This is a genomic window from Cupriavidus sp. 05N38, assembly GCF_056397345.1.
The window spans coordinates 1-57,671 of the sequence record NZ_JBFTNF010000038.1 but is presented as its reverse complement, the minus strand read 5'-3'; the positions used below and the strand labels follow the sequence as shown (position 1 = coordinate 57,671).

The 57,671-nt window shown below is 68.3% G+C and carries 45 protein-coding genes and 1 tRNA gene (1 of these 46 running past the window's edge); 15 read left to right on the top strand and 31 right to left on the bottom strand.

Annotated features, from left to right (window positions below; genetic code table 11):
• From AC1DK4_RS25200 to AC1DK4_RS25155, 10 genes are all read right to left on the bottom strand, one after another.
• A protein-coding gene (locus tag AC1DK4_RS25200) for a hypothetical protein (protein WP_441612870.1) crosses the window boundary here: on the bottom strand, positions 1 to 200 show its 5' end (the start). The gene continues 355 nt to the left of window position 1, outside the view; only the first 200 of its 555 coding nucleotides appear in the window; it begins with the start codon at positions 198 to 200; the stop codon falls past the left edge of the window.
• A gap of 296 nt (positions 201 to 496) precedes the next feature.
• Complete coding sequence (locus AC1DK4_RS25195) at positions 497 to 1,525, bottom strand: branched-chain amino acid ABC transporter permease (protein WP_441612869.1); 1,029 nt, start codon at positions 1,523 to 1,525, stop codon at positions 497 to 499.
• Positions 1,525 to 2,409 (bottom strand): branched-chain amino acid ABC transporter permease, encoded by an 885-nt coding sequence (locus AC1DK4_RS25190; protein WP_441612868.1) that lies wholly within the window; start codon positions 2,407 to 2,409, stop codon positions 1,525 to 1,527. The genes AC1DK4_RS25195 and AC1DK4_RS25190 overlap by 1 nt, the downstream gene beginning before the upstream one ends.
• A 132-nt stretch (positions 2,410 to 2,541) precedes the next feature.
• Complete coding sequence (locus AC1DK4_RS25185) at positions 2,542 to 3,750, bottom strand: ABC transporter substrate-binding protein (RefSeq protein ID WP_441612867.1); 1,209 nt, start codon at positions 3,748 to 3,750, stop codon at positions 2,542 to 2,544.
• Positions 3,751 to 3,849: 99 nt separating this feature from the next.
• On the bottom strand, positions 3,850 to 4,575 hold the full coding sequence (locus AC1DK4_RS25180) for an ABC transporter ATP-binding protein (RefSeq protein WP_441612866.1): 726 nt from the start codon (positions 4,573 to 4,575) through the stop codon (positions 3,850 to 3,852).
• 9 nt (positions 4,576 to 4,584) lie between these two features.
• Positions 4,585 to 5,361: an ABC transporter ATP-binding protein gene (locus AC1DK4_RS25175; protein WP_441612865.1), complete on the bottom strand. Its 777-nt coding sequence runs from the start codon at positions 5,359 to 5,361 to the stop codon at positions 4,585 to 4,587.
• 311 nt (positions 5,362 to 5,672) lie between these two features.
• Positions 5,673 to 7,415, bottom strand: coding sequence for a GMC family oxidoreductase (locus AC1DK4_RS25170; protein ID WP_477131845.1), 1,743 nt, complete (start codon positions 7,413 to 7,415; stop codon positions 5,673 to 5,675).
• A gap of 130 nt (positions 7,416 to 7,545) precedes the next feature.
• Complete coding sequence (locus tag AC1DK4_RS25165; protein ID WP_441612863.1) at positions 7,546 to 8,505, bottom strand: alpha/beta hydrolase; 960 nt, start codon at positions 8,503 to 8,505, stop codon at positions 7,546 to 7,548.
• 49 nt (positions 8,506 to 8,554) lie between these two features.
• Positions 8,555 to 9,061 carry a Cu(I)-responsive transcriptional regulator gene (cueR, locus tag AC1DK4_RS25160; RefSeq protein ID WP_441612862.1) on the bottom strand — a complete coding sequence of 169 codons (507 nt, stop codon included), beginning with the start codon at positions 9,059 to 9,061 and terminating at the stop codon, positions 8,555 to 8,557.
• Positions 9,058 to 11,517 carry a heavy metal translocating P-type ATPase gene (locus AC1DK4_RS25155; RefSeq protein WP_441612861.1) on the bottom strand — a complete coding sequence of 820 codons (2,460 nt, stop codon included), beginning with the start codon at positions 11,515 to 11,517 and terminating at the stop codon, positions 9,058 to 9,060. The genes cueR and AC1DK4_RS25155 overlap by 4 nt, the downstream gene beginning before the upstream one ends.
• Before the next feature lie 248 nt (positions 11,518 to 11,765).
• Between AC1DK4_RS25155 and AC1DK4_RS25150 the strand changes: the two genes are divergently transcribed.
• Entirely contained in the window at positions 11,766 to 11,960 is a 195-nt protein-coding gene (locus AC1DK4_RS25150) for a heavy-metal-associated domain-containing protein (protein WP_441612860.1), read from the top strand.
• A gap of 115 nt (positions 11,961 to 12,075) precedes the next feature.
• On the opposite strand, the gene AC1DK4_RS25145 is transcribed toward AC1DK4_RS25150, so the two are convergent.
• The 7 genes from AC1DK4_RS25145 to AC1DK4_RS25115 form a co-directional block, all read right to left on the bottom strand.
• Complete coding sequence (locus AC1DK4_RS25145; RefSeq protein WP_441612859.1) at positions 12,076 to 12,804, bottom strand: OmpW/AlkL family protein; 729 nt, start codon at positions 12,802 to 12,804, stop codon at positions 12,076 to 12,078.
• A gap of 286 nt (positions 12,805 to 13,090) precedes the next feature.
• Positions 13,091 to 14,068 carry a delta(1)-pyrroline-2-carboxylate reductase family protein gene (locus tag AC1DK4_RS25140; RefSeq protein ID WP_441612858.1) on the bottom strand — a complete coding sequence of 326 codons (978 nt, stop codon included), beginning with the start codon at positions 14,066 to 14,068 and terminating at the stop codon, positions 13,091 to 13,093.
• A 114-nt stretch (positions 14,069 to 14,182) separates the two neighbouring features.
• Complete coding sequence (locus AC1DK4_RS25135; protein ID WP_441612857.1) at positions 14,183 to 15,187, bottom strand: aldo/keto reductase; 1,005 nt, start codon at positions 15,185 to 15,187, stop codon at positions 14,183 to 14,185.
• Positions 15,188 to 15,291: 104 nt separating this feature from the next.
• Positions 15,292 to 17,532, bottom strand: a complete 2,241-nt coding sequence (pbpC, locus tag AC1DK4_RS25130) for a penicillin-binding protein 1C (protein WP_477131844.1) — start codon at positions 17,530 to 17,532, stop codon at positions 15,292 to 15,294.
• Positions 17,533 to 17,537: 5 nt separating this feature from the next.
• Entirely contained in the window at positions 17,538 to 18,239 is a 702-nt protein-coding gene (locus AC1DK4_RS25125) for a lysoplasmalogenase (RefSeq protein ID WP_441612855.1), read from the bottom strand.
• A complete protein-coding gene (locus tag AC1DK4_RS25120) occupies positions 18,236 to 24,292 on the bottom strand; it encodes an alpha-2-macroglobulin family protein (RefSeq protein WP_441643307.1) in 6,057 nt (2,018 codons plus the stop codon). The genes AC1DK4_RS25125 and AC1DK4_RS25120 overlap by 4 nt, the downstream gene beginning before the upstream one ends.
• A 113-nt stretch (positions 24,293 to 24,405) precedes the next feature.
• Complete coding sequence (locus AC1DK4_RS25115) at positions 24,406 to 24,879, bottom strand: Lrp/AsnC family transcriptional regulator (protein ID WP_441612853.1); 474 nt, start codon at positions 24,877 to 24,879, stop codon at positions 24,406 to 24,408.
• A gap of 203 nt (positions 24,880 to 25,082) precedes the next feature.
• On the opposite strand from AC1DK4_RS25115, the gene phhA reads away from it, so the two are divergent.
• The 4 genes from phhA (at position 25,083) to AC1DK4_RS25095 (ending at position 28,945) form a co-directional block, all read left to right on the top strand.
• Positions 25,083 to 26,033 (top strand): phenylalanine 4-monooxygenase, encoded by a 951-nt coding sequence (gene phhA, locus AC1DK4_RS25110; protein ID WP_441613048.1) that lies wholly within the window; start codon positions 25,083 to 25,085, stop codon positions 26,031 to 26,033.
• A 175-nt stretch (positions 26,034 to 26,208) separates the two neighbouring features.
• On the top strand, positions 26,209 to 26,517 hold the full coding sequence (locus AC1DK4_RS25105) for a 4a-hydroxytetrahydrobiopterin dehydratase (RefSeq protein WP_441612852.1): 309 nt from the start codon (positions 26,209 to 26,211) through the stop codon (positions 26,515 to 26,517).
• Positions 26,518 to 26,609: 92 nt separating this feature from the next.
• Positions 26,610 to 27,314 (top strand): response regulator transcription factor, encoded by a 705-nt coding sequence (locus AC1DK4_RS25100; RefSeq protein ID WP_441612851.1) that lies wholly within the window; start codon positions 26,610 to 26,612, stop codon positions 27,312 to 27,314.
• 26 nt (positions 27,315 to 27,340) lie between these two features.
• Entirely contained in the window at positions 27,341 to 28,945 is a 1,605-nt protein-coding gene (locus tag AC1DK4_RS25095) for a sensor histidine kinase (protein ID WP_477131843.1), read from the top strand.
• Positions 28,946 to 28,974: 29 nt separating this feature from the next.
• Here AC1DK4_RS25095 and AC1DK4_RS25090 read toward each other — a convergent pair whose 3' ends face one another.
• A complete protein-coding gene (locus AC1DK4_RS25090; RefSeq protein WP_441612849.1) occupies positions 28,975 to 29,577 on the bottom strand; it encodes an SET domain-containing protein in 603 nt (200 codons plus the stop codon).
• A gap of 1,351 nt (positions 29,578 to 30,928) precedes the next feature.
• Between AC1DK4_RS25090 and AC1DK4_RS25085 the strand changes: the two genes are divergently transcribed.
• The 4 genes from AC1DK4_RS25085 to AC1DK4_RS25070 all read left to right on the top strand — a co-directional run bounded on the left by AC1DK4_RS25085 (position 30,929) and on the right by AC1DK4_RS25070 (position 34,404).
• The gene (locus tag AC1DK4_RS25085) at positions 30,929 to 31,207 is read left to right on the top strand and encodes an HU family DNA-binding protein (protein ID WP_017227089.1); all 279 of its coding nucleotides are present in this window, start codon (positions 30,929 to 30,931) and stop codon (positions 31,205 to 31,207) included.
• A gap of 249 nt (positions 31,208 to 31,456) precedes the next feature.
• Complete coding sequence (locus AC1DK4_RS25080) at positions 31,457 to 32,449, top strand: DUF2272 domain-containing protein (protein WP_477131842.1); 993 nt, start codon at positions 31,457 to 31,459, stop codon at positions 32,447 to 32,449.
• Between the two features lie 107 nt (positions 32,450 to 32,556).
• Positions 32,557 to 33,354, top strand: coding sequence for a class II aldolase/adducin family protein (locus tag AC1DK4_RS25075; RefSeq protein ID WP_441613047.1), 798 nt, complete (start codon positions 32,557 to 32,559; stop codon positions 33,352 to 33,354).
• Between the two features lie 57 nt (positions 33,355 to 33,411).
• Positions 33,412 to 34,404, top strand: a complete 993-nt coding sequence (locus tag AC1DK4_RS25070) for a 2-dehydropantoate 2-reductase (protein ID WP_441612847.1) — start codon at positions 33,412 to 33,414, stop codon at positions 34,402 to 34,404.
• Positions 34,405 to 34,632: 228 nt separating this feature from the next.
• Here AC1DK4_RS25070 and rarD read toward each other — a convergent pair whose 3' ends face one another.
• Together rarD and AC1DK4_RS25060 are read right to left on the bottom strand one after the other, a co-directional pair.
• Positions 34,633 to 35,523: an EamA family transporter RarD gene (rarD, locus tag AC1DK4_RS25065; RefSeq protein ID WP_441612846.1), complete on the bottom strand. Its 891-nt coding sequence runs from the start codon at positions 35,521 to 35,523 to the stop codon at positions 34,633 to 34,635.
• Positions 35,524 to 35,638: 115 nt separating this feature from the next.
• The gene (locus AC1DK4_RS25060) at positions 35,639 to 36,772 is read right to left on the bottom strand and encodes a TRAP transporter substrate-binding protein (RefSeq protein WP_477131841.1); all 1,134 of its coding nucleotides are present in this window, start codon (positions 36,770 to 36,772) and stop codon (positions 35,639 to 35,641) included.
• 480 nt (positions 36,773 to 37,252) lie between these two features.
• Here AC1DK4_RS25060 and AC1DK4_RS25055 point away from each other — a divergent pair, with 480 nt between their 5' ends.
• Positions 37,253 to 39,016, top strand: a complete 1,764-nt coding sequence (locus AC1DK4_RS25055; protein ID WP_441612844.1) for a carbohydrate porin — start codon at positions 37,253 to 37,255, stop codon at positions 39,014 to 39,016.
• Here the strand turns inward: AC1DK4_RS25055 and AC1DK4_RS25050 are convergent.
• The 10 genes from AC1DK4_RS25050 to def form a co-directional block, all read right to left on the bottom strand.
• Entirely contained in the window at positions 39,000 to 39,809 is an 810-nt protein-coding gene (locus tag AC1DK4_RS25050) for an aquaporin (protein ID WP_441612843.1), read from the bottom strand. The genes AC1DK4_RS25055 and AC1DK4_RS25050 overlap by 17 nt on opposite strands.
• Before the next feature lie 706 nt (positions 39,810 to 40,515).
• A tRNA-Phe gene (locus AC1DK4_RS25045) sits at positions 40,516 to 40,591 on the bottom strand.
• 59 nt (positions 40,592 to 40,650) lie between these two features.
• Positions 40,651 to 41,355, bottom strand: coding sequence for a response regulator (locus tag AC1DK4_RS25040; protein ID WP_441612842.1), 705 nt, complete (start codon positions 41,353 to 41,355; stop codon positions 40,651 to 40,653).
• Positions 41,356 to 41,410: 55 nt separating this feature from the next.
• Complete coding sequence (locus tag AC1DK4_RS25035) at positions 41,411 to 43,879, bottom strand: sensor histidine kinase (protein ID WP_441612841.1); 2,469 nt, start codon at positions 43,877 to 43,879, stop codon at positions 41,411 to 41,413.
• Positions 43,876 to 44,739, bottom strand: a complete 864-nt coding sequence (locus AC1DK4_RS25030; protein ID WP_441612840.1) for a DUF4390 domain-containing protein — start codon at positions 44,737 to 44,739, stop codon at positions 43,876 to 43,878. The genes AC1DK4_RS25035 and AC1DK4_RS25030 overlap by 4 nt, the downstream gene beginning before the upstream one ends.
• 19 nt (positions 44,740 to 44,758) lie before the next feature.
• On the bottom strand, positions 44,759 to 46,120 hold the full coding sequence (rsmB, locus tag AC1DK4_RS25025; protein WP_441612839.1) for a 16S rRNA (cytosine(967)-C(5))-methyltransferase RsmB: 1,362 nt from the start codon (positions 46,118 to 46,120) through the stop codon (positions 44,759 to 44,761).
• 242 nt (positions 46,121 to 46,362) lie between these two features.
• The gene (gene htpX / locus AC1DK4_RS25020; RefSeq protein WP_441612838.1) at positions 46,363 to 47,223 is read right to left on the bottom strand and encodes a zinc metalloprotease HtpX; all 861 of its coding nucleotides are present in this window, start codon (positions 47,221 to 47,223) and stop codon (positions 46,363 to 46,365) included.
• A 153-nt stretch (positions 47,224 to 47,376) separates the two neighbouring features.
• The gene (locus tag AC1DK4_RS25015; protein ID WP_441612837.1) at positions 47,377 to 48,018 is read right to left on the bottom strand and encodes a LysE family translocator; all 642 of its coding nucleotides are present in this window, start codon (positions 48,016 to 48,018) and stop codon (positions 47,377 to 47,379) included.
• A 43-nt stretch (positions 48,019 to 48,061) separates the two neighbouring features.
• Positions 48,062 to 49,081, bottom strand: coding sequence for a methionyl-tRNA formyltransferase (fmt, locus tag AC1DK4_RS25010; RefSeq protein WP_477131840.1), 1,020 nt, complete (start codon positions 49,079 to 49,081; stop codon positions 48,062 to 48,064).
• Positions 49,082 to 49,318: 237 nt separating this feature from the next.
• Positions 49,319 to 49,825: a peptide deformylase gene (gene def / locus AC1DK4_RS25005; protein ID WP_441612835.1), complete on the bottom strand. Its 507-nt coding sequence runs from the start codon at positions 49,823 to 49,825 to the stop codon at positions 49,319 to 49,321.
• Positions 49,826 to 49,987: 162 nt separating this feature from the next.
• Here def and AC1DK4_RS25000 point away from each other — a divergent pair, with 162 nt between their 5' ends.
• From AC1DK4_RS25000 to AC1DK4_RS24985, 4 genes are all read left to right on the top strand, one after another.
• Entirely contained in the window at positions 49,988 to 51,160 is a 1,173-nt protein-coding gene (locus AC1DK4_RS25000) for a LysM peptidoglycan-binding domain-containing protein (RefSeq protein WP_441612834.1), read from the top strand.
• Positions 51,161 to 51,201: 41 nt separating this feature from the next.
• The gene (gene dprA / locus AC1DK4_RS24995; RefSeq protein ID WP_441649827.1) at positions 51,202 to 52,317 is read left to right on the top strand and encodes a DNA-processing protein DprA; all 1,116 of its coding nucleotides are present in this window, start codon (positions 51,202 to 51,204) and stop codon (positions 52,315 to 52,317) included.
• 77 nt (positions 52,318 to 52,394) lie between these two features.
• A complete protein-coding gene (locus AC1DK4_RS24990; protein ID WP_441612832.1) occupies positions 52,395 to 52,799 on the top strand; it encodes a thioredoxin family protein in 405 nt (134 codons plus the stop codon).
• 183 nt (positions 52,800 to 52,982) lie between these two features.
• The gene (locus AC1DK4_RS24985; protein WP_441649826.1) at positions 52,983 to 55,682 is read left to right on the top strand and encodes a DNA topoisomerase III; all 2,700 of its coding nucleotides are present in this window, start codon (positions 52,983 to 52,985) and stop codon (positions 55,680 to 55,682) included.
• Between the two features lie 57 nt (positions 55,683 to 55,739).
• Here the strand turns inward: AC1DK4_RS24985 and AC1DK4_RS24980 are convergent, their stop codons facing one another.
• Positions 55,740 to 56,645, bottom strand: coding sequence for a LysR family transcriptional regulator (locus tag AC1DK4_RS24980; RefSeq protein ID WP_441649825.1), 906 nt, complete (start codon positions 56,643 to 56,645; stop codon positions 55,740 to 55,742).
• Between the two features lie 194 nt (positions 56,646 to 56,839).
• Here AC1DK4_RS24980 and AC1DK4_RS24975 point away from each other — a divergent pair, with 194 nt between their 5' ends.
• Complete coding sequence (locus AC1DK4_RS24975) at positions 56,840 to 57,145, top strand: hypothetical protein (RefSeq protein WP_441612829.1); 306 nt, start codon at positions 56,840 to 56,842, stop codon at positions 57,143 to 57,145.
• Positions 57,146 to 57,671: the final 526 nt, after the last annotated feature.

The following is a 57,671-nucleotide window of genomic DNA, read 5'->3' as shown; positions in this document are numbered from 1 at the left end:
AGGCTCTCCACCAGCGCGCTCCGCGCGCGCGCGGCAGCCACCGGCAGCGGCCGGGCGGCCTGCAGCCAGTCGCTCAGCGCTGGCGCGTCGGCGGCGGTAGCAAGGCGGATATGGGGATACGAGCCGGCAGCGGAGGAAGCGTCCTCAGAAGGCGGTTTATGTGGCGCCGGAGGCACCGCTGATGGGAATTCGGGGGACATGGCAGGCGTCGGGGAGAGAAGCAGATTGTCTCATGTGGCCCTCGCCCTTCTTATGCCGATTCCGCATGGTGGCGTGCGATGCACCAGAAACAGGCATTAAAAAAGGCGTTGCCGGGGATCACCCGGCAACGCCCTCATCTTATATGACACTGCAGCCTAGTGACCGCGCGCCTGTCGTCTCCTCGCTTCCGCCTCCATTTAACCTGCGAAAACCGTATATGGAATGTAACTAAGCGGTGCGTTCCGAACAAGCTAGAAGAAACCCTAGCCCCAAAACCGGGCATGTTGCCCCGTAATCACTCCCGGGCCTTGCCGAAGCGCGCCAGCAGCTCTCCCATGATGCCGCGGCGGAAGGTCAGCACGCAGATCACGAAGATCACGCCAGTGACCATGGTCACCGATTCGCCCAGCGAACCAAACCACTCGATTCCGGTGAGCGAGGCGAGGAAGTTGCCGATATCGCCCAGCTTGTTCTCGAGTGCCACCACCACGAAGGCACCGACCAGGGGACCCGACAGCGTACCCAGCCCGCCCACCAGCGTCATCAGGATCACCGAGCCCGACATCGACCAGTGCACGTCGGTCAGCGTGGCAAAGCCCAGCACCAGCGCCTTGATGGATCCCGCCAGTCCCGACAGCGCCGCCGACAGCACAAATACCATCAGCTTGAAGCGGTCGGTGTCGTAGCCCAGCGAGATGGTACGCGGCTCGTTCTCCTTGATCGCCTTGAGGATCTGCCCGAACGGCGAATGGACCGTCCGCACGATCAGCGCGAATGCCAGCACGATGATCAGCAGCGCCACGTAGTACAGCGTCAGGTCGCTGGCCAGCGGCAGCACCCCGAACAGCTTGCCGCGCGGGATCCCCTGCAGGCCATCCTCGCCGCCGGTATAAGGCACCTGAAGGCAGAAGAAGAACAGCATCTGCGCCAGCGCCAGCGTGATCATCGCGAAGTAGATGCCCTGGCGCCGGATCGCGATCCAGCCCACCACGTAGCCGATCAGGGCGCCCGTCAGCGTACCCAGCACCAGGCCGACCTCCGGCGTCACGCCCCAGGCCTTCATGGCATGGCCGGCCATGTAGGCCGCGCCGCCGAAGAAGGCCGCATGGCCGAACGACAGCAGCCCGGTGTAGCCGATCAGCAGATTGAAGGCGCACGCGAACAGCGCGAAGCACAGCACCTTGAGCACGAACACCGGATACGCCCCGGCCATCGGCGCCACGATCAGCGCCACCAGCAACAATCCGTACCACAGTTTCTTCTGCACGCCCTGCCCCTGTCTTGTCTGCCCCGCGGCCACTGCCGCGCCCGATGGTTGGCTCATCACTTCTCCCTCCCGAACAGCCCGGCCGGGCGCAACATCAGTACGATGACCATGATGAAGAACACCACCGTGGAGGAGGCCTCGGGATAGAACACCTTGGTCAGGCCCTCGATCACGCCCAGCCCCAGGCCGGTCAGGATCGAACCCATGATGGAGCCCATGCCGCCGATCACCACCACCGCGAACACGATGATGATCAGGTTCTGCCCCATCAGCGGCGAGATCTGGATCACCGGTGCGGCCAGCACGCCGGCGAACGCCGCCAGCGCCACGCCGAAGCCGTAGGTCAGCGTCACCATCAGCGGCACGTTGACGCCGAATGCTTCCACCAGCTTGGGGTTCTCGGTGCCGGCGCGCAGGTAGGCGCCAAGCTTGGTCTTCTCGATCAGGAACCAGGTGGAGAAGCACACCACCAGCGAGGCCAGCACCACCCAGGCCCGGTAGTTGGGCAGGATCATGAAGCCGAGGTCGGTGGCGCCGGTCAGCAGTTCCGGTGGCGAATACGGCAGGCCGGACACGCCGTAGATCGAGCGGAAGATGCCTTCGACCACCAGCGTGATGCCCAGCGTGAGCAGCAGGCCGTAGATATGGTCGAGCTTGTAGATCCAGCGCAGCATGGTGCGCTCGATCAACACGCCGAGCAGCGCCACCACCAGCGGCGACAACACCAGCATCACCCAGTAGTTGAGCTCGAAGTAGTTCATGCCCATCCAGGCCAGCACCGCGCCAAGCATGAACAGCGCCCCGTGGGCGAAATTGATGACGTTGAGCAGGCCGAAGATCACCGCCAGGCCGAGGCTCAACATCGCATAGAAGGCACCGTTGACCAGCCCCAGCAGCAGCTGGGACAGCATGGCGGGCAGAGGAATACCGAAGATGTCCATCGCGGGCGTTACCGTTCGCGCACCAGCCGGGATTCGTCGTGGCCTCCCGGGAAGGCGCAGTCAAATGAAGCGAAGCCGCGGCGCCCGGGTCACGAGCCGCCGCGGCAGGGACAACACACTCAGCTCAGGCGCTTACTTCTTGAGCAGCGCGCACTTCGACTCCGCCACCGTGGCGAAAGCCTGGTCACCCGGAATGGTGGCGACCACCTTCAGGTAATCCCACGGCTTCTTCGATTCCGCCGGCGACTTCACTTGCATCAGGTACATGTCGTGGATGCCACGGCCGTCCTGGCGGATATAGCCCTTGGTGTAGAAGTCGTTGATCTTGGCCTTCTTCAGTTCGGCCATGACCTTGTCCGGATCGTCCGTCTTGGCCGTCTCCACCGCCTTCAGGTAGGTGCGGATGGCGGAGTAGTCGGCGGCCTGCAAGCTGCTCGGCATCTTCTTCATCTTGCCGAAGAAGCGGTTGGCGAACTTGCGGGTCTCGTCGTTCATGTCCCAGTACCAGCTGTCGGTCATCAGCAGGCCTTCGGTGTTCTTCAGCCCCAGGCTGTGCACGTCGTTGATGAACATCAGCAGCCCGGCGATCTTCATCGACTTGGTGATGCCGAATTCCTTGGCCGCCTTGATCGCGTTGATGGTGTCGCCGCCGGCATTGGCCAGGCCCAGGATCTGCGCCTTCGACGACTGCGCCTGCAGCAGGAAGGAGGAGAAGTCGGAGGCGTTGAGCGGATGGCGCACCTGGCCCACCACCGTGCCGCCGTTGGCCTTCACCACCGCGGCGGTATCCTGTTCCAGCGAGTGGCCGAAGGCATAGTCGGCGGTCAGGAAGAACCACGACTTGCCGCCCTGCTTGACCACCGCGCTGCCGGTGCCCTTGGCCAGCGCAATCGTGTCATACGCATAGTGCACCGTGTACGGCGAGCACTCTTCGTTGGTCAGGCGCGCCGAGCCTGCGCCGATGTTGAAGTAGACCCTCTTCTTCTCCGATGCGACCTTGGCCATGGCCAGGCCGGTAGCGGAGTTGGTGCCGCCCAGCAGCATGTCCAGGTTCTGCTGGTCCATCCACTCGCGCGCCTTCGAGGCGGCGATGTCGGCCTTGTTCTGGTGATCCGCCGAGACCAGTTCGATCGGCTTGCCCAGCACCTTGCCGCCGGCATCCTCGATCGCCATCTTGATGGCCTCGAGACCGCCCGGGCCGTCGATGTCGGCGTACAGGCCGGACATATCGGTGATGTAGCCGATCTTGACCGTATCGCCCGAGACCTGGGCCGAAGCCGAACCCATTGCCACGCCCGCTACGATAGCCGCCAGAGCAACCGCCAGCCGAGTCATCTTCATTGCTTGTCTCCTTAGTTTCGGCGGCCCTTGTCGCCACCCGTTCCTGCCCTAAAACAATGCCTGCGATGCATGCGCGCCATACCTGTCAGGCGCGCCGCATCAGACCCCAAGCAACTCGTTGAGCACCGGCATCTTGGCCTGCAGTTCCGCCGCGGCGAAACGCTCGACGATGGTGCCGTGCTCCATCACGTAAAACCGGTCGGCCAGCGGCGCGGCGAAGCGAAAGTTCTGCTCCACCATCACCACCGTGTAGCCCTTCTTCTTGAGCATCAGGATCATGCGCGCCAGCGCCTGCACGATCACCGGCGCGAGACCCTCGGAGATCTCGTCGAGCAGCAGCAGGTTGGCGCCGGTACGCAGGATGCGCCCCACCGCCAGCATCTGCTGCTCGCCGCCCGACAGGCGCGTGCCCTGGCTCTGGCGGCGCTCCTTCAGGTTGGGGAACATCTCGTAGATCTCGGCTTCGCTCATGCCGGCGCCGACGCCGCTGCCCTTGGCTTTGAGCAATGGCGGCAGCATCAGGTTTTCCTCGCACGACAAGCTGGCGAAGATGCCGCGCTCCTCCGGGCAGTAGCCGATGCCGCAGTGCGCGATCTTGTGTGTCGGCATGCCGATGGTCTCGGTGCCATTGACGCGGATCGAACCCTTGCGCTGGCCGGTCAGGCCCATGATGGCGCGCAGCGTGGTGGTGCGCCCGGCGCCGTTGCGGCCCAGCAGCGTGACCACCTCGCCGGGGTTCACGGTCAGGTCCACGCCGTGCAGGATGTGCGATTCGCCGTACCAGGCGTGCAGGTCCTTGATTTCAAGTGCGGGCGTTGTACTCATCCTGGCTCCTCAGTGCGCGCCCTGCAGTTCGGCCTCGACGGTGCCCATATAGGCTTCCATCACGCGCGGGTCTTTCGATACCTCGGCGTACGGCCCTTCGGCCAGGATCGCGCCGCGCTGCAATACGGTGATCTTGTCGGCGATCGACGACACCACGTTCATATTGTGTTCGACCATCAGGATGGTGCGTCCCACCGCGACCTTGCGGATCAGGTCGGTGACGCGCGCCACGTCCTCGTGGCCCATGCCCTGCGTGGGCTCGTCGAGCAGCATCAGCTCCGGCTCCATCGCCAGCGTGGTGGCGATCTCGAGCGCGCGCTTGCGGCCGTACGGCAGGTTGACGGTGACGATCTGCGCCGCGTCGGTCAGGCCGACCTGATCGAGCAGTTCCATGCCGCGCGCATTGAGCGCATCGAGCGTGCGCTCGCTGCTCCAGAAATGATAGGAAGTGCCGAGCTGCCGCTGCAGGCCGATACGCACGTTCTCCAGCACCGTCAGGTGCGGGAATACCGCCGAGATCTGGAACGAGCGGATCACGCCGCGCCGCGCGATCTGCGCCGGCTTCTCACGCGTGATGTCGATGCCGTTGAAGAGGATGGTCCCCGTGGTCGGCTCGAGAAACTTGGTCAGCAGGTTGAAGCATGTCGTCTTGCCGGCGCCGTTGGGGCCGATCAAGGCATGGATGGAGCCGCGCCGCACCTTCAGGTTGACGTCGCTCACCGCGGTGAACCCCTTGAATTCCTTGGTGAGGTTCCGCGTTTCCAGGATCGTGTCTTGCTCGTTCATGGTCTCCTGCCCGCCCTCTTGCTGCGGCACCGGCTTCTGGTCGGCACCGCCAAATGGTCAGAACCGTGGCGCTGTTTGCGCCACCACCGCACGAGTCACGCCAATCCAGTTGCGCTCCCCGTGGCTATTGCGGCTTGCACGCCGCTTCTCTTCTTGTCGCCGCCGCCCGGCATGCTCACCAAGGCGCGACGCGCCCTGGGAGGGGCGCGCCAATGTGAGCGCTGCTGCACGGCATATGGGCGTCTATTGTGTGCGTCTGCTGCGTCGCAAAACATCCGGGTTTGCACTGATTATGAAACATGAACCAGATGTCAGGTCTGTGTCGTGGCTCCGTCTTTCTCTTGACCCACGTCATTGAGCGTGCCGCGCGCGCGGGCTTCGGCGGAGGAAACCTGCAGATTGGCGGGCGCGGCCGGCGCCGCGCCCTCGCCCGCCGCGCCGGCCATGCGCCGGCGGCGGTCTTCCCGGATCATGTCGCTGGCGCGCTCGGCGATCATGATGGTGGGCGAATTGGTGTTGCCCGAGGTGATCAGCGGCATCACCGACGCATCGACCACGCGCAGCCCGTCGATGCCGATCACGCGCAGGCGCTGGTCGACTACCGCGCCCGGGTCGTCGGCGCGCCCCATGCGGCAAGTGCCGACCGGGTGGAAGATGGTGGTGCCGATCTCGCCGGCAGCCTGCGCCAGCTGTTCATCGGTCTCGAAAGCCGGGCCGGGCAGCCATTCCTGCGGCTTGTATGGCGCCAGCGCGGGCGAGGCCACGATGCGCCGCGTCAGCCGCAGCGAATCCGCCGCCACCTTGCGGTCCGCTTCGGTGGACAGGTAGTTCGGCGCGATCACCGGCGCCTTGCGGAAGTCGGGGTCGCCGATGTGCACGCTGCCGCGCGAGGTCGGGCGCAGGTTGCACACGCTCGCGGTAAACGCGTTGAAGCTGTGCAGCGGATCGCCGAACTTGTCGAGCGAGAGCGGCTGCACGTGATACTCCAGGTTGGCCCGGCCCTGCGCGGCATCCGAACGCGCGAAGGCGCCGAGCTGCGACGGCGCCATGCTCATCGGCCCGCTCTGGTTGATCGCGTACTGCAGGCCGATGCCCAGCTTGCCCCACCAGCTGCCCGCGCGCGTATTGAGCGTGCGCACGCCCTCCACCTTGACCACGGTGCGCAGCTGCAGGTGGTCCTGCAGGTTCTCGCCCACGCCCGGCAAGGCGTGGCGCACCGCGATCCCGAGCGCCTGCAGGCGTTCGGGTTGGCCGACGCCGGACAGCTCCAGCAGCTGTGGCGTATTGACCGCGCCGGCCGCCAGGATGACCTCCTCGCGCGCGGCCACCGCATGCGCGGTGCCGCCGCCGAGATAGGCCACGCCACTGCAGCGGCGGCCGTCGAAGCTCAGCGCGCTGACCTGCGCCCCGGTGACGATGGTCAGGTTGGGCCGTTCGGCCGCGCGGCGCAGGAAGGCCTTGGCGGTATTCCAGCGGATGCCGCGGCGCTGGTTGACCTCGAAGTAGCCCACGCCGAAATTGTCGCCGCGGTTGAAGTCCTCGGTGCGCGGGATGCCGGCCTGCTCSGCSGCWTCGATRAAGCGCTCCAGGATRTCCCAGYGCAGCCGCTGCCCCTCGACCCGCCACTCGCCGCCGGCGCCGTGGAACTCGCTGGCGCCGCGATGATGGTCCTCGCTGCGCTTGAACAGCGGCAGCACGTTGTCCCAGCGCCAGCCGTCGTCGCCCGTCAGGCGCGCCCAGTCGTCATAGTCCTCGCGCTGGCCGCGCATGTAGATCATGCCGTTGATGGACGACGAGCCGCCCAGCACACGCCCGCGCGGATAGCCGAGCGCGCGGCCGTTGAGCCCGGCCTGCGCCGTGGTGCGGTACATCCAGTCGGTACGCGGGTTGCCGATGCAATACAGGTAGCCCACCGGGATATGGATCCAGTGATAGTCGTCGCGCCCGCCGGCTTCGAGCAGCAGCACGCTCACCTCGGGGTCCTGCGTCAGGCGGTTGGCCAGCACGCAGCCGGCCGATCCCGCGCCGACGATGATGTAGTCGTAAGTCTCCATGTTCTTGTCTTTGTCTGGCCTTGCGCCGCGAGTGGAAGGATTGAGGAAGGGCCTGCGCCCTGGCGCGGCCCGCCGTTCTTGGGCTACCGATGCGCGCGATGGTTCATCGCGCACGCCATCATGCACGCATTCACGCCTGTGGCTGCAGGTGCCTGCGCAGCCAGCCTGCCAGCACGTCGAACACCTGGCCACGCAGCGGCTGCGCCTCGTTGAAGATCTCGTGATAGGCGCTGTCGAACCAGTGCGCCTCGCACAGGTCGGGCGGCGCGCCTTCGGCGAAGCGCCGGCTACCGGCCGGGTCGACGATATGGTCGTCGCCGCCCACCAGCAGCAGCGCCGGGGCTTCCAGCATGGCCGCATCGGCCTGCGCCTGCGCCATGCCCTGGATGAAAGTCTCCAGCACGCTGGCGCTGATGGTGCCCTGCACCAGCGGATCGGCGCGGTACCGCGCCACCGCCGCCGCATCGTGCGACAGGTAGCGCGCATTGATCGGATTGGGTACGCGCAGGCGCGGCGCCAGCACCAGCAGCGTGCGATGCACCGCCAGCATCGCGCCGGACAGCCGCAGCGCCAGCGCCGGCGACGACAGCACCAGCGCCCGGATCGGCCGCACGCGTGCGGTGGCGAAGCGGGCCGCCACCAGGCCGCCCATGCTGTGGCCCAGCAGGAACGGCAGTTCCTGCCACTGGCCCACGGCCGCGTCGTGGATCTCGGTCAGGTCTTCGACATAGATATCGGGATGGCCGGCCACCATGCGCGGGCCACCGCTGGCACCGTGGCCGCGCTGGTCGTAGGCGCGCACGCGCAGGCCGAGGCCGCACAGCAGTTCGGCCACATGCTGGTAGCGCCCGCAATGCTCGGCCAGTCCGTGTACCAGCAGCAGCGAGCCGGTCGTCTCGGGAAACAAGGCAGGATCGGGCTGCCAGGTGCGCAGCAACAGTTCGGTGCCGTCGCGCATGCGTTGCCGGCTTTCGGTCGGCACCAGGGGCTGGGCGGGCTGCGCGGCCATGCCGGCACCCTCGCCGGCATGGCCGCCGGCACCGGCGCCCGGCAAGGGCTCGGCAGGGACAGCGGTACTCGGTTGGTCCATCCGGTTGGTCTCCATCTCCGTTCCGCCATGCTGCGCACCCACAACAGCRCTAGGCCGCCGTGCTGTCCTCGCCATGGCGATGGCAGGCAGGCATCCTCATTGCGCCATCGCCATCGCCATCGCCATCGCCATCGCCATCGCCTCCGCCGTCGCCGCCCTCGCCCTCGCCCGGCCGCGCCATGTCGGCCAGGATCGGGCAGTCGGGCCGGTCGTCGCCGCTGCAGGCCTCGGCCAGCTGGCGCAAGGTGTCGCGCATGGCGGCCAGTTCGGCGATACGCTGCTCGAGATCCGTCACGTGGCGCAAGGTGAGCGCCTTGACGTCGGCGCTGGCGCGCGCACGGTCGTGCCACAACGACAGCAGGCCGCGAATCTCGTCCAGCGAGAACCCGAGATTACGGGCACGCCGCACGAAGCGCAAGGTATGCACCGCGCGCTCGTCGTAGCGGCGGTAGCCGCCTTCGCTGCGCGGCGGCGCCGCCACCAGGCCGATCGACTCGTAGTGCCGGATCATCTTCGCGGAGACGCCTGAGGCCTGGGCCGCTTCACCGATATTCATACCTTCTCTCCCACCGGCTTCCAGCGCCGCAGCAGCAGTGCATTGCCGACCACGCTCACGCTGGAGAAAGCCATGGCCGCCCCCGCCACCACCGGGTTGAGCAGGCCGGCGGCCGCCAGCGGGATGCCGATCACATTGTAGAAGAAGGCCCAGAACAGGTTCTCGCGGATCTTGCGCACGGTGCGGTGCGAGATGCGCAGTGCATCGGCCACCAGCACCGGATCGCCGCGCATCAGCGTGATGCCGGCGGCATGCATGGCCACGTCGGTGCCGGTCGACATGGCGATGCCCACGTCGGCCGCGGCCAGTGCCGGCGCGTCGTTGATGCCGTCGCCCACCATCGCCACCACGGCCCCTCCCGCCTTGAGCGCGAGTACGCGCTCGGCCTTGTCGGCGGGCAGCACCTCCGCCTGCACTTCGTCCAGGCCAAGCGCCTGCGCCACGCGCGCAGCGGCGCCCTGGTTGTCGCCAGACAGCATCACGGTGCGCACGCCGGCGGCGCGCAGCCGCTCGATGGCGCGGCGCGCGCCAGGCTTGATGGCATCGCCGAAGGCCACCAGCCCCAGCACGCGCGGTGCATCCTGCGCGCTGGCGTCGATCAGCCATGACACCGTGCGCCCCTCGTCCTGCAGCGCGCGCGCGCGCGGCTCCAGCGCCCCTGCCGCCGCGCCCAGCGAGGCTCTCAGGCGCTCGCTGCCCAGTTGCAGCACCGCGCCGTCCACCGTGCCGGTCAGGCCCATGCCGGGCAAGGCGCGCACCGCGCCGGCCACCGGCGCCGTCACGCCGCGCGCGCGTGCCGCGGCCAGCACCGCGTGCGCCAGCGGATGCTCGCTGCCGGCCTGCAGCGCGGCCAGGCTGGCCAGCAAGCGCTCCTCGGCGCCCGCGCCGGCGTCGGCGGGTACCGCCAGCGCCACCACCTCGGGCTTGCCCACGGTGAGCGTGCCGGTCTTGTCGAAGGCGACCACCGTGACCCGGTGCGCAATTTCCAGCGCCTCCGCGTCCTTGATCAGGATGCCGGCACGCGCGCCCGCGCCGGTGCCGGCCATGATGGCGGTCGGCGTGGCCAGGCCCAGCGCGCACGGGCAGGCGATCACCAGTACCGCCACTGCATCGAGCAGGGCCGTTTCCCAGTTGCCGCCGATCACGCCCCAGCCCAGCAGCGTCAGCAGCGCGATGCCCAGCACCACCGGCACRAACACCGCGCTGACGCGATCCACCATGCGCTGGATCGGCGCCTTGGCCGCCTGCGCATGCTCGACCATGCGGATGATGCGCGCCAGCACCGTTTCCGCCCCCACCGCCACGGTGCGCGCCACCAGCCGGCCCTCATAGTTGATGGCGCCGCCGGTCAGGCGCGCGCCCGGCGCCTTGGGCACCGGCAGGCTCTCGCCGGTCAGCATCGATTCGTCGGCATGGCTGTTGCCTTCGATCACTTCGGCATCCACCGGCACGCGCGCGCCCGGCAGCACCACGATCTCGTCGCCCACCTGCACCGAGGCCAGCGGCACCGTGGTTTCGGCGCCGCCACGGCGCACGATGGCGCTGTCCGGGCGCAGCGCCGCCAGCGCGCGGATGGCGTCGGCGGTCTGGCGCTTGGCGCGCGTTTCCATCCACTTGCCCAGCCGCACCAGCGTGATCACCACCGCCGCGCTCTCGAAGTAGAGGTGCGGCATGCCGTCCGCGCCGCGCCACATCAGCCACAAGGACAAGCCGTAGGCCGCCGAGGTGCCCAGCGCGACCAGCAGGTCCATATTGCCCGCGCCGGCGCGCACCGCCTTCCAGCCCGCCTTGTAGAAGCGCCAGCCGAACACGAACTGCACGGGCGTGGCCAGCAGCCACTGCACCCACGCCGGCAGCATCCAGTGCACGCCGAACCACGCAAGCACCATCGGCGCCACCAGCGGCAGCGACAGCGCCGCCGAGATCGCCACCGGCCACGGACCGGACCAGAAGCCCTCGCCCGGCGCCGCGCCGGCCGGCTGCCCGCTGCTCACGGGCACGGCGCCATACCCTGCCCGCGTCACCGCCGCCGCCAGCGCGGCGGCATCCACCGCGCCGCGCAGCACGGTCACCGCGGCCTGCTCGGTGGCCAGGTTGACCTGGGCGTCGACGACGCCCGGCACGGCCTTCAGCGCGCGCTCCACGCGCGCCACGCAGGACGCGCAGGTCATATCGCTGATCGACAGGTCGATGGCCTGGCGCGGCACTTCGTAGCCGGCCGCCTTCACGGCCTCTGCCGCGGCCGGCAACACGGCCGCGCTGTCGGCCTGCAGCGTGGCCTCCTCAGTGGCGAGGTTGACCGCAACCTGGCGCACGCCGGGCACCTTGCCCAGCGCGATCTCGACACGCCGCACGCACGAGGCGCACGTCATGCCCCCAATGGGCAAACGCCATTCGGCATCCGGCGCGCCTGCTTTCGCGCCCGGCAGGGGGAGGGTCTGGGATTGAGCTGACATGGCTTTTGAGAGTGGTCCTGGTGACGACGAACTCATCATGGACCTTACCATGTTGGGAAGGTCAAGGCCGGATACAAGCAGCGAATCCGGCACGTCATGGCGCGGCGGATGCGGGCGAGAAAGCCCTTGCGCTTCCCACCATGGGAAGGTGCAAACTCCAGGCTAGATTGCAATCCGGCCGCCGCAAGCGCAGCGGTGGGTACGCGCCCGATGCAACACTTTTCACCCGTTCCAGCAGGAGAACCCAGATGATCCAGTTCCAGGTTGAAGGCATGTCGTGCGGCCATTGCGTGGGCGCCATCACGCGAGCCGTGCAGGCGCTCGATCCGGCCGCCAAGGTGTCCGCGGATATCCCCGCGCAGGCTGTCACCGTGGAGGCCACGGCCAGCAGCGAAGCGCTGCGCGCAGCGATCGAAGAGGCGGGCTACCCCGTCAAGGGATAAGGTGCTGGCGGCGGTGCGGTCGCGATGCCGCCCGCTCGCCTGCCCGCGGCCCCAAAGAAAAAGCGCCTCGCAGGCGCTTTTTTGTTTGCCCCGCGCAAGCGCGGGAGAAGTCCGCTCAGAACCGGTAGCCCACGTTCAGGAAGGTCACGACCGGGTCGATCTTGATCTTGGTATGCGACTGGACCGTCTGGTTGCCGGCCGCACCGGCGTTCTGCGCCGTGAAGCTGGCCGTGGTCGACAGCGGCACGTAGGAAACCGAGATGCCGACGAACCAGTTGTCGGTCACGGCGTAGTTCGCGCCCACGTTGAACACCGGGTTCCACGAACTCTTGGCGCTGGCCGACATCGTGGCATTCGGGCCGAACTCGGACTTCACGAAGGTCTGGTTGGTAATGGTTTCGCCGGTAAACCAGGTGTAATTCACGCCAATGCCGATATACGGGCGGAACTTGGACTTGGCATCCAGGAAGTGGTACTTCACCAGCACCGCGGGGCTCCACTGCTTCACACTGCCCAGCATGCCGTACTTGGCAAAGCTGCCCTCTCCCGCGACGTCGTGCTTGGGCGGGATACCGAAAACGAAATCCACGCCGATGTTGTCGGTGAAATAGTGCTCGAGCGAGATGCCGACCGTGTCGGCGGACTGGATCTCGGCGCCGGTGCCGGGCTTGGGCTGGCCAACCGGGAAGCCGTTGACGCTGTCCACGGTGAGCGGGTCGGCCGAGCTGTTCGGCATCACGCGGAACCAGCCCAGGCTGAGGACATTGCTGCCGGCACTTTGGGCTTGCGCCGCACCGGCGATTAGCATGGCAACGCTGGCCACCAGGATTTTTTTATGGGTCATGCCTACTCCTTGAATGCTCTTCTGCCTTGAGGTGAGGCGTGCATTATCCAGTCTGGTGTGAAGCGTCTGTTTCAAACCTGTAACGTTTTCATAGAAGCACCCCCCTAAAGGGCGGGTTAACCATTAGAAAAACGGGAAATCGGCAAGGAATCGGCGCCAAAACTGTACCGAAATTGCGACGCCTCTCCGCCGCGCGTGCTGCTGTGCGGCATAGGCCTACTGGCAAGGAGGGAATTCGGGCAGCGGCCGCCACCCGGAGCGGCTTCGGCCGCCCCTGGCGAATGCCTTACACGGCACCCGATCCGGCCGAAAGGCCGGCGCTGGCCAGCACGCAGGCCGCAAGATCCCACAAGGCATAGCCCACGCTCTTGAACACCAGGGGACTGCCGCCCCGGGCGCGTAGCGCGTCGGCAGCCAGGATGGCCTGCTCGAACGGCTGCACGGTGGCCCAGTCGATACCGGCCTGCAGCAGGTCGCCCGCCTCGTCCTCGATACCGAAGAGGGTGTCGGCCAGCAGGCGGCCATGGGCGGATGCGGCCTGGCACAGCGCGGGCGGCAACTCGCACATCTCGGGCCGGAAGGCGCCCACCGCGGCAATGAAATGGTCGTCGCGCCACAGGCCGCTGTCGAGGTCAGGCAGCACCGGCACGAGGCTCGAAGTCACGGTGACCACCATCGACACGCGCGCCAGCACGCTGCGCACGTCGTCCACCACCTGCGCCTCGGTCCCCAGCGTGCGGGCGTGCGCGGCCAGCGCCTGCGCCTTGGCGGGCGTGCGCGAATGCAGCCACACCCGGCGCGGCGCCAGGCCCGCGACAAAGGCTTCGAGATGCGTCTCGGCCTGCACGCCGGCGCCGATGATCAGCAACTCGCCATCGGGGCGCGGCGCGAACTGCTGGGCGGCAAGCAGCGATACCGCCGCGGTGCGCCGCCCGGTCACGGTGGGCCCGTCCAGCAGCGCCAGCCGCTGGCCGCTGTGCGCATCGGCCACCACCACTTCACCGAGGATGCTGGGCAGGCCGCGCGACGGATTGCCCGGGTGCACGGTGATGTTCTTGGTCATCACCAGCTCGCGGTTGCGCGCCGGCATCACCAGCAGCGTGCCCGCACCGTTTTCGGCGTCGCCGACCGGCAGCGCGATGCGCGGCGGCGCCACGGCGGTACCGGCGCGCAGCTCGGCCAGCATGTCGGCGATGGCGCGCGCCAGTTCCGGGTAAGGCAGGCGGGCGGCGGTCTGGGCGGCGTCGAGCAGGGCGAGGGACACGGCGAATGGCTCCGGAGGCGGTTTGCGATGGCGGATTATCCGCGATCTCCGTCAACGGCCCGCCGCCGGCCTGTCCTGCCCCTGCCTGCCCCACCCTGCCCGGCTACTGCGCGCTCAGCGTGCCAGCAGCGACATGGCCTGCTCCGGATAGCGCGAACCTGCCGCTGCGTCCGGCGGGAACACGGCGTCGATGGCCGCCAGGTCCGCCGCGCCGAGTTTCACGGCCAGAGCCCCCAGGTTGTCGTCCAGGTTTGCCACGCGGCGCGTGCCGGGAATCGGCAACAGATCCTCGCCCTGCGCCAGCACCCAGGCCAGCGCCAGCTGCGCCGGCGTGCATCCCTTGCCGTGCGCGATCTCCTTCACCTTGTCCGCCAGCGCAAGGTTGCGCGCGAAGTTCTCGCCCACGAAGCGCGGGCTGGTGCGGCGATAGTCGTCCGCCGCGAAATCGTCCGGGCTGCGCAGCGCACCCGTGAGGAAGCCGCGGCCGAGCGGGCTGTACGGCACGAACGCAATGCCCAGCCGCCGGCAGGTGCCGAGGATGCCCTGCTCGCCGCCCGCCTCCACGTCGCGCGTCCACAGCGAGAATTCGCTCTGCAATGCTGCGATGGGATGCACCTTGTGCGCGCGTTCCAGCGTCTGCGCGCCGGCCTCGGACAGGCCAAGCCAGCGCACCTTGCCCGCCGCCACCAGGTCGGCCATCGCACCCACGGTCTCCTCGATGGGCACCTGCGGGTCCACGCGATGCTGGTAATACAGGTCGATGTGGTCCACGCCAAGCCGTTTCAGGCTGGCATCGCAACTGGCACGCACGTACTCGGGACGGCCATCGACGCCGCGCGCGACCGGATTGGCCTGATCCCGCACGATGCCGAACTTGGTGGCCAGCACCACGCCGTCGCGGCGATCGGCAATGGCGCGCCCGACCAGGCTTTCGTTGGTATGCGGGCCGTAGATATCGGCGGTATCGATCAGGTTGACGCCGCGCGCCAGCGCATGGTGGATGGTGCGGATGGATTCGGCGTCGTCATGCGCGCCGTAGAACTCGCTCATGCCCATGCAGCCGAGGCCGAGCGGAAAAATCTCCGGGCCGTGGCGGCCCAGCTTGCGTAGTGCGGTCATGCCGACTCCTGGAAAGACGTTGGCGAAACAGCGGGACTGCCGCGCCGGCCGGCACGCGCAGCCTTGCAGCATATGCCTGTTTGGCGGCCGCCGCCGGTGCCCGCTCAGCCGCGCGCTGCGGGCCCCTTCGCCACCGCGCCGCGCACCTCGATGCCGATGCGGTCCACTATCTTGCCGTTGCCGTCGAGCAGTTCCACCTGATGCCGGCCCGGCCATGGCAGCCACGCCAGTTGCGCACCGCGCCCGAGCGGCTTGCCGTCGATGCGCCAGCGCACGCGCGGCGCCGCCTGCCCGCCCGCGCCTTCGGCATGGAACCACACGCGCTGCGCCTGCGGCGGGATATCGGGATCGAGCGCGAACACGGTGCCGTCGGCAGGGCTGGCGATGGCGGCGACGCCATCCTGCGCGGCGGCCCCGGCCTTCGCCACCGGCCGCGCACCGGCCATCTCGACCACGCGCATGGCCGTGCCCGCGAGGAACACTTCCTCGCGCGCCGGCTCGAGATCGCCGGCAAAACGCAGCGCCACGCGCTCCACGCCCGCGGGCATGGCCGGCGCCGCGCTCGGTACCGAGCGATGCAGCGCTTCCATGATGTCGTGCCACACGGGCGCCGCGCCGGAAACGCCCGATACCTCGTGCATGCTCGCGCCGCTGGCGTTGCCGACCCACACGCCCACCGTATAGCGCTGCGACCATCCGATGCACCAGTTGTCGCGCATGTCCTTCGAGGTGCCGGTCTTCACCGCGGTCCAGAAGCGCGTGGTGAGAGGGCTGTCGAGGCCGAACGTGCGCGCCCGCGCGTGACGGTCCGACAGCACGTCGGCGATCAGGTAGCTCGCCGCCGGCGACATCACCGCGCGCGCGGGCGCCGCCGGCGCATCCGCGCGCATCCGCACCGCGCCGTAGCTGCCGCCGTTGGCCAGGGCGCGATACGCATTGGCCAGCGCCAGCAGCGGCACGTCGGCGCTGCCCAGCGCCAGGCTGTAGCCGTAATAGTCGCCTGCCTGCGGCAAGGGCAGGCCCAGCGCGGTGAGGCGCTGGTGAAAACGGTGCGGCGTCACCATCACCAGCGTGCGCACCGCGGGCACGTTGAGCGACGAAGCCAGCGCCGCCCGCATGCTGACCCAGCCAGCGTAGCGGCCGTCGTAGTTCTGCGGCACGTAGAGGCCGCCACCGCCGCCGGTGGGCAGGTTGACGGGCCGGTCGTCGAGCAGCGACGCCGGCGTCAGCCTGCGCGTCTCCAGCGCCTGTTCATAGAGGAAGGGCTTGAGCGTGGAGCCGGCCTGGCGCGGCGCCGCCGCGTGGTCCACCTGGGCGGCGCCGGACAGCACGCCGGACGAGCCCACGTAGGCCAGCACATCGCCGCTCGCGTTGTCGATCACCACCACCGCGCCGTCTTCCACGTTGCGCCCGGCGAGCTCGCGCAGCTGGCGCCCCAGGCTGCCCGCCGCGATGCGCTGCAGGCCAGCGTCGAGCGTGGACGTGATCGACGGCGGCAGCGTGCCCCCCGCGGCCCCCATGCGCACCTGCGCCCTCGCCTGCGCCACCAGCAGGCGCGCCAGGTGCGGCGCAAGGTCCTGGCCGAGGGTCGCGGCCTGCGCGCCGGCCGCGCCCGGCCCGCTGCGCAGCAGGGTCAGTTGCGCGAAGCCGTCCAGCCCTTCGCAGGCTTGCGGCAACTGCTGCTCGCGCAAGATGCCGCACGCACGTTGCGCGACCTGCCCGGCGCGTGCGTTGGGCGCACGCACCAGCGCCACCGCCAGCGCGGCTTCGCGCGCGTCGAGCCCGCTGGGATATTTGCCGAACAGCGTCTGCGACAAGGCGGAAAGACCGACCATTTCACCGCGGAACGGCACCAGGTTGAGATAGGCCTCGAGGATCTGCTCCTTGCTCCAGCTGYGCTCCAGCGCGGCGGCGCGCATGGCCTGCGCCATCTTCTGGCCCACGTCGCGCCCGCTGCCGGCGCGGCGCAGGTCGTCGTCGAGCAGGCCGGCCAGCTGCATGGTCAGCGTGGACGCGCCGCGCGTGCGCGTGTTCCAGAGATTGGCCCATGCCGCCGCAGCCACGCCCTGCCAGTCCACGCCGCTGTGCGCATAGAAGCGCCGGTCCTCGGACAGCACGATGGCGGAGCGCACCGCCGGCGACATATCGGCCAGCGTGACCCAGTCGCCGCGCCGCGCGCGGAAATCATCGCGCACGCGGGACAGCGGCGCGCCGTGGCGGTCGAGCACGATCACATCCGCGCTGCGCCATCCCGCACGCACGCTGTCGAACGACGGCAACGCACCGGCACCGGCAGCACCGCCTGCGCACACCATGCAGGCGGCGACGAATACGGCGCGCAGCATCGGCTTCACTTGCCCCGCCCCGCCACCACGCCCGCCACCAGCAGCACCTGCGCCACCGCGTAGGTCCACCAGATGCCAAGCGCGAAAGTATCGAAAGGGACCAGGAAGCGCGCGCTGCCGATCAGCGCATCGGAAATGGTGAAGCACAGCGCGCCGATGGCGGCCAGCGGCGTGGGCAGCTTCGCCACCATGGCGGCGCAGGCCATGGCAGACAGTGCCGTGACATAGAGGCAGACGGGCACCACCAACGCGCCGAGGTTGGGCCAGAAGCGCAGGAGCATGGCCAGCGCCGCGCCCAGCACCAGGCCGCAGCCGACCAGGCGGTGCGCGCGCCAGTCGCCGGCCATCGGCACGAACAGGCCAAGGTAGGCGAGGTGCGCCAGCAGGAAGGCGCCGAGCCCGCCGATGAACGAGACCGACAACCACGGCATCGCCAGGAGGAAATCACCGATCGCCGAGAACAGCAGCGCCGCCATCAGCCAGCGCCGCTCGCGCCGCGCCGGGTGGTAGCGCGCGGCGCGCGCCAGCATCAGCGCCATCGCCGTCTTCCAGAGCGGCTGGAAGACGATCTGTCCGTTGAGCGGCGCGCCGGGCTGCGCATCCATCGCCACCGTGACCAGCAGGCCGCCATAGACCACGCCGGCCATGGTGCCGGCCAGCCACCACTCGCGCACGCGCGCGGGCATCATCATTGCAAGCCAGCTCACGGGCGCGCTCCTACGATCATCCTGGCATTGGGCTGGGCGCCGAAGACATCGGGCGCATACATCGCCTCCACGCGCGTGGGCGGCAGCGCGAACTCGCCCGCGTTGTTCAGGCGCACCGTGTATTCGACCGTGGCGTTGCCGCGCGGCAGGTAGGCGTAATACTCGCGGTAGGCCTGCTGCGTGCGCTCGGTGAAGGCGGGCCACGCGCCCTTGCGCCGCTCGCCGCGCGTGGCGATCTCCGAATCGCGCCCGAGGCCACTGCCGAGGATGGTCGCGCCCGCGGGTAACGGATCGCTCACCACCACCCAGGTCATGTCGGCCTGCGCGTCGATCTGCAGCTTCACGCGGTAGGTGTCGCCGCGCGACCACTTGCCCGCCACCGCCTGCTCCACCGCCGTCACGCTGCGCGTGATGCGGTAGCCCGCCGACAGCGGCGCGGACAGCGGCACCGCCGCCAGCGCGCGCACCGTGGCCCATGGCCTGCCCGCGCCCTGCTGGTCGGCCTGCAAGGTGGCCGTGCCTTCCTTCGGCCACGGCAGGTTCATGCTGCCGCCCGCCACGCCATCGCGACTGGCCGCGCGCGCCCAGTCGAACGTGCGCGCGGCATCGGGCACGCCTTCCAGCGTGACGCGCGTGCTGCCGGCGACCGGCGTCTTCTCGAAGGCCTGCGCGAAGCGCGCGATGGCCAGCGAGCCCCAGGCGTTGGCGGTGGTGGTACCCCACGCGCCGCGCACCTGGCGGCCAAGCAGGCCGGTGGCAAGCTGCGCCGCCTCGTCCTTCCAGCCCGGCAGGTCGAGCGACAGCGACAGCAGCCGCGCGGCATTGAGATCCGCGCCGCTCATCAGCCACCACCAGTTGTCGTCGCGCTCCGTGGAGAACGCCAGCCGCGTGCCCTGCACCGTCAGCCGTGCGCGCAGGATCTGCTGCGCCTGCGCGAGCCGCTCCTCGCGCTGGGGAATTTCCTGCACGCGGCCGAGCAATGCGATCCAGTCGAGCAGCGCCGAGGTGGGCCATTGCTGCGGCAGGATCTGGATCGAGCCGAGCATGCGCGCCTGCGCGTGGCCGCTGCGCGAAAGCGCTTCTAGCGCGGCCAGCTTGCGCACTTCCAGGTCCTGCGTGGGCGCCCAGCGGTCGCGCTTGATGCGGCCCTCGACGAAGGCCGTCAGCCCGCGCTCCATGCGCGCACGGGTCTCGTCGGGCAAGCGCAGCGGCAGGCCAGCGCGTACCGCTTCGTCGGACATCGCCAGCAGATAGGCCGTGAGCACTTCGCTGCCGGCGGCGGCGTCGTTCTGCAGCGGGAAATACGCCGCCAGGCCATCGTTGTCTAGATAGCCCGGCAGTTGCGCGGTGAGCGCATCCCACTGCGCCGCATCGCCCAGCCCCACCGCGCGCGAGGCCCGCTGCTCCAGGCAAGAGAACGGATAGTTGCGGAACCACTCTCGCACGCCCGGCATGCCGCCCGCCAGCGACGATTGCAGGCTGACCTGCAGGCCGCCGCGCGGCAGGCCCGCGGCATCGGCCAGCGCGCCTTGCGGTGCGCGCACCGGTACCGACAGGGTCGGCGCGAGCTGCGCCATGGTGGCCTGCTGCACCGCCAGCGGTACTGCCGGCACCAGTTGCTGGCTGAGCTTGATGCGGTCGGCGGCAAGGGCCGCGCCACCGCCCTTTGCCTGTTCGCTGGCTTCCACCTCCCACTGCACCGTGCCCTGCTGCGCAAGCCCGCCCGCCGGCATCAGCGGCGCGCTCACGTCCCAGCCGATCTCGCGCGATGCGCCGGCGGGAATCTCCACCGTCTGCGCCGGCAGCGCCTGCCCCTGCGCGGCCTGCTGGGCGGACTGCAGCGGCGCGCTCACGCGCGCCACCGCCTGCACCGTCATCGCGCGCTGCGTGGTATTGCGCAGCGTGAACATGGCGCGATAGCGGTCTTCCTCGCGCACCAGCGGCGGCAGGCCTGAGATCAGTTGCAGGTCCTGCGTGGCGGCGACGGTGGCGCTGCCGCTGCCGAAACGGCCGATGCCCAGGTCGGCCACGGCGACGATGCGAAAACGCGTCAGCGAATCGTTCAGCGGCACGGCCAGCGTGGCGCGTCCCGCGCCATCGAGCTGCACGCGCGGATTCCACAGCAACAGCGTATCGAACAGCTCGCGCGTGGGACTCTTGCCGCCGCCCCCGCCGGCCGGCACCGCCTTGCGGCCATAGTGCCGGCGCCCGATGATCTCCATCTGCGCGGTGGCGGTCTCCACGCCGTAGCTGCGCCTGCGCAGCATGGCGTCGAGCAGGTCCCAGCTGGTGTTTGGCATCAGCTCGAGCAGGGCCTCGTCCACCGCGGCCAGCGCCACTTCGCCGTTGGCGGCGGGCTTGCCGTCGGGCAGCGTGACCTGCACCACGACCTGCGCCTTCGCGCGCACGGGATAGCTGGCCTTGTCCGGCGTCACCTTCACATCGAGCCGGTAGCCTTCGTTGCCGACGCGGATCTCCGCCAGGCCGAGGCGGAAGGCTGGCTTGGCCAGGTCGACCAGCGTGCTGGGCGCCACGTACTCGCGTCCTTCGCTGCGAAAGGCCTGCCACCATTCGAGCGGCTGGCGCCAGCCCCACGTGAAGAGGGAATACCACGGCACCTCGCGCAAGCGCCCGCGCAACGCCAGCACCGATACGTACACGTTTGGCCCCCACTCCGGCCTGACCTTGACGCGCACCGTCGGATCGCGGCCGTTCAACTCGACCACGCTGCTCTCCAGCACGCCTTCGCGCTCCACCGTGACCAGCGCCGTGGCGTGACGGAACGGCATGCGCACCTGGAATACCGCGGTTTCGCCCGGCGCGTAGGCCTTCTTTTCCGGCAGCAGGTCGATGCGGTCGTTGTTCTCGCCGCCGAACCACAACTCGCCCTGGCGCGTCACCCATACCGTGGTGGCGGCCTGCGACACGCGCCCGGCGTTGTCCCTGGCCTGCGCCACCAGTTCGACTTCGCCGGCCTCCGGCAAGGACACTTCGCATTGCATGCGGCCCTGCGCATCGCTGCGGCCTTCGCAGATGCTGCCGAGGTCCCTGGTCTGGCTGCTGTTGTCGTAGCGGTAGAAGCCGCCCACCACGCGCTTGCGCACCGAGGTGGTGGTGCGCAGCAGCGCGCGCACGGCGATCGGCGCATTGGCCTGCGGGCGGCCCTGCGTATCGAGCGCGAGGCCATGCACGACCAGCTTCTGCTTCACCGACACCCAGTTCTCGGTGCGGATGCCCGCCACCACGGCCGCAGGCCACAGTGGCACGCTCTGGCGCAGCGTCTGGATCTCGCCGTTGGGATCGGCAAAGCCGGACTCCACCACCATGACCTTGGGCGCGTCCACGCGCGGCAGGTTCTTGAGCGTAAGCGCCCCGCCGCCGTTCTTGTCGAGCCTGAGGGGCAGCTTGTCGGCCACCAGCGTCTGCGCATCGTCACGCGCCGCGCTGCTCTCCTCGCTCTCGTCCTCGTCGCCGCTGTATTCCGTGCCGCCCTTGCGCTGCGCGCGCGGCGCGGCGAAGGCGTAGCCCGGGTAATCGCCGAAGCTCACGGCCTTGTCGCGCAGCAGTGCCGACACCTGCACCGGCAGGCCCGCCGCGCCGCCACCGGACACGTAGTGCACTTCGAGGTTGAGCGGCACCTCGGCCGGCGCCACCAGCGCGCCGCCGCTGCCGGCCTTGAGCGTGCCGGCCAGCACCGGCAGGCGGAACGCCTCCACGCGGAAGCTGCCGCTGTCGAGCACGCGCTCGCGCGCGTCCTGGAATGACACCGCATAGACACCGAGTTTCGCCGCCGGCGGAATCGCGAACACGCTTTCCGCGCTGCGCCCTCCGGTGGCGGTAGTGCGCCACTGCACCGCCTGCTCGTAGGTCTGCCCGCTGCCCTCGTGGCGGATCACCAGTTTCTCCGGCACGCCATCGTTGCCGGACGGCAGCGCGAAGCCGGCGGCGGTCTCGGTGCGGATCAGGTGCTTCATCGACACGGTCTCGCCGGCGCGCAGCAAGGTGCGGTCGAAGATGGTGGCCACGCGCACGTCCGGCGTGGCGCTGGTGTCGGTGGGCACGTTGAAGCGCCAGCTCTCGATGCCCTGGTTCCAGTCGGACATCACGAAGGCCATGTCGGCCTGGCCGCGCGCCTGCGGGTGGTCAGCACCAATGCGCGCCGAGACGAAGTAGCCCGACAGCGCGGTGTCGCTGCACTCGCGTTCGCGCACGTCGTCCACCGCGCCGAAGCTGGCCACGCCGGCGGCATCGGTGCGCACCGAGCCCAGCAGGCGGCCGCTGCAGTCGCGCAGCGCCACCGCGGCATCGGCCACGGGCTTGCCGTCGTCGAGCGTGGTGACCCACGCCAGCGCGGTCATCTTGCCGGGGCCGCGCGCCAGCTTGAAATGCACGCCGAGATTGGTCACCAGCGCGGCGGTGCGCACATACATCGGCGTGTTGCGGCCGAGCAGCGCCTGCCCCAGCATCGGCGAGGCGATCTCGACCACATGGAAGCCCGCTTCGGGCAATGGAATGCCGACCACCTCGAACGGACGCGGCGCCTTGCCGCCGGGCTCGGCGAGTTGCGGTATGGCGAGCTTGCGCGCGCCGGGCACACCGTCGAGCAACGATACGGAGCGGGTCTCGATGGAGGGCGCGTTGCGCGGGTTGCTGACATCGGCAGGCGAATGGCCGGCCAGGATGGCGTCGAGTTCGCCGCGGGTCCAGCTGCTTTCGTGCAGGCGCCGCACCAGCGCGTACCAGCGCATCACCGCGCCGTCGTCGTCGACCTTGAGCCGGCGCACCGTGCCGGCCTGCGCACGCATGCCGAGGGCGGGCAGATCGGCCTCCACATTGCGCAGCGTGACCGGCAGCAGCGCGGGATAGTCGGCCGGCGACTTGCCCTTCGGCAACTCGCCAAAGCGCTCGAGCACGCCGAATGGCGCCGCGGAGAACTTGGCCAGCGGCGGCATCGCGGCGGTGGCGAACTTGAGCGGGAACAGGTCGGCATTGGCGAGCGCGCGGCCGCTGTCGTCCTTCAGGCCGGCCGGCAGCGTCAGCGTGAACTCTGCCTTCTCTGCAAACGGCGGCGCGAAGCTGACGCTGCTGACCGGCGCATCGCGCGCCGCGCGGGGCTCGAATTGCGGCGCACGCGGCCCCTTGGGCGTATTGAGCAGGATATGCTCGGCGTCCTTGCGCGAGACCGGCGCGGAGAACGACACGGAGACCGGCCGCAGCGGCGTGCAKGGCGACTGCGCGCGTTCACGCTCGCACGAGAAGCTGGCCCTGAAGGGTTCGCGCACGGTGTAGTCGAAGCGCCGTTCCTCGCGCGTGGCAAGGCCCGATGGCGTGGCGATGCCCTTGCCCAGCACCAGCTGCATGCGGGCGCCGGCCGGCAGGCGCTGCTGGCAGGCCAGCAGATGCACGGTATCGGCCTGGTCGGGCTTGAGTTTCCAGCGCAGCGCGGCCAGCACGGCCTCGCGTTCCTTGCCGGCAAGCAGGCGCACGGGGATGCGCTCGCCCAGGCCTTGCGCCTGGCACCACGCGGCGGCGCGCACGGAGTCCGGCGTGGCCGCGCCGTTGAAGCGCAGCGCGAAGACCTGTTCTTCCTCGATCTCGCCACCGCCCGGGCGCGCCGACACCACGCTGGGCCCGCCGGTCTCGAAGCGGTATTCCGGCTTGCCCGCATAGGCCTTGCCGGCCTCGCTCTTGAGGCCGGGCGCCATGCGCAGCGAGCATTTCACGCCGGGCGGCAGGTCGCGCAGGAAATCGAAGACCCAGTTCCGTGCATCGACCCAGCGCGCCTGGCCCTCGACGGCCGCGCCGCTGCAGGACAGGATGGCGGGGGGTGCGGCCTGCGCATCGCCCAGCGGCACCATGGCCTCGTCGAAGCGGATCGCCACCTGCCGCACGCGGGACACCTCGCCCTCGGGCGCGAAGCGGACCACCTGCGCGGCCTGGGCCATGCCGGGCAGCGCGGCGAGCATGGCCGTTGCCACCGCGCCCCGCAGGCAGGCCATGAGAGCACGCCCGCGCCTTGCGCGCTTGCCAATCCGAGCGACGATCTGCGTCATCCTGTCCTCATCCGTTTACGGCTCCGGGCGAGGGTGACATGCGCCGATGGCAAGTGCAAGCCCGCGCACGCGGGCGCGGCGCCGGCGCGGCATCGGCGCGACAGCGCGCCGCGCTAGCGCAGGTGCGACAGCGGCAGCGGCCCGTCGCGCTTGAGCGCGGTCAGCACGATGTTGGAGCGCACGCTCTCCACGCCCGGCACGCGCATGAGCTTCTTCATGGTGAATTCGGCCAGCGTGGGCAGGTCCGGCACCATGATGCGCAGCAGGTAGTCCGCCTCGCCCGCCACCGAGTAACACTCCTGCACTTCCTCGAGCAACAGGATGTCTTCGCGGAAGCGCTCGATGATGGTGTCGCCGTGATGCGCCAGCTTGACGCTGGTGAAGACCTGCACGCCAAGCCCGAGCAGCGGCGGCGACAGCACTACGCGGTAGCCGGTGATGACGCCGTCGGCTTCCAGCCGCGCCAGGCGCCGCCCGATCTGGCTGGGCGACAGGTGGATGCGTTCGGCGAGTTGCTGGTGGGTGGAGCGGCCGTCGGTCTGCAGGGCCGCCAGCAGTGCCAGGTCGAAGGGGTCTAGATTGAGCATGATGGGTTCGCCCGGGAAGCGTGACTTGTCATGAGCGGCGCGGGGCAGACGGGGCTGGCAATGCACACGCGCATATTTCCCGCAAACAATACCAAAATTCTGCGTGTTCCGCGCGCCATCAGACGAAAACAGGCCCATTTTGCGGACCATCTGCGGCATCTCCTGGCTAAACTGTGCGGCAAATCTGCAGGAGATACGACATGATGGAAGCCACCGCAAGCCGCCAGCCACGCGATAGCCAGTCCGACGCGCAACCCGGCTTTGCCGGCACGCTGACCGACAAGCTCAGGGAGCAGTTCGACGCCGGCCTGCTGTCGGGCCAGACGCTGCGCGACGATTTCACCATCGAGCAGCCGCTGGAGCGCTATACCGACACGGACCACGCGGTATGGCGCAAGCTGTACGAGCGCCAGGCCTCGATGCTGCGCGGGCGCGTCTGCGACGAATTCCTGCAGGGCCTGTCCACGCTGGGCATGGAACGCGACCGCGTGCCCAGCTTCGCGCAGCTCAATGAAACCCTGATGCGCGCCACCGGCTGGCAGGTCGTGGCCGTGCCCGGCCTGGTGCCCGACGCGGTGTTCTTCGAGCACCTGGCCAACCGCCGCTTTCCGGCCAGCTGGTGGATGCGCAAGCCAGAACAGCTCGACTACCTGCAGGAGCCGGACTGCTTCCACGATGTGTTCGGCCACGTGCCGCTGCTGATCAACCCGGTCTTCGCCAATTACATGGAGGCCTACGGCAAGGGCGGTCTCAAGGCCGCGTCGCTCGACGCGCTGGACATGCTGGCCCGGCTGTACTGGTACACGGTGGAATTCGGCCTGATCCGCACGCCGGCCGGGCTGCGCATCTACGGCGCGGGCATCCTGTCGAGCCAGGGCGAATCGATCTACAGCCTGGATTCGGCCAGCCCCAACCGCGTCGGCTTCGATGTGCGCCGCATCATGCGCACGCGCTACCGCATCGACACCTTCCAGAAGACCTATTTCGTGATCGACAGCTTCGAACAGCTGTTCGACGCCACGCGGCCGGACTTCGCGCCGCTCTACGAATCCCTGCGCGCGCTGCCGACGCTTGGCGCCGGCGACGTGGTCCCCGGCGACCTCGTGCTCAACCGCGGCACCCGCGAAGGCTGGGCCGACAGCGACGACGTCTGAGCGCGCGGCGCTTGTTGCGCTCCCTGCGTTTTCACCGGCGCGCGCCCGCCCGGACACTTTGTGGAACAATGGCTGCATGCCCGCCGCGCCGCCCGCCGCAACCAGGCCGGACAGCGCGGCGGGCGGGCCGGTATTCCGCTCAGCTTCTTTTCCTCCATACCATCTAGCCCCCATCATGTCCCTCGTGCCCCTCACCCAGGAACAACGCGCACCGCTGCTTGCCAGCCTGCCCGGCTGGCAAGCCGTCGAGGACCGCGACGCGATCCACAAGCGTTTCACCTTTGCCGATTTCAACGCCGCCTTCGCCTTCATGACGCGCGTCGCGCTGGCCGCGGAAAAGGCAGACCATCACCCCGAATGGTTCAACGTCTACAACCGCGTCGATATCACGCTGTCGACCCATGATGCCAATGGCCTGACCCAGCGCGACATCGACCTGGCCGGATTCATCGAGCGCGCGGCGGCCTCGCTGGGCAAGAAATGAGGGGCGGACTGTAGGGAAACCGAAAGGTCGGTGTCGGTCGCCGCCTGTACAATTGGCGGCTCCTGCTTCTCTCCCGGACCCTCCCTGCAGCCATGCGTATCCTTCTGATCGAGGACGATCGCCAGATCGCCAGTGGCGTCGAAGCCGGCCTGTCCCAGGCCGGCCATCAGGTGCGCGTGGTGCACGATGGCGTCTACGCCACCGAGCACCTGCTGCGCGAACAGCACGACCTGGTCATCCTCGACCTCGGACTGCCCGGCATCGACGGCATGACGCTGCTGGCGCGCTACCGCGCCCGCAACCGCACCACGCCGGTCATCATCCTCACTGCGCGCGACGAACTCGAAGACAAGCTCTCCGGGCTGAACGCGGGCGCCGACGATTACCTAGTCAAGCCCTTCGCGCTGCCTGAGCTGGAAGCGCGCGTGCGCGTGCTGCTGCGGCGCAGCCAGCACGGCGAGGCCGCTCCCGAGCGCGACGTGCGCCTGGGCCGGCTGCGCCTGTCGGGCAATGACCGCCGCATGTTCATCGACGGCAAGCCGCTGGAACTGTCGCCGCGCGAGTTCGCCGTGCTGGAGTTGCTGCTGCAGCGGCAGGGCCGTGTGGTCAGCAAGGCACAGCTGCAGGACCACCTTGCCACGTTCGCGCATCCGGCCGGCGAAGGCGGCGACACTGTCGGCGACACCGCCATCGAAGTCTATGTGCACCGCGTGCGCAAGAAGCTGGAGGAAAGCGACGTGGAGATCGTCACCGTGCGCGGCTTCGGCTACCTGCTGCAGATCCGCGCCAGCGCCTGACGCTGCGCAGCGCGAGCAAGCCCGCCATGTGGCCGCGTCCACGCCCCCCCAAGCCGCCGCAGGCCACCGGCGCTGCCACCAAAGCCACAGAGCGCGCTCCCGGCCCGGCCGCGCGCGCCGCGTCCACGCAAAGCCTGCGCGTGCACCTGCTGCGCGCGCTGGCCACGCCGCTGTTCGCGCTGGTGCTGACCAGCGGCTCGCTGTCCTACTGGCTGGCGGCCCACTACACCACGCAGGTGTTCGACCGCGCGCTGTACGGGGTGGCCAACAATATCGCCCAGCAGATCCGGATTGCCGGCCCGCGGCTCGAGCAGGACATCCCCATGATCGCGCAGACGCTGGTCGAGGCCGAAGGCACTGATCGCATCTACTGGCGCATCCATGGTCCCGATGGCCTGATCGGCGGCATGGACACCTGGCTGGGCTACGGCACCGGCCAGACCTCGCTGCACGATGCGCGCCTGTTCTATGCGTGGTTCAGCGGGCGCCAGGTGCGTGCGGTGCGCCTGCCGGTCAACCTGCCCAGCCCGGCATCGGACGAGCTGGCCACCAGCGAGGCCGGGCGCGTGCCGCGCGGACCGGTGGTGGTGGAAGTGGCCGAACTGCTGGACCGGCGCGAGACCGCCGCCAACGAGATCCTGCTCTCGGTGTCGGTGCCGCTSATCCTGCTSCTGGTGGTGGGCAGCMTGATCCTSTCGCACGTGCTCAAGGAAGAGYTGGTGCCGCTGCAGATCCTGACSGACAAGCTCAACCGGCAGACCGCGCGGTCGCTGGCGCCGCTCGATGAAACCCAGGTGCCGGCCGAAGTGGAGCCGCTGATCCGCGCGCTCAATGCGCTGCTGGCCAGGCTGCGTGATGCGCTGGACGCGCAGCGCAAGTTCATCGCCGACGCCGCGCACCAGTTGCGCACGCCGCTCACGGCGGTCAAGCTGCACGCCGACCGCGCCGTGCAATCGGACGATCCGGAGGTAACCGGCCACGCGCTGCGCGAGCTGCAGGCGGCGGCCGACCGCGCCGTGCGGTTGTCGAACCAGCTGCTCTCGCTGGCGCGCGCGGAGCCGGGGCTGTCGCTGGAGCGGCTCGGGCCGATCGAGCATTTCGACCTGGCCTCGCTCGCCTTCGAGACCGGCGCCGAGTGGGTGCCGCAGGCGCTCTCGCGCCAGATCGACCTGGGCTTCGAGACCCTGCCCGGCCCCACCTTCACCGGCGCGGCGCCATCCACGGTGCGCGGCAACCGCCTCCTGATGCGCGAAGCGCTCAGCAACCTGATCGACAATGCCGTCAAGTACGTGCCGTCGGGCGGGCGCATCACCGTGCGCGCCGGCGGCGAGGCACTAGGCCATCGCGGCATGGCGGTGGTGATGGTGGAAGACAACGGCCCCGGCATCGCCCTGGCACGCCGCGAGGAAGTCTTCAAGCGCTTCTTCCGCGGCGACCACACGCCCGAGGGCAACGCGCCGGCGCAAGCGCCCGGCGGTGCCGGCCTGGGCCTGGCCATCGTGCACGAGATCATCGGCTTGCATCACGGCACCATCCGCATCGAGGATGTGCCGCCCGCCACCCCCGGCGCCGAGACGCGCGGAATGCGGTTCGTCATCCGCATTCCGTGCGAGGCGGCCGGCACCGCATGAGGCTGCCGTGCCCTGCCCGGCCCTGAGGCCTAGCGCTTCTTCTTTTCCTTCGGCGCCAGCATGGTGCCGCGGCATTGCGGGCTGCCGCAGCGGCACTCGAATTCCTTCTTGAGCTTCTTGGTGTAGCGCGCGTCGATCACCAGGCCGTAGTCATAGAACAACTCTTCGCCGGCGGCGATGTCGCGCAGCGCGTGGACGAACACGCGGCCCTTCTTCTCGCGCGCCTCGCAGTTGGGCTCGCAGGCATGGTTGATCCAGCGCGCGCGGTTACCGCCGAACTTGGCGTCGATCACGTCGCCGTCTTCCAGGCTGAAATAGAAGGTGTGGTTGGGATCGTCCGGATCGTGCGGATGGCGCTCGAGCGCTTCCTTCCACGAAATATGCTCGCCCTTGTACTCGATGACGCGTTCGCCCTCGGCGATCGGCGCAATCGCATAGACGCCCTTGCCGTGCACGCCTGAGCGGCGCACTTCGACGCGGTCGGAAGCGGTCTTGCGCTTGCCGGCCTTTGCCTTCTTCTTGCCTTGCCCGGCTTCCTTCCCGGCTGCCGCCGCGTCAGCCGTTCCTTCCGTACCCTGCCTTGCGTCCCCGCTTTGCAGCTCCGCACCGCTCCGCTTCACCTGTTCCACCATTTGCCATCCCAAAGTGATCCGCCGGCCTGCCACCCCACGTGGCTGCGCGCTGGCGATGATACCTGCGCCCCATGGCGGCGGCATCCCCTTCCACGGCAAATGTCGGTATACGGCAGCGCCATGCGACACCGCCGTATACCCGGGTCGGCCAGGTATACGGAATGGCGTCAGGCCAAGGCTGACGTATACGTCAGCCCGACCCGCGCCTGCGCACGGGGAAACCACCGCGCCGCCGACGACGTAAACGGGCGCCCAAGGTCAACAAGGCATGTGGATAAGCCCGCAAAAATCTGTGGATAAGAACGCGTGATTCATGTGGGCTGCCTGGGGTTGAGATGGGGACGCATCAGGCATAAGTCGGAGGCTTGCGTTTACCGCCTCGGCCGGAAGGCGGAGTCATCCACGCCGGCCAACATGGCGTTCCAGCACTTCTACTTTCTGTAAACCGTTGATTTACATGACGTTAACGGTGTTATCCACAGAAAGGCGCGACGTTTACCTACTACTACTATCTGTATACATGAAAGAAAGATGTAAACAGAAAGGACTGCGTCCGGCCGCCGGGAACAGACAGGGCTGGCAGGAAAACCAAATGAACCGGAAGCCGCTTTTCACATGGCTTCTTTTTTGAGCAGCCTGTGATTGACGGCTGCGGCGTATACGCTCGCGATGTATACGCCGCCAACAAAGGGCCGAGCCCGGGACGCTGGCGCCACGTATACGCACCCGAAGATGGCCGGGGATACGCAGGTGCAGGTGCAGCCGCAGGGCGGCACCCAAGGCTGGCATTCGCGGCGCGAATATGACTGTTTTCACCATGCACGATAGTGCAGGCCGCCCCGCCGGGTCGCCGGCCATCGCGGTTTCGGCGCCCCGCCGGCAGAACGGTGCGATCGGCATCCTTTCCCTAGCCAGACGGAGTCCGGCCGGCCAGGCCGCCCTTGCAGCGCGCCAGGCACGCTATGCGGGTCCCAGGCGCTCCGGAGAGGCCTGGGCGGGCCTGGGGGCCGTATACGCGTCTCGATGGTGATGGGGGGCGCCTGAGGGGCTCTGCGAGCGTTCAGGAGGCCCCTGACGCCGTTTTTTCCTTCCGTATGCCCTGCGGGACGCCTCGCAGCCGTGCTTCGCCTGGGGCGTTCTCCCGGTCCGTCGTGGTCATTCCGGAGCCCGGCCGTTGCCTTCAAAGCCCCAGCCGGCGCGGCCTGGCGCGGGATACGCTGTAACAATCTGTTCCCGGTCAGCCTTGCCCGACACGGTATGATGTGGCCCGCGGCGCCTTTGCCAGGGCCGGCGCCCAGCGTGCCGGTCCGGTCGGGCGTCCCTGTTTTATCAACTCGAGACGGAGTGAAGCATGACGAAAACCGAACTGATCGACGCCATCGCGGCCGGCGTGGACGGCCTGACCAAGGCCAAGGCTGAACAAGCGTTGAATGTGACGCTGGGCGCCATCATGGACGCCGTCGCCAAGGGCGACACGCTGAGCCTGATCGGCTTTGGCACCTTCAGCCAGGGTGAACGCGGCGAACGCATGGCGCGCAACCCGCGCACCGGCGAAGAAATCAAGGTCGAAGCCGCCAAGACTGTCAAGTTCAAGGCCGGCCAGAAGTTCAAGGATGCTGTGAACCAGTGAGCATCAATGTCCCGCAGGCAGCCCTCGTGCCGGCCTCGCAGGAACAACCCCGCCGTGTCGCCGCCAGCTGCCGCCTGGCGCGGGCGAGCGCCAGGCGGGGGGCGTTATCCACAATATCGGCGCACTGGTTATCCTGACGCTTCGCGGTATACGCCGCACCCTTCCTCCAGCCCGGTAAGATGGTGTCCTATCGGCGCCTTCCCTCAATAAATACAAGGGCCTAGGGCGTCCTGCCGTGTAGGGACCCGCATGGAACCCAGATCGCCGCCAGGCAGATTTCCACAGTTTTATTCACAGCGTTTCCCACAAAATTTTCCACAGGCGCGCCGGCTTGGACTGAGCGTGCTGGTGACACTCGCGCTGYTCGGCGGTTGCACCACGCCATCGCAGCCGGCCCGCCCGCAGGCGGTGCCGTTGCCCGACACCGAACGGCCGTCTACCACGCCCGGCGCCAGCCAGCGCCAGCGCATCGTCGAGATCGCCTGGCAGGAGTGGCAGCGCTGGGGTGGCCAGACCGTGCGGCTGGGCCGCGACGACACATCCTGCGTGGCCGACAGCCCTCTTCCGGCGCCGGTAGTGCCCGGCATGCCCGCCCCGCCGGCAGACGCAGCGGCGGGTACGGATGCCCCCGACATGGCGAGCCGTTCGGCCGACCGTGAGGATGACCGCGACGAAGACGACAGCGGCGGGCCGAGCTGCCTGCGTTTTCCCGACGGCACCGGCATGGAGGCCACCGCGCAGGGCTGCAAGCTGGCGCAGCGCTACTGGGGCATCGTCGGCAAGGCGGTCACGTGCCGGCAGATCACGCAGGGAAGCTGGGCCTGGTCGGCGGTCTTCATCTCGTGGGTGATGCGCAAGGCGGGCCTGGACGAGCGCCAGTTCCTCACCGGCGATTCGCATTCGATGTACGTGGTGGATGCGCGCGACGGCATCCTGCCCGCGCCGGCCTTCCGCATCGAACCGGTGCCCGCCATGCCCCGGCCGGGCGATGTGATCTGCGCAGGACGCGGAGCCGACAAATACCTGGCCAGTGCCGCGGATATCGGCTTCGGCACCACGCCGATGCATTGCGATATCGTCGTGGAGGTAGATCCGGCCGCGCGCCTGGTCAAGGCCATCGGCGGCAACGTGCAGCAATCGGTTTCGATGGAGCTGATCGAGCTGGGCGACTCCGGCATGATCGACAGCGCCACCAATTCGCACATGCCGTGGGTGCTGATCATGCGCAATACCCTGCCGTAAGCCCTGCTTGACCGGCCCCGCAAAATCATTAACATGGTAATTAATCGGGCCGGCAACCAGGGTGCCGCGACCCGACCCCACCCTGGCAGTACCGGGCAAGCGCGCGCATCGACGCCGCACGACACGCAGAGGAGACCTGCATGGCTGTCGCCAACATTCATCCCATGGAATGGGAGGCCCGCGTCAAGCTGGCCGCCTGCTACCGCATCTTCGACCGGCTCGGCTGGACCGAATTGATCTACAACCACATCACGCTGCGCCTGCCGCCCGAGGCGGGCGGCGATCCGGCCAGGCCGCATTTCCTGATCAATCCCTTCGGGCTGCGCTATGCGGAGGTGACTGCCTCCAACCTGGTCAAGATCGGCCTGGACGGCCAGGTGGTCGGCGAGAGCGCGTGGCCGGTCAATCCGGCGGGCTTTACCGTGCACGCGGCCATCCACGCCGGCATCGAGGGTGCGCATTGCGTGATGCACACCCACACCACGGCCGGCATGGCAGTGGCCTGCTCGGCGCAGGGCCTGTCGATGAGCAACTTCTACGCCGCCCAGCTGTTCGGCAAGGTCGCCTACCATCCCTTTGAAGGCATCACCGTGCATGAGGACGAAGGGCCGCGCCTGGTGCGCAATATCGGTGACAGGCCGGCCGTGATCCTGCGCAACCACGGGCTGCTGGCGTGGGGCGACAGCATCGCACGTACCTTCTCCACGCTATGGCTGCTCAACCGCGCCTGCGAGATCCAGATGGCCACGCTGGCCATGGGCGATGCGCTGGCGGTGCCGGAGGAGATCCAGCGCAAGTGCACGCGCGATTCGCTCCAGTTCAATCCCGCGTTCGGCGCCGGCGAGGATGTTTTCGCCGCGCTGACGCGGGAAATCGACCGTATCGATGTGTCTTATCAATCTTAGTTTGCGTTCATTCTTCCCGAGAATGATTCTGGCAATCACCAGAGAGGCAACACAGCCATGACTTCCATCTGCATCGTCGGCGCCGGCGCCGTTGGCGGCTTTATCGGCGCCAGGCTGGCCCGCTCCGGCCAGCCCATTCATGTGCTGGCGCGCGGCCAGACGCTGGCCACATTGCGCGAACGGGGCCTGACGCTGATCGAGGGCGAGCGCACGGATACTTTCCGCGTGCGCGCCGAGGGCGATTCCGCAGCACTCGGTACGCAGGATGTGGTCATCCTGGCGGTCAAGGCACCCGCGCTGCCAGCGCTGGCCCAGACCATCGGGCCGCTGATCGGCCCGGGCACGGTGGTGGTGACGGCGATGAACGGCGTGCCGTGGTGGTTCTTCGAGCGGCCGGGCCAGTTCTCGGGCTTGTCCCTGCATGCGGTGGACCCGGGCGGCGTCATCGCGCGCGCCATCCCGGCGGCGCAGGTGATCGGCTGCGTGGTGCACCTCACTGCGTCCTCGCCGGCGCCGGCCACGGTCCGCCATGGTTTTGGCGCGCGGCTGATCCTCGGTGCCGCGGGCGGCGCAACCAGCCCGGCCGGCGCGCGGCTGGAGATGCTCGCGGACGTGCTCATGCGCGGCGGCCTGGAAGTGGAGCGTAGCGCCGCCATCCAGCAGGACATCTGGTTCAAGCTGTGGGGCAATATGACGATGAACCCGGTGTCCGTGCTGACCGGGGCCACGTGCGACCGCATTCTCGACGATCCGCTGGTCAATCGATTTTGCCTGGCCGTGATGGAGGAAGCCGGCCGCGTGGGCGCCGCCATCGGCTGTCCGATCGCCCAGAGCGGGGAAGAGCGCAGCCAGGTCACGCGCAAGCTGGGCGCCTTCAAGACGTCGATGCTGCAGGATGCCGAGGCCGGGCGTCCGCTGGAGATCGACGCGCTGGTGGCCTCCGTGTGCGAGATTGCCGGGCATGTCGGCATCGCCACGCCGAATATCGATGCGCTGCTTGGCCTGGTGCGGCTCCATGCGCAGGTCAAGGGGCTCTATCCGGCGGGGTAGGGTTGCATGTCATTCCCACCAAGAATGACATGATTGAATAGACGAGCTGCTTGATAAATGCGGCGAATGAAATGGGCAGTGAATCGAACTGGATACGGCCTTTCGCCTCATCGACCTATCGCGGAATACGCCAAAAGCATCGCCGCGACAAATAATTGATCAATTCTGATCGCCTGATTCATTGATAGCGCGAATCATTGCCGGGGCGCGCAGAACGCGCCCTGCCCTTCAGCTTCCCGCCACGGCGGCAACCCGGCGCCTGCCCGCGAGGATGCCCTCCACCGCATAGACCGCCAGCGAGATCCAGATCAGCGCATAGCCGGCCTGCTTGCTGGCCGGGAACGGCTCGTGCCACAACCACACTCCCAGCAACAGTTGCAGCGTCGGGCCGGTGTATTGCAGCAGCCCGAGCAGGGAAAGCGGGATGCGCCGGGCGCCGGCGGCGAACAGCAGCAGCGGCACCGCGGTCACCGGGCCGGCCAGCAGCGCCAGCAGTTGCACGCCGCCCGCGGCATGGCTGAAGCCGGCCTGCCCGCTGACAAACAGGTAGGCCAGCGAGGTGGCCGCCAGCGGGAACAGCAACAGTGTCTCGAGCGAGAGGCCTTCGAGCGCGCCCAGCGTCGCGGTCTTGCGCAGCAGCCCGTAGCCGCCGAAGGTGCCGGCAAGCGCCAGGGCGATCCAGGGCAGCTGCCCGGCGGCCACGGTCAGCCACAGCACGCCGGCCGCCGCGATGGCGATCGAGAGCCACTGGACGGGCCGCAGCCGCTCGTGCAGGAACAGCACGCCCAGCAGCACATTGAACAGCGGATTGATGAAGTAGCCCAGGCTGGCGTCAACCACCCGCCCGTTGGAGACCGACCAGATGTAGAGGAACCAGTTGCCGCTCAGTAGCAGCGCGCTGGCCACGAAGCCGGCCAGCAGGCGCGGGTTTGACCACACGCCGCGCAGCCAGCCCCAATGGCGGCGCCAGGCCAGCACCAGGCCCAGGAAGACCAGCGACCACACCATCCGGTGCAGCAGGATCTCCATCGGCGCGATGCCGTGCAGGGATTTGATATAGAGCGGCAGCAGGCCCCAGATGATGTAGGCCAGCAGCGCGTAGAGAATGCCGATTTGCATGAGAAGTCCCAAAGAATCGGGCGATTCTACCGGCGTAAAAAAGCCCGCGCTGGGCACGGGCTTGCAGGCGGCTGGCAAGGGTGCGGGCCGAGGCCCGCCTCCCTCGTGCGCATGCCTAGAGTTTGCGCGCGAAGCTGAACTGCGAAAACGCCTGCTCGGCCACGTTGAACCATGCGGCCTCGTTGTTGCGGAACACGCGCCAGTCGTCGTAGATCTTCTTGAACGACGGGTTCTTGGCGGTCTCTTCGGCGTAGGCTTCCTGGGTAGCCTTGAAGCAGGCTTCCATGATTTCCTTGGAGAACGGGCGCRGCTTGACGCCGTTTTCCAGCAGGCGGGCCAGGGCTTGCGGATTGACCGCGTCGTACTTGGCCATCATGGTGGTGTGGGCCTCGATGGTGGCCGTTTCCAGCGCGCGCTTGTACAGCGACGGCAGCTTCTCGTATTCGGTGGCCGAGGCGTAGAACGACAGCTGCGCGCTGCCTTCCCACCAGCCCGGGTAGTAGTAGTACGGGGCCACCTTGTAGAAGCCGAGCTTCTCGTCGTCATAGGGGCCAACCCACTCGGCCGCGTCGATGGTGCCCTTTTCCAGCGCCGGGTAGATATCGCCGCCGGCGATCTGCTGCGGCACCACGCCCAGGCGCGACAGCACCACGCCGGCAAAACCGGCGATGCGGTACTTCAGGCCCTGCAGGTCCGCCACGGTCTTGATTTCCTTGCGGAACCAGCCGCCCATCTGGGCATTGGTGTTGCCGCCCAGGAAGTTGATGACGTTGTATTCCTTGAAGAACTCGCGCATCAGCTTCATGCCGTTGCCCTGCAGCATCCAGGCGTTCTGCTGGCGTGCGGTCAGGCCGAACGGGATGGTGGTGTCGAAGCACAGCGTCGGGTTCTTGCCGAAGTAGTAGTAGCCGGCCGTGTGGCCGATCTGCACCGTGTTGTTCTGCACGGCATCCAGCACCTGCAGGCCCGGCACGATCTCGCCCGCGGCGAAGACCTTGATGTTGAACTTGCCGTCGGTCAGTTCCTTGACCCGGGCGGACAGCAATTCAGCACCGCTAAAGATGGTGTCGAGTGATTTCGGGAAGCTCGAAGCCAGGCGCCATTCCACGGCCGGATTGCTGCCCACCACGGCCGGTGCACCGGCAACGGCGGCGGCCGGCGCCGCGGGTTTTTCTTCCTTGCCGCAAGCGGCCAGCGCGCCGGTGGCCGCCACGGCCGATGCCTTCAACAGAAAGGAACGACGTTCCATTACTTCTCCTCTTTATCGATTTTGTAGTGCGGCARCAGGACCGGGACAGCCCGCGTCTTGCGCGAACCTCCGCCCCCGTACCGAGACGCGCATGGAGCCGGGATACGGCTGCGGCGCAACAATGAGCCTGTTACGGAGACTTGCCATGGCAATGACGTATGCTGGCATGCCTTCGTAACAGGCTCGAGAGGCCGGCCCGTACCCGTCGGGCTAGCCCGCTGATTATAGCGGTGGCCCTTTCGCCACGGGGGGCCGGGAAAGTCCGGGTTTTCGCTAGGAGCGAGCCGCGGGAGAACACGACATGCGGAGTGGTGGACAGCATTTGCCATGCTGCGGCCGCACATGATGTCCCAGGTGCTTTCCGGTAGCCCTGACCCCGTTTTTCGTATGGTGAGAAGGCCGCTTCGCCGCGGATTTTGTAACCCCGCTTGCTGTCCAATTGCTCGACTGTTAAAAAATCACGCCTTGCCCGTATCGCCTATGTTGTTCGCCTCGCCTGTCCCCCGCTTCCCGCCGGATCGTCTCCCGCGCTGCCTCGTGCTGGCCATCCTGGCCACCTGGGGTTTGAATGCGTGCGCGCAGACGCCTGCCGGCGCGGATGTGACGCCGCCGGCGGTGCAGGCGACGCCGCACGGCGTTGCGAAGCAGTCGCTGGCAATGATTCCAGCGGCGGCGGAAAGTGATCCGCTGGCAGCACTGATCGCGGGCGCGCAAGACCCGGCGCCTGCCGCCGCACCTGCTGCACCGGCCGCACCGGCCGCACCGGCCACACCGGCCACACCGGCCACACCGGCCACATCCGCCCCACCTCCCGGCGCGGAGCCTCAAACAGCAGCCGGCGCTGCCGCATCCGGGGCAGTGGCCCCGCCGCCGCCCGCGCCCGCCAGCTGGGTCAATGCCGGCTTGTCTGACGATGGCACCGAACTCGCCGGGCCGCCCGATCCCGAATTCCCGCTGCAGCCCTACATAGCCCCGCCGCCGCCGGTGGTGCTGTTCCCCAAGCGCCTTGGCCAGTTCGTGGCGGAAACACCACCCAGGCTGCCGGACGGCGACGCCCCCGAAGCGCCCGCCGCGGAAGGTTTCTCCCTGGCCTCCCGATTGCCGGCCGACGATCCCGCCGGCGACCAGGTCTGGCGCCTGGGCTACAGCGGCCGCGCCGCCTACGATGACCGCACGACCACCACGCGCGCCTGCGCGGGCGGCGGCACGCCGTCCGCCGGCATCGGCGGGCTGGCCTGCCGCAGCACCGGCGAGGTCAAGGTGAAGGAATCGCTGTTCTCGCTCGATGGCGGCGCGCAGGTGCAGCTGGTGGCGCAGGCCAAGGGCACGGATGCCACCTCGGTCAATGGCCGCCCCGCCGCGGTCGACCCGTATGCGCTGCTGCCGCAGTTCTACACGGCGGTCAGCGGCCTTTCCGTGCTCGACGGCGCCACCATGTGGGCCGGCCGGCGCGAGGATTCGTCCTTCCTGATGTCGTCGGGGCTGCTGCCGCCCACTTCGCCGGCCATGCGTTTCGGCGTGGATAACGCGCGCTTCGGCGATATCGCGCTGAACTACCAGTACACCTCGCGCAACGATCTCAATGGTGCCAACCTGCCGAGCTACCATTCGCTGCGCACCGCGCCCATCAACACCAACGAGAAAGGTTCGGTGCAGCTGGGCTATACGCGCGTGGAAGCCGAGCCGCTGATAGCGCAGACCGGCAGCGCATGGTGGGTTTCCGCCATGCATGAACAGAAAGGCGTGCTGGCAGGCACCAACCGCTTCGGCATGCAGTTCGGCGAAGGCAGCCGCAACGCCCTCACCGGCTATACCGGCATGGGGCCGTCGCTGTCGCGCGTGCGCGTGGCGGAATCGATGGAGTGGAAGCGGGCTTCGGGCCTGGGACTGGCCGGCTCGGTGGAATCCAGCATGCAGTTCGACCGCTCGCCGGTGGGCACCCTGCAATGGACTGCCACGCGCGTGCGTCCGGCCTACATCGCCAGCGACCAGTTCAAGCTCACCTTCGAGGTCGCGCACGACCAGATCACCTCTGGCTTCGGCACCAGCGGCCAGCGCACCGCGCTGACGGTGGCGCCGACCTTCACGCTCGGCAAGGCTGCCGGTAACGCCAACCTGCGCGCGTTCTACACCTACAGCCGCGCCAGCGATGTCGACGGCATCGCCTTCACCGCGCCCTCGGACACCTGGGCGACGCAGAACTCCGGCTCGGTCTTCGGCGTACAGCTCAATCGGCGCTGGTAGGCGCCGCCCCGGCGCGCCACCTGGCACCGCGCCCTGCCCCCGGCAGGCTGCGGCGGGGCACGCCCAGCAGCCATTGGAACACCAGCGTGGCCCCCAGCCCGCCGGCCAGTTGCGCCAGCACGAAACCGGGTACATCGATGGCGCGGATACCGGTGAAGGTCGCCGTCAGCGCGCACCCGATGGTCAGTGCCGGATTGGCGAACGAGGTCGATGCCGTGAACCAGTATCCCGCCGTGATGTACGCTGCCACCGCGAACGGCACCACGCCAGGCCGGCTGCGCGCGGTGCCCATCGCCACGCCGATCAGGCCGAAGGTGGCAACGCATTCGCTCCACCACATCGATGCGCCGCTACGGCTTTGCGCCGACCAGGCCAGCATGGGCTCGCCGAACATCGCATGCGCACACATCACGCCGCCAACGGCACCGCCCACCTGCACCAGCGCATAGCGCCATGCATCGCGCGCGGCCAGTTCCCCGCGCAGCATCGCCGACAGGCTCACCACCGGGTTGAAATGCCCGCCCGACACCGGCCCCAGCGCAAGCAGCAGCGCGATCAGCCCGCCACCCGTGGCCAGCGCATTGGCCAGCAGCGCCAACGCGACATTGCCGCTCGCCAGCTGCTGCGCGCGAATGCCCGAGCCCACCACCACCGCTACCAGCAGGGCCGTACCCAATGCCTCCGCCACCAGGCGCCTGGCGAGCGGGACCGCAGGCGTGGGTACGCGCGGACTGCCGTCTTGCGGGCCAAGGGAGCGGACCGGGGCCGCGGTCACATCGTGGGAAGCGTGCATCGGGTTTGCAAAGGAGGGGCGCGGAGGAATCCAGCGCGAATGGCAGAGGGCGCAGTGTTCCGTTTTTCCGCCTGGAGCGTCAATGCATGTCCGGCATCTTATGAATGAACCGGAGGTATCGAATGTAGGAAGGGGTCGGTTTTCCGCAGGTATCGGGAATGCCCGATCTACTCCATGCGACGACGAATTTCGGCGCGCAGGATCAAATTCAAAAGGCGGATTTCAAGGGGAATTGACGCAATGCCGATAATCGCTGACGCGGCGGCACTCGAGCAGGAATTCGCGGCGGAATTCGTGCATGAACATTAGGCGGTGAGGGGCAACAATGCAAGCGCGCATGCGCCGCGCCACAGGATGGCGAGGCGTGCCTGAAGGGGCGTCGGGGACAAGGTGCGATGCAAGCTCGAAGGCGCTGTGCAGGCGCGCGTGATGCCCTCCTGCTCGACAGTGCAATACGTCGTGTTACGTCGCAATACAGTGCAATGCGGTGCAATACGCCGCCTTCGTCGCGACACGCTACGCTACGCCGCGACACGTCGATACGCAATCGTGCGCGCAGGCGCGCTGCGGGAAACGGAAGCCCATATGCAATTGCAAGCGCATGGGCGATATGCGCGGCGAATGCCCTGGGAAGGCACGGGCCATATGCTGGCCCCAATGAAAAAAGCCCAAGACCTTTTCAGATCTTGGGCTTTCTCATTAATGCTGGTGGCCTGGGACGGAATCGAACCGCCGACACAAGGATTTTCAATCCTCTGCTCTACCGACTGAGCTACCGGGCCAAAGAAGCGAAATAATAGCAGTGCTTTTTTGCCCGGTCAAGCACTGCCCGAAAAATAACTTACTGTTCCGCCGGCTCCGGCTTGTTGCGACCCAGTTCCACGCCGAGTTGCTTGAGCTTGCGGTACAGGTGGGTGCGTTCAAGGCCGGTTTTCTCGGCGACGCGGGTCATGCTGCCGTGTTCGCGCACCAGGTGGTACTCGAAATAGGCACGCTCGAACAGGTCGCGTGCTTCGCGCAGGGGCATGTCGAAGGAGAAATGCATCTCGGCTTCGGGCAAGCGTTGCGGGCTGCCGTTGACTGCCTCGGCAGCGGCCTCCGTGGCCACCAATGGTGCGGCTTCGCCGTTACTGGCGGTGGGCAGTGCGGTGCCGGCGCCAGCGCTTGCGCGCGGACGTTCGACGCCGCGTGCGAGCCCCTGCTCGACGGCGGACAGCAGCTTCTGCAGTGCGATCGGCTTCTCGAGGAAGTTGAGCGCACCGATCTTGGTCGCCTCCACCGCGGTATCGATGGTGGCATGGCCCGACATCATGATGACAGGCATGGAAAGCAGGCCCTGCGCCGACCACTCCTTGAGCAGCGTGACGCCGTCGGTATCGGGCATCCAGATGTCAAGCAGCACCAGGTCAGGCGTATTGCCGGCACGGTACTCACGCGCTTTCTGCGCGTTTTCTGCCACTTCGACCACATGGCCTTCGTCGCTGAGGATCTCCGAGAGCAACTCCCGGATACCCATTTCGTCGTCGACTACGAGGATGGTTGCCATACTTCCCCTCTTGACCCCACCGCGGCTCACCGGGTTCGGGGCCGCTACATTGTGACTATGCCAGTTTAACGAACAGGATGGAGATCTGCGCCCCGATGAGTTCGGTGCCCTCCATGCGATTGCGCAGTTCGATGCGGGCGCCGTGTTCGTCAATGATCTTCTTCACCATCGCGAGCCCCAGGCCGGTACCCTTGGCCTTGGTGGTCACGTAGGGTTCGAACGCGCGGCTGAGGATGCGCGGGGCGAAACCGGGACCGTTATCCGCAATGGTGAGCTTGACGGCCTGCCGGTCTTCGCCGGCAGAATCTTTGTATTCTACAGTCTCGGTGTGCAGAGCGATACGGGGCGCCGGACGGGCCGCCGCAACGTTGTCCGCCACCGCGTCCTGCGCATTCTGCAGCAGATTGTGAATCACCTGGCGCAACTGGGTCGGATCGCCCTTGATCTCGGGCAGGCCGGCCGCCAGCGCCGGATGAATCACGGCATGCTCGTGCACGCCGGCGTCGTCGATGCCGTACAGGTGCAGCACCTCGGCAACCAGGGCATTGATCTGCAGTGACTGCAACATCGCCGGCGGCGTGCGCGCGTAGTCGCGGAAGTCGTCGACCATGCGCTTCATGGCCGCCACCTGGTTGACGATGGTGGTGGCGCCACGCTTGAGCACGTCGGCATCGGGCCCCTCGAGCTTGGGCGAGAGCTTCATCTGCAGGCGCTCGGCCGAGAGCTGGATCGGGGTCAGCGGGTTCTTGATCTCGTGCGCGAGGCGCCGCGCCACTTCGCCCCACGCCACCGAGCGTTGAGCGGAAATCACATCGGAGATGTCGTCGAACACCACCACGTAGCCCGGCTCGTCGCGCTCGCCGACACTGCCACCCGGCAGCCGTGCTCCGCGCACCAGCAGCGTCAGCGCCTGTTCTTCGTCGCTCTGCGGCAGCTCGATCTGCTTTTGCCAGTGCTGCGAGCCGCCCAGCATCTCGCTGGTGCTCTGCTCGGAAAACGCTTGCCGCACGATGTCGCCGAACGCGCCGAGCACCGGGATGCCTTCGATGGGCTGGCCCAGCGCGCCGGCAAAGGGCTGGCGGAAGATGCGCTCGGCGCCGGGGTTGGCCGTGATCAGCACGAAGCGGCGGTCGAATACGAACACGCCGGCGGTCAGGTTCTGCAGCACGCTCTCCAGGTAGGCGGTGGATTTCTCCAGCGCGCTGCGGTTCTGTTCCACCGCGATGCGCGCCTCCGACAACTGGCGCGTCATCATGTTGAACTGCTGCGTGAGCATGCCGAGCTCGTCGCGGCTCTTGAGCTCGCGCTTGGGCGAGAGGTCGCCCTCGGCGACTTCCTTGGTCCCTTGCAGCAGCATCAGCAACGGCCGCGCCAGCTGGCCACCGAGCAGCAGCGCCAGCATCACGGCGATGAACACCGCGAGGAACAGCGTGAGCGTCAGCGTGCCGATATACATCTTGCGCAGGCCGGTGCGCCCGAGCGCCTTCTCCTGGTACTCCTGGTAGGCGCGCTGGACCTCGTCGGCATTGCGCGCCAGCGCCGTCGGCACGGGATGCACGACTTGCAGGTAGCGCTCTTCGCGCACGGTCTCGCCCATCAGGCCGAAGCCCGATGACGCGGCATCCTCGGGCCGGCGCTCCACCGACAGGCCGGAGCCGGCCCAGCGGCTGGCCAGGTTCAGCGGCGCCTTGGCGCCCGGCTGGCTGGCGGTGCCGGCGGGGCTCGCCGCGCTGGCCTGCGCCGTGGGCGCGGGGCCCAGCGGCACGATCACGCGCAGGCGGTAGAGGTGGCTGGCATCGGTGCGTTCGGGCGGGTGATGGCCATCGACGGCCGGGTCGGTGCCGCCTTCCACCGCGGCGTAGCCGCCGGCCAGGCGGGCCTGCTCTGCCAGCACGCCCGAGGGCAGGTCCGGCACCAGCGATGCATAGCTGCTCGAGGCCGTGGCGATCACGCGTCCGCTGCCGGTGAAGATCGCGGCTTCCTGCACGCCGTATTGCTCGCGCAACCGGTTGAGCTGCAGCGAGGTGGCCACGTTGGACGAACTGGTGAGCTGGTCGGCCATCAGCCGGGCCTTGCCCTGCAGGTCGGACAGCGCGCTGTCGATGGTGGAGCGGCCCAGGTTGAGGCCGGCCTCGAGCGCAGTCTCCACGCGCACGTCGAACCATGACTCGATGCTGCGCGAGACGAACTGCAGCGATACCAGGTAGATCAGCACGCCCGGCAGCACGCCCACCACGCCGAAGAACACGGCGAGCTTGGTCATCAGGCGCGTGCCGAACTTGCCGCGGCGATAGCGCAGCCACAAGGTCAGCGCCAGCGCACCGATGATCAGCACCAGCAGCACGCCGATCACCAGGTTGATCTTGAACAGCAGCGTGAAGTAGCGGTCGAAGAATTCCGTGTTGGCCGAGGCGCCGGCCAGCAGCGCCACCAGCACCAGCGCCAGGAAGACGATGATGCCCGCCACCACGCGATAGAGCACGCGCCGGAAGCGGCTGTCCCACAGGCTGTTGCTGGCGATCATGGCTGGCCCGGGGCCGGCTGCACCAGGGCGGTGGGCGACAGCGCCGTGGACACGGTCTGCGCGAACGGCACCGCGCGCGTTTCGCCGGCCACGGGCGCCGGAGCGGCCGATGCAGGGGCCGGCGCAGGTGGCGGCACTGGCACCACCGGCGGCGCGGGCGGCGGCGCCGGATACTCGGTAGGTACGGTGAAGCTGAAGCGGCGCCATTCCGAGGCGAGATTCCATTCGCGCGTGTTCACGGCGTTGATCTGGAATGGCTTGGGCAGCTGGGTCAGGTCCAGTCGCATGCGCGCCTCGGCCTGGTAGGTTTCGCCGGCCTTGACCATGCCGCGGTCGAATACGCGCCAGCCGCGCACGCGCTGGATGAACTGCAGCGCGCCCTTCAGGCGCGTGAACGGCAGTTGCAGCCCGCCGGTGGAGACGCGGTACTGGCGTGTGAGCGGATGGTAGGACAGCCGCACGCTGCGGCTGGCATTGACCGGCTTCTCGTCGAACCAGTACCAGCGCGGGCGCGTGAGCTGGAAATCGACCACGAAATAGAGCGAGATACCTTTGTTGAGCGCGTCCTCGAGCGGTGCCGGCAGGTCGAAATCGAAGCTTGCGGCGAGGTCGAAACCGCCATCCTGGTATTCGATGCGGGCCTCGTTGACTTCGATGACGTCGGCGCGCGCGCTACCCGGGAGCGCCGTCAGCGTCAGCAGCACGGTCAGCGCGACGGCTGCCGCGAACCACCACGATGCGAGCCAGGCGCGCGCGCCGCGCCTGCCGCGTGCACCATCCCGGCCACCGCCTGCCGCCACGCAACCGCACGCATTGTCGTCAGGGACGCGAAGGACGAACAAGCGCAGCGGGTTCGGCATTGGAATCGGTCGGGAGCGGTCAGGGTCGTTTCTGGAAGCGCGCGTAGAAGAAGCCGTCGTGATCGGAGGGCAGGCCTTCCTGGCTGGCACTCCCGCCGCCGGCCGCCTGGCCTCCATGGTCTCTACTGCCGGGCAGCATCTGGCCGGGCGCTTGCAATCGTATCGCATCTGGTAGCTGTGCACCAAACCAGCGCGCCTGCTCTTCCCCCTCCGTTGGGAAAATAGAACAGGTGACGTAGACCAGGATGCCGCCCGGCTTGAGCAGGTTCCACAGCTGGGAGACGATGCGCCGCTGCTCGGTCACCAGGCGCGCGATATCCACCTCGCGGCGCAGCCAGCGGATGTCCGGGTGGCGGCGCACGATGCCGGAGGCCGAGCATGGCACGTCGGCCAGGATGCGGTCGTAGGGCTGGCCATCCCACCAGTCCTGCGGGCGGCTCGCATCGCCCACCACCACCTTGGCCTGCTGGCCCAGGCGGGCCAGGTTCTCGTCGATGCGCGCGGCGCGCAGGGCATCGCTCTCGAGCGCGGTGACATCCACGCGGGCCAGCTCCAGGATGTGTCCGGTCTTGCCGCCGGGCGCGGCACAGGCATCGAGCACGCGCTGGCCGTCGGCCAGCTGGAGCAGCGGCGCGGCCAGCTGCGCGCCGGCGTCCTGCACCGAGACGTCGCCCTGGGCAAACCCGGGAATCTGCGACACCGGGAAGGCGCGCACCAGGCGTACCGCCTGCGTGCCGATGGCCGTGGCCGCCATGCCGGCATTGGCCACATGCGTGAGGTACTCAGGCACCGAGACGCGCGCGGTGTTGACGCGCAGGGTCATGGGCGGGCGCACATTGGCGCTTTCGGCAAGCGCCGTCCACTGCTCGGGATACGCCTCGCGCAGCATCTTCAGCCACCACGCAGGCAGGTTCCAGCGCGCCTCGTCGTCGCGGCGCACTTCGTCGAGCAGCGCGCGGCGCTCGCGCAGGAAACGGCGCAGCACGGCATTGACCAGCCCGCGCGCGTGCGCGGTCTTCGGTTCGGAGGCGGCCGCGCTGACGGCCTGGTCCACCACCGTGAACTCGGTGTAGCCGCCCTCGCCCTGCTCGTCTTCGACCAGCAGCGCCAGCGCCACCGCCAGCAACGAGTCCACCTGCGCGCCGGGCGGGCGCGTCACCAGCTTGGTGACCAGTGCGCGCGCCGTGCCGAACTGGCGCATGGTGCGGTAGGCCAGGTCCTGCAGCGCGCCGCGCGTGGCGGCATCGCGCACGCGGTCGAGGCGGAACTGCGCGGCGGCATTGTCGATGGCCAGCGGCAGCGCACTGCCTTCGTTGACGCCGCGTACGGCAGTCGCGGCAGCGAGCATCTGGAAGGCGAGGGATTCGTGTGGCAGGCGCATGACAGTGGGCAGCGAAGCGGTGAGGCAGTGATACGGAATGGCAAGGGACCCGGCCGCAAGCACTGGCGGCAAGACCCGACAGGCCGGACAGGCCCGGAACGGCCGGAAACGAACTGCCCGCCGTTTCCAGGGGAAGCACGGCGGGCAGTTTACCCTGTATGCGCCCCGGGCCGGCGTTTTTGCCGGCCTTCGGGGCGGCTCGGCGCGGGATCAGGCTCCGATCGGGCGCTGATCGGGCGCCATCACACCGGATAGGTGCCGGTTTGCGCCATCTGCATCAGGCGGGCGATCCGTTCCTCGGTGGCCGGGTGRGTCGARAACAGGTTGGCGATGCCGCCACCSGAGAGCGGGTTCATGATCATCATCTGCGCGGTGGCGGGGTGTTGCTCCGCGGTCTGGAACGGAATGCCCTGGGCGTAGCGGTGGATCTTGTCCAGCGCCATCGCCARCGCCTGCGGGTCGCCGCTGATGGTGGCGCCACCCCGGTCGGCCTCGAATTCGCGCGCGCGCGAGATGGCCATCTGGATCAGCGAGGCCGCCAGCGGCGCCAGGATCGCCACCGCGATGCTGGCGATGGGATTGCTACGGTTGCCGTTCTCGTCGCGCCCGCCGAAGAACATGGCGAAGTTCGCCAGCGCGGCGATGGCGCCGGCCATGGTGGCGGCAATGGTCGAAATCAGGATGTCGCGATGCTGCACATGGGCCAGCTCGTGCGCCATCACGCCGCGCAGCTCGCGCTCGGACAGCACGCGCAGGATGCCGGTGGTGGCCGCCACCGCGGCGTTCTCGGGGTTGCGGCCGGTGGCAAAGGCATTGGGCGCGTCCTCGTTGATCAGGTACACGCGCGGCATCGGCAATTGGGCGCGCTGCGCCAGCTCCTGCACCATGCCGTAGAACTGCGGTGCCGTGCTGGCATCGACCTCCTGCGCGTTATACATGCGCAGGACCATCTTGTCCGAGAACCAGTACGAGAAGAAATTCATGCCCAGCGCCATCACCAGCGCGAACATCATGCCGCTGCGGCCCCCGATCATGCCGCCGATGACGATGAACAGGGCCGTGATGGCCGCCATCAACATGAAGGTCTTGACCCAGTTGAACATTGCCTTGATCTCCGAAGAAGTCATTGCCGGCCGTGGTGCGCACGACCGGGCCGGCCAGTTCGCGCAAGCGCGGCGCGGTGATGTTTAGATGGGCGCCACAGGCGGAAATTCAACGGGTCGCTGCCTGAAAAACAGGCAGTGGCCCGGCCCTGGCTAGCGCTGCACCAGGGCCAGCCGGGCACCCAGGGCGATGAACGCCGCGCCGACAAAGCGATCCAGCCAGCACTTCAGGCGCGGCGCCTGCCCGACCTTGCGCGTCAGCGTGCCGGCCATCCAGGCCACCAGCCCGTTCCACAGCGTCGACATCAGCACCATCACCCCGCCCAGTGCCAGGAAGGCCGCGGCCTGGTGTCCCGCCTGCGGATCGACGAACTGCGGGAAGAAGGACACGAAGAACAGGATCACCTTCGGATTCAGCACATTGGTGAGGAAACCCTGCATGAACAGCGAGCGCAAGCCGCGCGAGCCCGGCGGCACGGTGGCGGCCGCCTCGGCGCGGCCTGGCGCCTGCCGTTGCCAGATCAGGCGCAGGCCCAGCCACACCAGGTAGGCGGCGCCGGCGAACTTGATGACGGTAAAGGCCGTGGCCGAGGCCGCCAGCAGCGCGGTCAGGCCAAAGGCGATGGCCACCGAGTGCACGCAGCAGCCGGCGCTGACGCCAAGTGCCGAAACCACGCCGGCCGCCCTGCCTTGCGCGACGCTGCGGCCGACGATATACGCCGTATCCGGGCCCGGCGTCACATTGAGCAGGAATACGGCGCCGACGAACAAGGGGAAGTCAGTAATGCCTAGCATCGGGGGCTCCTGGCGGCGAAAGCGGGTCGGGGTGCCTGGCGGACTATGCCGCGCCTTCGGGCAAGGCGCAGCGCGTGCCCGGCGGCAGCGGCATGCCTTGCAGGAACTGCTGCGCCGGCAGGCGGCGCCCGCCCGGCTTCTGCAGCTCGGTCACGCGCAGCGCGCCGTCGCCGCAGGCGATCACCACGCCGCCGGCGTCGGCCGCCAGCACCGTGCCCGGCGCCTCGCCCGCGCCCGCCGCGGGCAGCGCATCGGCCTGCCAGCACTTGATGACGGTCTGGCCGACCTGCAGCGTGGCGCCCGGGAACGGGTTGAAGGCGCGCACCTGCGCGGCCAGCGCCGTGGCGGGGCGGCGCAGGTCCAGCGGGGCTTCGTCCTTGCCGATCTTCTCGGCGTAGGTGACGCCCTCGGCGGGCTGCGGCGTGGCCGGCAGGCGCTCGCCGGCGGCCAGGCGGCGCAGCGCCTCCACCACCATGCGGCCGCCCAGCGCGGCCAGGGTGTCGTGCAGCGCGGCGGTGGTGTCGTGCGCAGAGATGGGCACGGCCTCCAGCGTCAGCATGTCGCCGGTGTCCAGGCCTTCGTCCATCTGCATGAGCGTGATGCCGGTCTGCGTGTCGCCGGCCTCGATGGCGCGGTGGATCGGCGCGGCGCCGCGCCAGCGCGGCAGCAGCGAGCCATGGATATTGAGGCAGCCCAGGCGCGGCAGCGCCAGCACCTCGGCCGGCAGGATCAGGCCGTAGGCGGCCACCACCATCACGTCCGGCGCGATCTGCGCCAGCRCATCGACGGCGGCGCCGGCTTCCTCGGGATACTTGCCGTGGCGACGCAGGGAACGCGGCTGCAGCACCGGCGCCAGGCCATGCTCCAGCGCGTACTGCTTGACCGGGCTGGCCTGCAACTGCAGGCCGCGCCCGGCGGGGCGGTCCGGCTGGCTGAGCACCGCCACCACCGGAAAGCCGGCCTCGTGGATGGCGGCCAGCGCCACCCGGGCGAATTCGGGCGTGCCGGCGAAGGCGACGCGCAGCGGCGCGGGCTGGCTGGCTGGTTGGGACACGTCTGACATGGAGCGCTCCGGCGTAAAGCGGCACCGGCCGCATCAGCGGCCGGCGAGGGAATCATCGGGAAGGCAATACGATAGCAGAGCGCGCCGGAGCGGCGAAGCCGCCGGCTGTTCTTGCGAGATTGCTTCGGCATTCAGGGCGAAGCGCAGCGGTTCTGGCCTGGCGCGTGGCCGCAGGCAGCACAAGCGGTACGACAAGGCCGCGCAATGGCGCCAGCACCGTTGCGCAGCCGCCCGGGCCTACATGCGGCTGCGTTCGCGCTTGTGCAGCTTGGACTTGATGCGCTGGACCTTCAGCGGCGACAGGTATTCCACGAAGACCTTGCCCTTGAGGTGGTCCATCTCGTGCTGGATGCACACGGCCAGCAGGTCGTCCGCGTCCAGCTCGAAGGTCTCGCCCTTCTCGTTCAGGGCGCGCACGCGCACGCGGTCCGGGCGTTCCACGCGGTCATAGACCTCGGGCACCGACAGGCAGCCTTCTTCCCACACCTTGCGGTTATCGCTGGCCCAGGTGATTTCCGGGTTGATGAAGACGCGCAGTTCGTCGCGGCTTTCGGAGATGTCGATCACCACCACCTGCTCGTGCACGTTCACCTGTGTCGCGGCCAGGCCGATGCCCGGCGCCTCGTACATGGTCTCGGCCATGTCATTTACCAGCTGGCGGATGCGGTCGTCCACCGCGGCAACCGGTTTTGCCACGATATGCAGGCGGGGATCGGGGTAGGTCAGGATATCGAGTTTGGCCATGATGCTGGGGCGCAACGCCCCCACTGCTCACACATGTGGCCCGCGTTGCGGCAACGGGTGTTTACATGCAGAATCGGGGCGCAAGTACAAAAATTCAAGGCGCGTCGCAGCAGGCGCGCTCTCCAGGGTCAATCCGGCTGTTCTGCCAGCCGGTTCGAGAAAATGCGCGATCTTACCAAAGAACACCAGGCGGCGCCGGGCCGCAGGACGTACGCGTTTGCCTGTTCAATGCTGTGTGCGGCTGGCATCACTGTCGCTACGGGGGCGATGGTCCAGGCTGCCGAACTGGTCGTCACCCCTGCCCAGCAGGCGCGGGCGTCGACCACGGCGCAGCAAGGCATACCCGCCGCCGACCTGGCCGCGAACGCGCCCACCCAATATGTGGTGCGCGGCGGCGATACGCTGTGGGGCATCTCCGGGCGCTTCCTGCGCCAGCCCTGGCGCTGGCCCGAACTGTGGGGCATGAACCGGCAGCAGATCCGCAACCCGCACCTCATCTATCCGGGCCAGGTCCTGTACCTGATCCAGCGTGACGGCCGGGCCTGGCTCTCGACCACGCCCGCGGCGGGCGACACGGTGCGCCTCACTCCGGCCGTGCGTTCCGAGGGCGGCCCCGACGGCGCCATTGCCAGCATCCCCGCCAAGGACATCGAGCCCTTCCTGATCCGCCCGCAGGTGGTCGACGAGGGCACGCTGCAGACGTCCGCGCGCATCATCGGCCTGCCCGAGTCGCGCGTGTACCTCGGCATGGGCGACACCGCCTACGCGCGCGGCATCTCCCCGCCCGAGGCCGTGGTCGGCAGCGACTGGCAGGCGTTCAAGCCGGTCAGGCCGATCAAGGATCCCGTCACCGGCCAAGTGCTGGCTTTCGAGGCAGAGTACCAGGGCAACGTGCGCATCTCGCGCCCGCCGGAAGGCTTCGAGGCCGTCACCACGCTCAAGGTCACCCAGGCCCAGCAGGAAATGGGCACGGGCACGCTATTGATGCCGCAACCCGCTCGCGAGGCCGTGCGCTATATCCCGCACGCACCGGATGCCCTGCTCGACGGCCGCATCGCGGCGGTCTACGGCGGCGTGCAGTTTGGCGGCGCCAAGCAGGTGGTGGTGCTCAACCTGGGCACCGCGGCCGGGCTCGAACCCGGCCATGTGGTGGCGCTGTCGCGCGCGGGCCTGGTGGTGCGCGACCGCACCGATGGCAACCGCCCGGTCCAGTTGCCCGATGAGCGCTACGGCCTGGCCTTCGTGTTCCGGGTCTTCCCTGGCGTTGCGTACGCCCTGGTCACCGACGCCTCGAATGCGATCGAGGTGGGCGACCACGTCACATCGCCGCGTTGAGCGCATGGCCAGCAGCCGGCCCGGGCGCGGCGCCGGCCGCCGTGCCTGACGCCGTGCCTGGCGCCGTGCCAGACGCCGCCGAGATCGCGGCCTGGCTGCGGCTGACCCAGGCGCCGGGTCTTGGCAAGGCCGGGGTGCGGCAGCTGCTGGCGGCCTTCGGGCTGCCGCAGCAGCTGTTCGCGCTGGACTTCGCCACCCTGTCCCGGGTCATACCCGCCAGGCAGGCCCGCGCCCTGCTGGCGGACCCCGACGCGGCCACGCTGGCGCTGATCGAGCGCACCGTGGCCTGGGCCGGCGAACCCGGCAACCATCTGCTGACTCTGGCCGATGCGGCCTACCCGCGCGCCTTGCTGGATCTGTCCGATCCGCCCCCCATGCTCTACGTGAAAGGCCGGCCCGAGGCGCTGGCCGGCCCGGCCGTGGCCATGGTGGGCGCGCGCAATGCCACCGTGCAGGGCGTGGAGGATGCGCGGCGCTTTGCCACCGTGCTGTCCCGGGCCGGGCTGACCGTGGTCTCGGGCATGGCGCTGGGCATCGATGGCGCCGCCCATGACGGCGCGCTCGCCGGCCCCGGCGGCACCGTGGCGGTGATCGGCACCGGCGCCGACCTGGTCTACCCGGCGCGCCACCGCGAGTTGGCCCACCGCATCGCAGCCGAAGGTGCGATCGTCAGCGAGTTTGCGCTTGGCGCGCCGGGACGCAGCCAGCATTTTCCCCAGCGCAACCGCATCATCGCTGCGCTGGCGCGTGGCGTGCTGGTGGTGGAGGCGGCGGCGCGCTCGGGCTCGCTGATCACGGCACGGCTTGCCGCCGAGCTCGGGCGCGAGGTCTACGCCATGCCCGGCTCGATCCACGCCCCCTTGTCCAAGGGTTGCCACCTGCTGATCCGGCAGGGAGCCAAGCTGGTCGAGACTGCGCAGGACGTGCTGGAGGAGCTCGGCATGGAAGCCGGCGGCGTGCCGCGCGTGGCGCCAGCGCAGGTGCCGCGGCTGGACGACCTGCTGGGTCAGGCGCTCACCCACGATCCGGTCACGCTGGACGCGCTGTGCGCGCGCTGCGCCCTGCCGCCCGAGCAGCTGGCGGCCACCCTGCTGGCGCTGGAGCTGGAGGGCGCGGTGGAGCGCCTGCCCGGCAACGTTTACCGGCGCATCGGGTGAGCGCGCCGAACGGTTTTCCCGCCGCCCGCTACAATCAAACGATTCCCGTGCCTGAAAAGGCTCATGTTTATTCCGCCATGACCGTTTACTTTCCGGAGCACAATGCGGGCGAGATCGCCCAGGCGCTGGCAGCGCGTCCGCAAGGCCGCCTGGTGGCCTGCCTGTGCGCCGAGTGGTGTGGCACCTGCAAGGACTACCTGGAGGCGCTGCGGCGGCTGGCGGCGCGTTTCCCGCAAGACTGCTTTGTCTGGATCGATATCGAGACCCACGCCGACCGGCTTGGCGACCTCGACATCGAGAATTTCCCGACCGTGCTGGTACAGCCTGCGGCCGGTGGCGCGCCGCAGTTCTACGGCACGTTGCTGCCGCATATCGAAGTGCTCGAACGCATGCTGGCGCGCGGCGCCGCCATGCGGCTTGCAGCCGGCACGGAGCTCCCGGAGGTGCTCGAGTGGCTGCAGGCCGGAGACAGCAACGCCTAGCCGGCGGGGCGGGCCGGATGGCACCGCCCGGGGGCAGCGACGCACGGGCCAGCTTGCACCGCCGTCGAAACCGCGCTTATTATTGGCGCCTCAAAGCCCAGGCTCGCTGTTTACATATAGTGCATAGCCTTCAGTGGCAATAATTCGCAGGCCGCCAGTGAGCGGCCAGCAAGGACCCGATCCATGTCAAAAGCCCTCATCATCGCGGAAAAGCCATCGGTTGCGGCCGATATCGCCCGTGCCCTCGGGGGCTTTACCAAGCATGACGAATACTTCGAAAGCGACGAATACGTCCTTTCGTCGGCCGTCGGCCACCTGGTTGAGATTGCCGCCCCGGACGAATACGAGGTCAAGCGGGGCAAGTGGAGCTTCGCCAACCTGCCGGTGATCCCGCCCCACTTCGACCTGCGCCCGATCGCCAAGACCGAGTCGCGCCTCAAGGTGCTGAACCGCCTCATCAAGCGCAAGGACGTCACCGGGCTGGTGAACGCCTGCGACGCGGGGCGCGAGGGCGAACTGATCTTCCGCCTGATCCAGCAGCAGGCCAAGGCCCGCCAGCCGGTGCAGCGCCTGTGGCTGCAGTCGATGACGCCGCAGGCCATCCGCGACGGTTTCGCCCGCCTGCGCGACGACGCCGACATGCTGCCGCTGGCCGATGCCGCGCGCTGCCGCTCCGAGGCCGACTGGCTGGTGGGCATCAACGGCACGCGCGCCATGACGGCCTTCAACAGCAAGGGCGGCGGCTTCTTCCTGACCACCGTGGGCCGGGTGCAGACCCCGACGCTGTCGATCGTGGTGGAGCGCGAGGAGAAGATCAAGAAGTTCGTCCCGCGCGACTACTGGGAAGTGCGCGCCGAGTTCATCGCCGCCGCGGGCCTGTATGAAGGCCGCTGGTTCGATCCCAAGTTCAAGAAGAACGAGTTCGATCCCGAGGCGCGCGAATCGCGCCTGTGGAGCGAGGCCGAGGCCAAGAGCATCGTGGTGGCCTGCCGCGACAAGACCGGCACCGTCACCGAGGAATCCAAGCCCTCCACGCAGCAGTCGCCGGCCCTGTTCGACCTGACCACGCTGCAGCGCGAGGCCAACTCCCGCTTTGGCTTCTCGGCCAAGAACACGCTCGGCCTGGCGCAGGCGCTGTACGAAAAGCACAAGGTGCTGACCTACCCGCGTACCGACGCGCGCGCGCTGCCCGAGGACTACCTGGACACGGTCAAGCAGACCATGGACATGCTGGCCGACAGCTCGCCGAACTACCTGCCGCATGCCAAGAAGGTGCTGGCCAGCGGCTGGATCAAGCCGAACAAGAAGATCTTCGACAACAGCAAGATCAGCGACCACTTCGCCATCATCCCGACGCTGCAGGCGCCGAAGAACCTGTCGGAGCCGGAGCAGAAGCTGTACGACCTGGTGGTGCGCCGCTTCCTGGCAGTGTTCTTCCCGGCGGCCGAGTTCCTGGTCACCACGCGCGTCACCGAGGTGGCGGGCCATCATTTCAAGACCGAGGGCAAGGTGCTGGTCAACCCGGGCTGGCTCGTGGTCTACGGCCGCGAGTCCCAGGGCGACGAGTCCAACCTGGTGGCGGTGGCCAAGGACGAGCGGGTCAAGGTCGACAAGGTCGATTCGGTCGGCCTGACCACCAAGCCGCCCGCCCGCTATAACGAAGCCACGCTGCTGTCCGCCATGGAAGGCGCTGGCAAGCTGGTGGACGACGACGCGCTGCGCGAGGCCATGGCCGGCAAGGGCCTGGGTACGCCAGCCACGCGCGCGGCCATCATCGAAGGCCTGCTCGCCGAGAAATACCTGGTGCGCGAAGGCCGCGAACTGATTCCCACCGCCAAGGCCTTCCAGCTGATGACGCTACTGCGCGGCCTGGGCGTGCTGGAGCTGACCCAGGCCGAGCTGACCGGCGAATGGGAGCACAAGCTGTCGCAGATCGAACGCGGCGGCCTGAAGCGCGACGAGTTCATGCGCGAGATCGCGCAGATGACGCAGCAGATCGTCAAGCGTGCCAAGGAATACGACAGCGACACCATCCCGGGCGACTACGCCACGCTGGCCACGCCGTGCCCGCAGTGCGGCAGCCAGGTCAAGGAGAACTACCGCCGCTTTGCCTGCACGGCTTGCGAGTTCTCCATCAGCAAGATCCCGGGCGGGCGCCAGTTCGAGATCGACGAGGTGGAAGAACTGCTGCTGAAGAAGGAAATCGGTCCGCTGCAAGGCTTCCGCAGCAAGATGGGCCGGCCCTTCGCCGCCATTCTGAAGCTGGGCCGCGACGACGAAGGCCATTACAAGATGGAATTCGACTTCGGCCAGAACGACGACGACAACGACGGCGAGCCGGTGGATTTCACCGGCCAGGAATCGGTCGGCGCCTGTCCCAAGTGCGCCGGCGCTGTGTACGAGCACGGCATGAAGTACGTGTGCGAGAACGCCGTGGCCAGCCCGAAGACCTGCGATTTCACCACCGGCAAGATCATCCTGCAGCAGGAGATCTCGCGCGAGCAGATCGGCAAGCTGCTGGGCGCGGGCCGCACCGACCTGCTGACCGGCTTCAAGTCCTCGCGCACCGGGCGCAACTTCAAGGCCTACCTGGCCAAGCAGCCGGACGGCAAGATCGGCTTCGAGTTCGAGGCACGCGAACCCAAGGCGGGCGCGAAGGGCGCGGCGGCGAAGACGGCTGCCGCCAAGAGCGGCGGCGACGAAGCACAGGCCGAGGAAAAGGCCGGCAAGGCGCCGGCCAAGGCCGCCACCAAGACGGCGGCCAAGGCACCGGCAAAGAAGGCGCCCGCGGCCAAGAAGGCCGCTGCCAAGGCGCCAGCTGCCAAGCGCGCCACCGGCAAGTCGCGCACCGGCGACGAAGCCACGGCCGACGCCGAGGAGTAAGTCCGCGGCGCGGGCGGTGCCAATGTGGCGCCGCCCGCGCCAACCGCACCGGGCTGGCTAGACCTGGTGCTTGCTGCGCTCCATGCCATCCGCCAGCAGAAAATCGATAAAAGCGCGCACCTTGGTCGGCAGGAACTTGCGGCTGGGGTAGACCACGCTGACGTCGCGCCGTGGCAACTGGTACTGCGGCAGGATGTGCGTCAGCCTTCCGGACTCGATATTGGGCCGCGCCAGGTAGGACGACAGCATGGCCACGCCCATGTCGGCCAGGGCCGCCTGGTGCGCCAGTTCCGCATTGCTGCACAGCAGGCTGGGCCGGATCGGCACCGTCACTTCGCCCTCGGGCCCCGACAGCGTCCACTCATGCTCCGCCGTGGGCAGGCGCATCGCAATGCAGCGGTGATGGCTGAGTTCGTGCGCGTGGCGCAGCGGCGCGTGCTGGCGCAGGTAGCCCGGCGAGGCGCACAGGATGATCTCGGCGGAAATCAGGGGACGCGCCACCAGGTGCGAGCCTAGCCCCAGGTCCGACAGCACCACGCCTACGTCGCGGCCTTCTTCCACGATATCGACAATGCGGTCGGACAACTGCACGTCGAACACCACATCCGGGTACATGGCCTGGAAACGGGCCAGCGCTTCCGGCAGCAGGTGCAGGCCGAACATCACCGGGGCCACCAGCCGCAGCGTGCCTGACAGCGACTGGCTGCGCGCCGTTACCACCGATTCGGCCTCTTCCACGTCCTCCAGGATCTGCTGGCAACGCTGCAGATAGGTCTCTCCGGCGTCCGTGAGCGACAAGCTACGGGTCGTGCGGTTGAGCAGCCGGGTGCCCAGATGGCTCTCCAGGTCGGCCACGTAGCGCGTCACCACGGCATTGGACATTTCCAGTTGCTGCGCTGCACGTGCAAAGCTGCCCAGCTCCACTACTTTGGAAAAGACGCGCATCGATTGCAGCCGGTCCATGACATAGTCTCCAGTCTTGCTCGTGAACTCTTACGGATTGTGGGCTATTTATTGCGAAAACTAGAACTAATCATTGTCCGCAACAATATTTATTCATATGAGGGAAATGCCTAATATCGAGCCATCGGATGCCGCATTGCAGCGAAGCTGCTGAAAAAAAGAGCCGGTGTCCTCGCCAGTGGAAAGGAACCATCATGAAGACCCAACGTTTTGCCCTGATCGCCGCTGCCGCCACGCTCGCCGCCACCCTGTCGGCCGCGCCCGCGTTTGCCAAGAGCGGCAAGTTCGATGTGTTCGCCGATGGCGCCCGCATCACCCAGACTTCGGTGTACAGCAACGGTGGCAAGACCGGCAAGTTCGACAGCTTCACCGATGGCGCCCGCGCCGGTAAGTTCGACCCGTTCACCGACGGTGCCAAGGTCGGCAAGTTCGACCCGTACACCGACGGCGCCAAGGGCGGCAAGTTCGACGTCTTCACCGACGGCGCCGCTGCCCTGTAAGGCAGCCTGCCCGTTGGCCGGGGCCGCCCGTGGCGGCCCCGCCCCATTCGGCTGATCTCCACAGGCCGGTGGGGAGGGAGCGCAAGCGCTCTCCCCGCATCTAACGGAGAACACGCCCGTACCGCGCCGGTACGGGCGTGTTTGTTTTTGGGCTCCACACCGGGGCTCCACCCCGGGGCTCCGCATTGAGGGTCCGCAAAACCGGTTCCGCAAACCCGGTCCCGCATCGCGCCGGCGAAGCGGCATGAACGTGATCCATGATACCCCCGGCATGGCCCGCATTCGTGCACCGCTTCCCCGTGCCTGGTCGAGCGCCCACCCGGGCCAATGAAAAACGGGCCCCTCGGGGCCCGTTTTGCTGCTGATCGTCCGATCCTGCCGATCAGTCGTCGTGGTGGTGATGCTTGTGCTTGCGCTTGTAGCCGCCACGATAGCCGCCACGATAGCCGCGGCCGCGGTCATCGTCGTAGGAATTGCTGCGCGACACATTGCCGCCCAGCGCCGCGCCCGCGCCGCCGCCCACGGC

Coding starts and splice junctions, on each gene's coding strand:
- AC1DK4_RS25195 (WP_441612869.1), bottom strand. CDS start 1,525: ATGAGCCAACCATCGGGCGCGGCAGTGGCCGCGGGGCAGACAAGACAG.
- AC1DK4_RS25190 (WP_441612868.1), bottom strand. CDS start 2,409: ATGGACATCTTCGGTATTCCTCTGCCCGCCATGCTGTCCCAGCTGCTG.
- AC1DK4_RS25185 (WP_441612867.1), bottom strand. CDS start 3,750: ATGAAGATGACTCGGCTGGCGGTTGCTCTGGCGGCTATCGTAGCGGGC.
- AC1DK4_RS25180 (WP_441612866.1), bottom strand. CDS start 4,575: ATGAGTACAACGCCCGCACTTGAAATCAAGGACCTGCACGCCTGGTAC.
- AC1DK4_RS25175 (WP_441612865.1), bottom strand. CDS start 5,361: ATGAACGAGCAAGACACGATCCTGGAAACGCGGAACCTCACCAAGGAA.
- AC1DK4_RS25165 (WP_441612863.1), bottom strand. CDS start 8,505: ATGGACCAACCGAGTACCGCTGTCCCTGCCGAGCCCTTGCCGGGCGCC.
- cueR (WP_441612862.1), bottom strand. CDS start 9,061: ATGAATATCGGTGAAGCGGCCCAGGCCTCAGGCGTCTCCGCGAAGATG.
- AC1DK4_RS25150 (WP_441612860.1), top strand. CDS start 11,766: ATGATCCAGTTCCAGGTTGAAGGCATGTCGTGCGGCCATTGCGTGGGC.
- AC1DK4_RS25145 (WP_441612859.1), bottom strand. CDS start 12,804: ATGACCCATAAAAAAATCCTGGTGGCCAGCGTTGCCATGCTAATCGCC.
- AC1DK4_RS25135 (WP_441612857.1), bottom strand. CDS start 15,187: ATGACCGCACTACGCAAGCTGGGCCGCCACGGCCCGGAGATTTTTCCG.
- AC1DK4_RS25115 (WP_441612853.1), bottom strand. CDS start 24,879: ATGCTCAATCTAGACCCCTTCGACCTGGCACTGCTGGCGGCCCTGCAG.
- phhA (WP_441613048.1), top strand. CDS start 25,083: ATGGAAGCCACCGCAAGCCGCCAGCCACGCGATAGCCAGTCCGACGCG.
- AC1DK4_RS25105 (WP_441612852.1), top strand. CDS start 26,209: ATGTCCCTCGTGCCCCTCACCCAGGAACAACGCGCACCGCTGCTTGCC.
- AC1DK4_RS25100 (WP_441612851.1), top strand. CDS start 26,610: ATGCGTATCCTTCTGATCGAGGACGATCGCCAGATCGCCAGTGGCGTC.
- AC1DK4_RS25090 (WP_441612849.1), bottom strand. CDS start 29,577: ATGGTGGAACAGGTGAAGCGGAGCGGTGCGGAGCTGCAAAGCGGGGAC.
- AC1DK4_RS25085 (WP_017227089.1), top strand. CDS start 30,929: ATGACGAAAACCGAACTGATCGACGCCATCGCGGCCGGCGTGGACGGC.
- AC1DK4_RS25070 (WP_441612847.1), top strand. CDS start 33,412: ATGACTTCCATCTGCATCGTCGGCGCCGGCGCCGTTGGCGGCTTTATC.
- rarD (WP_441612846.1), bottom strand. CDS start 35,523: ATGCAAATCGGCATTCTCTACGCGCTGCTGGCCTACATCATCTGGGGC.
- AC1DK4_RS25055 (WP_441612844.1), top strand. CDS start 37,253: ATGTTGTTCGCCTCGCCTGTCCCCCGCTTCCCGCCGGATCGTCTCCCG.
- AC1DK4_RS25050 (WP_441612843.1), bottom strand. CDS start 39,809: ATGCACGCTTCCCACGATGTGACCGCGGCCCCGGTCCGCTCCCTTGGC.
- AC1DK4_RS25040 (WP_441612842.1), bottom strand. CDS start 41,355: ATGGCAACCATCCTCGTAGTCGACGACGAAATGGGTATCCGGGAGTTG.
- AC1DK4_RS25035 (WP_441612841.1), bottom strand. CDS start 43,879: ATGATCGCCAGCAACAGCCTGTGGGACAGCCGCTTCCGGCGCGTGCTC.
- AC1DK4_RS25030 (WP_441612840.1), bottom strand. CDS start 44,739: ATGCCGAACCCGCTGCGCTTGTTCGTCCTTCGCGTCCCTGACGACAAT.
- rsmB (WP_441612839.1), bottom strand. CDS start 46,120: ATGCGCCTGCCACACGAATCCCTCGCCTTCCAGATGCTCGCTGCCGCG.
- AC1DK4_RS25015 (WP_441612837.1), bottom strand. CDS start 48,018: ATGCTAGGCATTACTGACTTCCCCTTGTTCGTCGGCGCCGTATTCCTG.
- def (WP_441612835.1), bottom strand. CDS start 49,825: ATGGCCAAACTCGATATCCTGACCTACCCCGATCCCCGCCTGCATATC.
- AC1DK4_RS25000 (WP_441612834.1), top strand. CDS start 49,988: ATGCGCGATCTTACCAAAGAACACCAGGCGGCGCCGGGCCGCAGGACG.
- AC1DK4_RS24990 (WP_441612832.1), top strand. CDS start 52,395: ATGACCGTTTACTTTCCGGAGCACAATGCGGGCGAGATCGCCCAGGCG.
- AC1DK4_RS24985 (WP_441649826.1), top strand. CDS start 52,983: ATGTCAAAAGCCCTCATCATCGCGGAAAAGCCATCGGTTGCGGCCGAT.
- AC1DK4_RS24980 (WP_441649825.1), bottom strand. CDS start 56,645: ATGGACCGGCTGCAATCGATGCGCGTCTTTTCCAAAGTAGTGGAGCTG.
- AC1DK4_RS24975 (WP_441612829.1), top strand. CDS start 56,840: ATGAAGACCCAACGTTTTGCCCTGATCGCCGCTGCCGCCACGCTCGCC.